Annotated in this window: 61 protein-coding genes and 1 riboswitch (2 of these 62 cut by a window edge); of the genes, 19 read left to right on the forward strand and 42 right to left on the reverse strand. The window is 43.9% G+C overall.

Annotated features, from left to right (window positions below; translation table 11 throughout):
* The 14 genes from ABFV83_RS06825 to ABFV83_RS06890 form a co-directional block, all read left to right on the forward strand.
* Positions 1–152, forward strand: the 3' end of a protein-coding gene (locus ABFV83_RS06825; protein ID WP_349948158.1) for a glycerol-3-phosphate responsive antiterminator. 418 nt of this gene lie to the left of the window's left edge; the window shows 152 of its 570 coding nt (coding positions 419–570); the start codon falls outside the window, past its left edge; it ends in the stop codon at positions 150–152.
* 94 nt (positions 153–246) lie between these two features.
* Positions 247–1743: a glycerol kinase GlpK gene (gene glpK / locus ABFV83_RS06830; RefSeq protein ID WP_349948159.1), complete on the forward strand. Its 1497-nt coding sequence runs from the start codon at positions 247–249 to the stop codon at positions 1741–1743.
* Positions 1744–1799: 56 nt separating this feature from the next.
* Positions 1800–2513 carry an MIP/aquaporin family protein gene (locus ABFV83_RS06835; protein ID WP_349948160.1) on the forward strand — a complete coding sequence of 238 codons (714 nt, stop codon included), beginning with the start codon at positions 1800–1802 and terminating at the stop codon, positions 2511–2513.
* Positions 2514–2705: 192 nt separating this feature from the next.
* Positions 2706–2900 carry a hypothetical protein gene (locus tag ABFV83_RS06840; protein WP_054737716.1) on the forward strand — a complete coding sequence of 65 codons (195 nt, stop codon included), beginning with the start codon at positions 2706–2708 and terminating at the stop codon, positions 2898–2900.
* A gap of 87 nt (positions 2901–2987) precedes the next feature.
* Positions 2988–3974: a dihydroxyacetone kinase subunit DhaK gene (gene dhaK, locus ABFV83_RS06845; protein ID WP_349948161.1), complete on the forward strand. Its 987-nt coding sequence runs from the start codon at positions 2988–2990 to the stop codon at positions 3972–3974.
* 23 nt (positions 3975–3997) lie between these two features.
* On the forward strand, positions 3998–4615 hold the full coding sequence (gene dhaL, locus ABFV83_RS06850; RefSeq protein WP_349948162.1) for a dihydroxyacetone kinase subunit DhaL: 618 nt from the start codon (positions 3998–4000) through the stop codon (positions 4613–4615).
* A 14-nt stretch (positions 4616–4629) separates the two neighbouring features.
* Positions 4630–5010, forward strand: coding sequence for a dihydroxyacetone kinase phosphoryl donor subunit DhaM (gene dhaM / locus ABFV83_RS06855; protein WP_349948163.1), 381 nt, complete (start codon positions 4630–4632; stop codon positions 5008–5010).
* 249 nt (positions 5011–5259) lie between these two features.
* A riboswitch (purine riboswitch) is annotated at positions 5260–5357 on the forward strand.
* A gap of 492 nt (positions 5358–5849) precedes the next feature.
* Entirely contained in the window at positions 5850–7580 is a 1731-nt protein-coding gene (ade, locus tag ABFV83_RS06860) for an adenine deaminase (RefSeq protein WP_349948164.1), read from the forward strand.
* Between the two features lie 422 nt (positions 7581–8002).
* Positions 8003–8611: a YHYH domain-containing protein gene (locus ABFV83_RS06865; RefSeq protein ID WP_349948165.1), complete on the forward strand. Its 609-nt coding sequence runs from the start codon at positions 8003–8005 to the stop codon at positions 8609–8611.
* 9 nt (positions 8612–8620) lie between these two features.
* Positions 8621–8881 carry a hypothetical protein gene (locus ABFV83_RS06870; RefSeq protein ID WP_349948166.1) on the forward strand — a complete coding sequence of 87 codons (261 nt, stop codon included), beginning with the start codon at positions 8621–8623 and terminating at the stop codon, positions 8879–8881.
* Between the two features lie 186 nt (positions 8882–9067).
* Complete coding sequence (locus ABFV83_RS06875) at positions 9068–9385, forward strand: metalloregulator ArsR/SmtB family transcription factor (protein ID WP_349948167.1); 318 nt, start codon at positions 9068–9070, stop codon at positions 9383–9385.
* A 138-nt stretch (positions 9386–9523) separates the two neighbouring features.
* Positions 9524–10006 carry an arsenite efflux transporter metallochaperone ArsD gene (gene arsD, locus ABFV83_RS06880; RefSeq protein ID WP_349948168.1) on the forward strand — a complete coding sequence of 161 codons (483 nt, stop codon included), beginning with the start codon at positions 9524–9526 and terminating at the stop codon, positions 10004–10006.
* Between the two features lies 1 nt (position 10007).
* Positions 10008–11744: an arsenical pump-driving ATPase gene (arsA, locus tag ABFV83_RS06885; RefSeq protein ID WP_349948169.1), complete on the forward strand. Its 1737-nt coding sequence runs from the start codon at positions 10008–10010 to the stop codon at positions 11742–11744.
* Positions 11745–12539: 795 nt separating this feature from the next.
* Positions 12540–13598 carry a tyrosine-type recombinase/integrase gene (locus ABFV83_RS06890; protein WP_349948170.1) on the forward strand — a complete coding sequence of 353 codons (1059 nt, stop codon included), beginning with the start codon at positions 12540–12542 and terminating at the stop codon, positions 13596–13598.
* Positions 13599–13959: 361 nt separating this feature from the next.
* Here the strand turns inward: ABFV83_RS06890 and ABFV83_RS06895 are convergent, their stop codons facing one another.
* From ABFV83_RS06895 to ABFV83_RS06905, 3 genes are all read right to left on the reverse strand, one after another.
* Positions 13960–14556, reverse strand: coding sequence for a 50S ribosomal protein L25 (locus tag ABFV83_RS06895; protein ID WP_349948171.1), 597 nt, complete (start codon positions 14554–14556; stop codon positions 13960–13962).
* Between the two features lie 831 nt (positions 14557–15387).
* Positions 15388–17337, reverse strand: a complete 1950-nt coding sequence (locus ABFV83_RS06900; protein WP_349948172.1) for a translation factor GTPase family protein — start codon at positions 17335–17337, stop codon at positions 15388–15390.
* Between the two features lie 139 nt (positions 17338–17476).
* A complete protein-coding gene (locus tag ABFV83_RS06905; protein WP_349948173.1) occupies positions 17477–17791 on the reverse strand; it encodes a LysM peptidoglycan-binding domain-containing protein in 315 nt (104 codons plus the stop codon).
* Between the two features lie 186 nt (positions 17792–17977).
* Here ABFV83_RS06905 and lexA point away from each other — a divergent pair, with 186 nt between their 5' ends.
* The gene (gene lexA, locus ABFV83_RS06910; RefSeq protein WP_349948174.1) at positions 17978–18598 is read left to right on the forward strand and encodes a transcriptional repressor LexA; all 621 of its coding nucleotides are present in this window, start codon (positions 17978–17980) and stop codon (positions 18596–18598) included.
* A gap of 228 nt (positions 18599–18826) precedes the next feature.
* On the opposite strand, the gene rsfS is transcribed toward lexA, so the two are convergent.
* The 8 genes from rsfS to rplU all read right to left on the reverse strand — a co-directional run bounded on the left by rsfS (position 18827) and on the right by rplU (position 23159).
* Positions 18827–19189 carry a ribosome silencing factor gene (gene rsfS, locus ABFV83_RS06915; protein WP_349948175.1) on the reverse strand — a complete coding sequence of 121 codons (363 nt, stop codon included), beginning with the start codon at positions 19187–19189 and terminating at the stop codon, positions 18827–18829.
* Positions 19186–19782 carry a bis(5'-nucleosyl)-tetraphosphatase (symmetrical) YqeK gene (yqeK, locus tag ABFV83_RS06920; protein WP_349948176.1) on the reverse strand — a complete coding sequence of 199 codons (597 nt, stop codon included), beginning with the start codon at positions 19780–19782 and terminating at the stop codon, positions 19186–19188. The genes rsfS and yqeK overlap by 4 nt, the downstream gene beginning before the upstream one ends.
* Positions 19779–20396 carry a nicotinate-nucleotide adenylyltransferase gene (gene nadD, locus ABFV83_RS06925; RefSeq protein WP_349948177.1) on the reverse strand — a complete coding sequence of 206 codons (618 nt, stop codon included), beginning with the start codon at positions 20394–20396 and terminating at the stop codon, positions 19779–19781. The genes yqeK and nadD overlap by 4 nt, the downstream gene beginning before the upstream one ends.
* 35 nt (positions 20397–20431) lie before the next feature.
* Entirely contained in the window at positions 20432–20728 is a 297-nt protein-coding gene (yhbY, locus tag ABFV83_RS06930) for a ribosome assembly RNA-binding protein YhbY (protein ID WP_349948178.1), read from the reverse strand.
* A gap of 13 nt (positions 20729–20741) precedes the next feature.
* Positions 20742–22025: a GTPase ObgE gene (obgE, locus tag ABFV83_RS06935; protein ID WP_349948179.1), complete on the reverse strand. Its 1284-nt coding sequence runs from the start codon at positions 22023–22025 to the stop codon at positions 20742–20744.
* 190 nt (positions 22026–22215) lie between these two features.
* Positions 22216–22506, reverse strand: coding sequence for a 50S ribosomal protein L27 (gene rpmA, locus ABFV83_RS06940; RefSeq protein WP_013272669.1), 291 nt, complete (start codon positions 22504–22506; stop codon positions 22216–22218).
* A 3-nt stretch (positions 22507–22509) separates the two neighbouring features.
* A complete protein-coding gene (locus ABFV83_RS06945) occupies positions 22510–22848 on the reverse strand; it encodes a ribosomal-processing cysteine protease Prp (protein ID WP_349948180.1) in 339 nt (112 codons plus the stop codon).
* A gap of 2 nt (positions 22849–22850) precedes the next feature.
* Complete coding sequence (rplU, locus tag ABFV83_RS06950; protein WP_025233053.1) at positions 22851–23159, reverse strand: 50S ribosomal protein L21; 309 nt, start codon at positions 23157–23159, stop codon at positions 22851–22853.
* Between the two features lie 381 nt (positions 23160–23540).
* Between rplU and ABFV83_RS06955 the strand changes: the two genes are divergently transcribed.
* Complete coding sequence (locus ABFV83_RS06955; protein WP_349948181.1) at positions 23541–23720, forward strand: hypothetical protein; 180 nt, start codon at positions 23541–23543, stop codon at positions 23718–23720.
* Positions 23721–23786: 66 nt separating this feature from the next.
* Here the strand turns inward: ABFV83_RS06955 and ABFV83_RS06960 are convergent, their stop codons facing one another.
* From ABFV83_RS06960 to ABFV83_RS06985, 6 genes are all read right to left on the reverse strand, one after another.
* Positions 23787–25229: a TrkH family potassium uptake protein gene (locus ABFV83_RS06960; protein ID WP_349948182.1), complete on the reverse strand. Its 1443-nt coding sequence runs from the start codon at positions 25227–25229 to the stop codon at positions 23787–23789.
* Between the two features lie 17 nt (positions 25230–25246).
* Positions 25247–26602: a Trk system potassium transporter TrkA gene (gene trkA, locus ABFV83_RS06965; RefSeq protein ID WP_349948183.1), complete on the reverse strand. Its 1356-nt coding sequence runs from the start codon at positions 26600–26602 to the stop codon at positions 25247–25249.
* On the reverse strand, positions 26599–27801 hold the full coding sequence (locus ABFV83_RS06970; protein ID WP_349948184.1) for a ribonuclease E/G: 1203 nt from the start codon (positions 27799–27801) through the stop codon (positions 26599–26601). Before ABFV83_RS06970 ends, trkA begins: the two co-directional genes overlap by 4 nt.
* The gene (locus ABFV83_RS06975; protein ID WP_349948185.1) at positions 27794–28504 is read right to left on the reverse strand and encodes a TIGR03936 family radical SAM-associated protein; all 711 of its coding nucleotides are present in this window, start codon (positions 28502–28504) and stop codon (positions 27794–27796) included. The genes ABFV83_RS06970 and ABFV83_RS06975 overlap by 8 nt, the downstream gene beginning before the upstream one ends.
* On the reverse strand, positions 28494–30353 hold the full coding sequence (locus tag ABFV83_RS06980) for a TIGR03960 family B12-binding radical SAM protein (RefSeq protein ID WP_349948186.1): 1860 nt from the start codon (positions 30351–30353) through the stop codon (positions 28494–28496). The genes ABFV83_RS06975 and ABFV83_RS06980 overlap by 11 nt, the downstream gene beginning before the upstream one ends.
* A 306-nt stretch (positions 30354–30659) precedes the next feature.
* Entirely contained in the window at positions 30660–31361 is a 702-nt protein-coding gene (locus ABFV83_RS06985) for a YoaK family protein (RefSeq protein ID WP_349948187.1), read from the reverse strand.
* Between the two features lie 293 nt (positions 31362–31654).
* On the opposite strand from ABFV83_RS06985, the gene ABFV83_RS06990 reads away from it, so the two are divergent.
* Together ABFV83_RS06990 and ABFV83_RS06995 are read left to right on the forward strand one after the other, a co-directional pair.
* Positions 31655–31861: a helix-turn-helix domain-containing protein gene (locus tag ABFV83_RS06990; protein ID WP_054737698.1), complete on the forward strand. Its 207-nt coding sequence runs from the start codon at positions 31655–31657 to the stop codon at positions 31859–31861.
* Complete coding sequence (locus ABFV83_RS06995) at positions 31861–32325, forward strand: hypothetical protein (RefSeq protein WP_349948188.1); 465 nt, start codon at positions 31861–31863, stop codon at positions 32323–32325. The genes ABFV83_RS06990 and ABFV83_RS06995 overlap by 1 nt, the downstream gene beginning before the upstream one ends.
* A gap of 114 nt (positions 32326–32439) precedes the next feature.
* On the opposite strand, the gene pepT is transcribed toward ABFV83_RS06995, so the two are convergent.
* From pepT to ABFV83_RS07080, 17 genes are all read right to left on the reverse strand, one after another.
* Positions 32440–33669, reverse strand: coding sequence for a peptidase T (gene pepT / locus ABFV83_RS07000; protein ID WP_349948189.1), 1230 nt, complete (start codon positions 33667–33669; stop codon positions 32440–32442).
* A gap of 26 nt (positions 33670–33695) precedes the next feature.
* Positions 33696–35204: a hypothetical protein gene (locus ABFV83_RS07005; RefSeq protein ID WP_349948190.1), complete on the reverse strand. Its 1509-nt coding sequence runs from the start codon at positions 35202–35204 to the stop codon at positions 33696–33698.
* Positions 35205–35325: 121 nt separating this feature from the next.
* Positions 35326–36615 (reverse strand): bifunctional phosphoribosyl-AMP cyclohydrolase/phosphoribosyl-ATP diphosphatase HisIE, encoded by a 1290-nt coding sequence (gene hisIE, locus ABFV83_RS07010; RefSeq protein WP_349948191.1) that lies wholly within the window; start codon positions 36613–36615, stop codon positions 35326–35328.
* Positions 36615–37355 (reverse strand): 1-(5-phosphoribosyl)-5-[(5-phosphoribosylamino)methylideneamino]imidazole-4-carboxamide isomerase, encoded by a 741-nt coding sequence (hisA, locus tag ABFV83_RS07015; RefSeq protein WP_349948192.1) that lies wholly within the window; start codon positions 37353–37355, stop codon positions 36615–36617. Before hisA ends, hisIE begins: the two co-directional genes overlap by 1 nt.
* 12 nt (positions 37356–37367) lie before the next feature.
* Positions 37368–37955, reverse strand: coding sequence for an imidazoleglycerol-phosphate dehydratase HisB (gene hisB / locus ABFV83_RS07020; protein WP_349948193.1), 588 nt, complete (start codon positions 37953–37955; stop codon positions 37368–37370).
* A gap of 66 nt (positions 37956–38021) precedes the next feature.
* Positions 38022–39314: a histidinol dehydrogenase gene (gene hisD / locus ABFV83_RS07025; protein ID WP_349948194.1), complete on the reverse strand. Its 1293-nt coding sequence runs from the start codon at positions 39312–39314 to the stop codon at positions 38022–38024.
* Positions 39311–39961, reverse strand: coding sequence for an ATP phosphoribosyltransferase (gene hisG / locus ABFV83_RS07030; RefSeq protein WP_349948195.1), 651 nt, complete (start codon positions 39959–39961; stop codon positions 39311–39313). The genes hisD and hisG overlap by 4 nt, the downstream gene beginning before the upstream one ends.
* Before the next feature lie 12 nt (positions 39962–39973).
* A complete protein-coding gene (hisZ, locus tag ABFV83_RS07035; protein ID WP_349948196.1) occupies positions 39974–41236 on the reverse strand; it encodes an ATP phosphoribosyltransferase regulatory subunit in 1263 nt (420 codons plus the stop codon).
* Between the two features lie 155 nt (positions 41237–41391).
* On the reverse strand, positions 41392–41925 hold the full coding sequence (locus ABFV83_RS07040; RefSeq protein ID WP_349948197.1) for a Holliday junction resolvase RecU: 534 nt from the start codon (positions 41923–41925) through the stop codon (positions 41392–41394).
* Between the two features lie 9 nt (positions 41926–41934).
* Positions 41935–42897, reverse strand: coding sequence for an RluA family pseudouridine synthase (locus ABFV83_RS07045; protein WP_349948883.1), 963 nt, complete (start codon positions 42895–42897; stop codon positions 41935–41937).
* A 114-nt stretch (positions 42898–43011) separates the two neighbouring features.
* On the reverse strand, positions 43012–43581 hold the full coding sequence (locus ABFV83_RS07050; protein ID WP_349948198.1) for an O-linked GlcNAc transferase-like protein: 570 nt from the start codon (positions 43579–43581) through the stop codon (positions 43012–43014).
* A 48-nt stretch (positions 43582–43629) separates the two neighbouring features.
* Positions 43630–44400, reverse strand: coding sequence for an SDR family NAD(P)-dependent oxidoreductase (locus tag ABFV83_RS07055; protein WP_349948199.1), 771 nt, complete (start codon positions 44398–44400; stop codon positions 43630–43632).
* A 32-nt stretch (positions 44401–44432) separates the two neighbouring features.
* The gene (locus tag ABFV83_RS07060; protein ID WP_349948200.1) at positions 44433–46373 is read right to left on the reverse strand and encodes a YgiQ family radical SAM protein; all 1941 of its coding nucleotides are present in this window, start codon (positions 46371–46373) and stop codon (positions 44433–44435) included.
* Entirely contained in the window at positions 46370–47035 is a 666-nt protein-coding gene (locus ABFV83_RS07065) for an HAD family phosphatase (protein WP_349948201.1), read from the reverse strand. The genes ABFV83_RS07060 and ABFV83_RS07065 overlap by 4 nt, the downstream gene beginning before the upstream one ends.
* 29 nt (positions 47036–47064) lie before the next feature.
* Positions 47065–47787, reverse strand: coding sequence for a pseudouridine synthase (locus ABFV83_RS07070; protein WP_349948202.1), 723 nt, complete (start codon positions 47785–47787; stop codon positions 47065–47067).
* Positions 47787–49151 carry an RsmB/NOP family class I SAM-dependent RNA methyltransferase gene (locus tag ABFV83_RS07075; RefSeq protein WP_349948203.1) on the reverse strand — a complete coding sequence of 455 codons (1365 nt, stop codon included), beginning with the start codon at positions 49149–49151 and terminating at the stop codon, positions 47787–47789. Before ABFV83_RS07075 ends, ABFV83_RS07070 begins: the two co-directional genes overlap by 1 nt.
* A gap of 205 nt (positions 49152–49356) precedes the next feature.
* Positions 49357–50160 carry a M23 family metallopeptidase gene (locus ABFV83_RS07080; RefSeq protein WP_349948884.1) on the reverse strand — a complete coding sequence of 268 codons (804 nt, stop codon included), beginning with the start codon at positions 50158–50160 and terminating at the stop codon, positions 49357–49359.
* 57 nt (positions 50161–50217) lie between these two features.
* On the opposite strand from ABFV83_RS07080, the gene ABFV83_RS07085 reads away from it, so the two are divergent.
* Positions 50218–51144: a nucleoside recognition protein gene (locus ABFV83_RS07085; protein WP_349948204.1), complete on the forward strand. Its 927-nt coding sequence runs from the start codon at positions 50218–50220 to the stop codon at positions 51142–51144.
* On the opposite strand, the gene ABFV83_RS07090 is transcribed toward ABFV83_RS07085, so the two are convergent.
* The 8 genes from ABFV83_RS07090 to ABFV83_RS07125 all read right to left on the reverse strand — a co-directional run.
* Positions 51101–51682, reverse strand: coding sequence for a vacuolar family H+-ATPase subunit H (locus ABFV83_RS07090; protein WP_349948205.1), 582 nt, complete (start codon positions 51680–51682; stop codon positions 51101–51103). The genes ABFV83_RS07085 and ABFV83_RS07090 overlap by 44 nt on opposite strands.
* 20 nt (positions 51683–51702) lie before the next feature.
* Positions 51703–52191: a pantetheine-phosphate adenylyltransferase gene (gene coaD, locus ABFV83_RS07095; RefSeq protein ID WP_349948206.1), complete on the reverse strand. Its 489-nt coding sequence runs from the start codon at positions 52189–52191 to the stop codon at positions 51703–51705.
* Positions 52188–52769: a 16S rRNA (guanine(966)-N(2))-methyltransferase RsmD gene (rsmD, locus tag ABFV83_RS07100; protein WP_349948207.1), complete on the reverse strand. Its 582-nt coding sequence runs from the start codon at positions 52767–52769 to the stop codon at positions 52188–52190. The genes coaD and rsmD overlap by 4 nt, the downstream gene beginning before the upstream one ends.
* Before the next feature lie 200 nt (positions 52770–52969).
* Positions 52970–53173 carry a small, acid-soluble spore protein, alpha/beta type gene (locus ABFV83_RS07105; protein ID WP_054737683.1) on the reverse strand — a complete coding sequence of 68 codons (204 nt, stop codon included), beginning with the start codon at positions 53171–53173 and terminating at the stop codon, positions 52970–52972.
* 182 nt (positions 53174–53355) lie between these two features.
* Positions 53356–53979: a uridine kinase gene (udk, locus tag ABFV83_RS07110; RefSeq protein WP_054737682.1), complete on the reverse strand. Its 624-nt coding sequence runs from the start codon at positions 53977–53979 to the stop codon at positions 53356–53358.
* 98 nt (positions 53980–54077) lie between these two features.
* On the reverse strand, positions 54078–54773 hold the full coding sequence (locus tag ABFV83_RS07115) for a DUF975 family protein (protein ID WP_349948208.1): 696 nt from the start codon (positions 54771–54773) through the stop codon (positions 54078–54080).
* Between the two features lie 110 nt (positions 54774–54883).
* Entirely contained in the window at positions 54884–56935 is a 2052-nt protein-coding gene (recG, locus tag ABFV83_RS07120) for an ATP-dependent DNA helicase RecG (protein ID WP_349948209.1), read from the reverse strand.
* Between the two features lie 90 nt (positions 56936–57025).
* A protein-coding gene (locus ABFV83_RS07125) for a DAK2 domain-containing protein (protein ID WP_349948210.1) crosses the window boundary here: on the reverse strand, positions 57026–57671 show its end. The gene runs 1028 nt beyond the window's last position; the window shows 646 of its 1674 coding nt (coding positions 1029–1674); the start codon falls outside the window, past its right edge — the gene reads right to left on this strand; its stop codon occupies positions 57026–57028.

The following is a 57671-nucleotide window of genomic DNA, read 5'->3' on the forward strand; positions in this document are numbered from 1 at the left end:
TGATGCCAAAGATGATCCGGCGGGTCAGCCATCTCGTGAAGGTTCCGGTGATTGCCGGAGGGCTGATCTCGGAGAAGGAGGATGTGATGGCCGCACTGTTGGCGGGGGCCATCTCGGTATCATCCACAAACCAGGATGTGTGGAAGCTTTAACTGCAATACATGGGGTAACTATACTGTTCTTTCCGGAGAGAATAGTTGGTACAATAAAGGCAAATATTAACCAAATTGTTAAAGGAGGTCTTTTATGGCAAAGTATGTAATGGCATTGGATGCGGGGACAACAAGTAATCGCTGTATTCTCTTCAATGAAAAGGGAGAGATGTGCAGTGTTGCTCAGAAGGAATTTACACAGTACTTCCCGAAACCCGGCTGGGTTGAGCACGATGCGAATGAGATTTGGTCCACCCAGTTGGGCGTTGCGGTAGAAGCAATGTCAAAGATCGGTGCGGGGGCCGAAGATATTGCGGCAATCGGTATTACAAACCAGCGTGAAACTACGATTGTATGGGATAAGAAGACCGGTGAGCCGGTATATCACGCAATCGTATGGCAATGCCGGAGAACTTCAGAATATTGTGACTCCTTAAAAGAAAAGGGTCTGGTTGACTCATTCCGTGCCAAGACCGGTCTGGTAATCGACGCATATTTTTCCGGAACCAAGCTGAAATGGATCCTGGATGAAGTGGAAGGTGCCAGGGAGCGTGCAGAAAGAGGCGAGCTTCTGTTTGGTACCGTGGAAACCTGGCTGATCTGGAAGCTGACCAAGGGGGCCGTGCATGTCACCGATTACTCCAACGCGTCCCGGACCATGCTGTTTAATATCAATACCCTGGAATGGGACGAGGAAATTCTGGCGGAACTGAACATTCCAAAATGTATGCTTCCGGAAGCCAAACCGTCAAGCTGCGTATATGGAGAGACAGAGCCCCAATTCCTGGGCGGTGTGATTCCGATCGGCGGTGCGGCAGGAGACCAGCAGGCTGCACTATTCGGCCAGACCTGTTACAATCCGGGAGAGGCAAAGAATACATACGGAACCGGATGCTTCATGCTGATGAATACCGGAGAGAAGCCTGTCTTCTCAAAGAATGGGCTGGTTACTACCATTGCCTGGGGCTTAGATGGCAAAGTCAATTATGCTCTGGAAGGTTCCATATTCGTGGCCGGTGCGGCTATTCAGTGGCTGCGTGACGAGCTGAAAATCATTGACTCTGCACCTGATTCCGAATATATGGCAAGGAAAGTAAAAGATACCAACGGCTGTTACGTAGTACCGGCATTTACCGGTCTGGGAGCACCTCACTGGGATCAGTATGCACGGGGAACGATTGTGGGCCTGACCCGCGGTGTCAATAAATATCATATTATCCGGTCCACTCTGGATTCACTCTGCTATCAGGTCAATGATGTCCTGCAGGCGATGAAAGCGGATTCCGGGATTGCGCTAGCTGCTCTTAAAGTCGACGGCGGTGCCAGTGCCAACAACTATCTGATGCAGACTCAGGCTGATATTATCAACGCCCCGGTCCACCGTCCGCAGTGTGTGGAGACAACGGCGATGGGAGCCGCTTATCTGGCGGGTCTGGCAGTTGGCTACTGGGCCACCAAGGAAGATGTGGTCAAGAACTGGGCAATCGACAGACAGTTCCAGCCTGAAATCGGGGAAGAGCAGAGAACGAAGAGGATCCGCGGTTGGAATAAGGCAGTTAAATATGCTTATGGCTGGTCTAAGGAAGACTAAATTGACACACCGGGGATGTTTCATATGAACCCATAATAGAAAAAGGGGGTACTACAATGTTAGCTTATATTGCTGAGTTTATTGGAACTTTTTTATTGATATTGCTGGGTGATGGAGTTGTAGCCAATGTGACTTTAAACAAATCGGGTATGAAAGGGGCAGGCTCCATTCAGATTACCTTTGCCTGGGGTCTTGCTGTTATGCTTCCTGCATTTATCTTCGGAGGCGCTTCAGGAGCACACTTTAACCCGGCACTGACGATCGCGCTGGCGGTCGACGGCAGCCTCGCCTGGAACCTGGTTCCTGGTTATGTCATCGCACAGTTTGCCGGTGCATTTTTGGGCGGCTGTCTGGTTTACCTCCTGTTTAAGGATCAGTTCGACGCTACGGATTCTGCAGCCACAAAGCTGGGGGTATTCTCAACCGGACCTGCTGTTCCGAACACGGGACGCAATATTTTAAGTGAAGCGGTGGGAACGTTTGTCCTGGTATTTGCAATTAAAGGGCTTTCTCAGGCAGGTGCGGTTCCCGCTGGAGTGAGTAACCTCCTGGTCTTCGGAATCATCGTATCCATCGGTATGTCCTTAGGCGGTCTGACCGGTTATGCCATCAATCCGGCCCGTGACTTGGGTCCCCGTCTGGCCCATGCGGTTCTGCCGATCAAGGATAAGGGCGATTCCAACTGGGGTTATGCACCGGTTGTCATTATCGGTCCTATTATCGGGGCAATTGCAGCGGTGCTTCTGTATGGTGCGATTCCCTGGCAATAAGATACAATTGGCGGCAAACGGGTCCAGCACCGCAAACGGCTGTCATAGTACCCGGTGAAATGGAATAAATTAAGTTGAATGGAGAATAATTGCTATTGCAACCGAAATTTATATTGTTGTGGTTGCTGCTGGAACTGGAATTGATATTGTCGCCGCAAAAGATGCGTGAAAGCCAAGAAAGGAGGGCAATCCATGAAGAAAAAGAAACTGGATCTCACCAATATGAATGGTGTGACGGAAGACAAAGACACAACCTGCGGACTCAATGACATGAACTGTGTCGGTGAAGAAGATGTAAACACCTGCGGGCTCAATGACATGAACTGTCTGGGAGAAGAGGACGACAAAACCTGCGGACTCAATGATATGAACTGTCTGGATGAGTAAAGATGAAGATTTGTTAAATTTCAGAGACTTCTTATTATAGGAGTCTCTGAAACGTTTGTCGGAACATCATAAAAAGGGGGTTTTATAATGAAAAAATTCATCAATGATGCGGCACTGGTTGAGGAACAGATGATCCTGGGAATGGTAAAGGCATATCCTCAGTATCTGAAGAAGCTGGACTGCGGTAATGTGGTAGTGCGTGCCCATAAGAAAGAAGGCAAGGTTGCATTAATCAGCGGCGGCGGCAGCGGTCATGAACCAGCTCACGGCGGTTTTGTGGGCAAGGGTATGCTGGATGCGGCAGTTGCCGGAGCGGTCTTTACCTCGCCTACTCCTGATCAGATCTATGAAGGTATTAAGGCAATCGCTACGGATGCCGGTGTGTTAATGGTAGTCAAAAACTATACCGGCGATGTAATGAACTTCGAGATGGCTGCCGAAATGGCGGAAATGGAAGGCATTCAGGTAAAATACGTGGTGACGAACGACGATGTGGCCGTTAAGGACAGCCTGTATACGGTTGGCCGCCGGGGCGTGGCCGGCACCGTTTTTGTGCATAAAATTGCCGGTGCAATGGCTGAGCAGGGTGCTTCCCTGAATGATGTACAGGCCGTGGCACAAAAGGTAATTGACCAGGTCCGCACCATGGGTGCGGCGATTGAGCCGTGTACAGTGCCAGCAGCAGGAAAACCCGGATTTGAACTGGCGGATAATGAAATGGAAGTCGGCATCGGCATCCACGGTGAGCCAGGAACCCACCGGGAACCGCTGAAACCGGCGGATGAGATTGTGGATCTCCTTTTGACGCAAATTCTTGCCGATATTGATTACACCGGCAGTGAAGTGGCAGTTATGATCAACGGCGCCGGAGCGACACCGCTGATGGAACTGTTTATCATCAATAACCATGTCGCAGATGTCCTGAAAGAAAAGAATATTCATGTGTATAAAACCTTTGTCGGTGAATATATGACTTCTATTGAGATGCAGGGCTTTTCCATTTCGCTGCTCCGTTTGGATGATCAGTTGAAGGAGCTTTTAGACGCCCCAGCCGATACACCGGCATGGCGATAAAACACAAGGAAAGGTGATGCAGCATGGTAGACAGTAGTAAAGTAATCGAGATTATCAGAGCGATCGGGTTCAGCATGGAAGAGCACAAAGAGGAGCTGACTGAACTGGATCAGCCCATTGGCGATAGCGATCACGGCATTAATCTGGCCCGTGGCTTTGAGGCGGTTGAAAAGAAGCTTCCGGAGCTGGCAGGGAAAGACATCGGAACTATCTTAAAAACAGTCGGAATGACCCTGGTCTCCACCGTTGGCGGAGCCTCCGGTCCGCTCTACGGCTCGGCTTATATGAAGGCCGGTATGGCACTGGCAGGAAAAAACGAGATGGATCAGAAGGATTTCCTGGAGATGATGAAGGCGGCCGCCGACGCCGTGATGCAGCGAGGCAAGGCGGTTGCCGAAGAGGCAACCATGCTGGATGCAATGCTTCCGGCTCTTAAAGCCATGGAGGAAGCTGACGCTGCGGGCGCCTCGGCAAAGGACATGCTTGACGCCGGTGTGCGGGCGGCCTGGGCTGGTACGGAACATACCAAGGATTTGATCGCCACCAAAGGACGGGCCAGTTATGTGGGGGAACGCGGGCTGGGGCATCAGGATCCCGGTGCAACGTCATTTTCCTATATGCTTGAAGTGATTGCCCGGTAGAAAGGATAAGAAAAATGGTTGGGATTGTGATTGTTTCGCACAGTGAGAGTCTGGCAAAAAGTGTTGTAGAGCTTACCGCCATGATGGCACCTGATGCCAGGATCGCACCGGCCGGCGGGTTGGATGACGGCAGTTTCGGTACGAGTTTTGAGAAAATTCATGCAGCCATCCAGTCGGTGTATTCGGATGACGGAGTGCTGGTGCTGATGGATATGGGCAGTGCGGTAATGACGACCGAGATGGTGCTGGAGACGATGGACGGCATGAAAGTGGCGATGGTGGATTGCCCGCTGGTTGAGGGGGCAGTAGTAGCGACGATTGACGCGGTCGGCGGAATGGATTTTGACGGGATTCAGCGGTCACTTTCTTCTGTTGGGGCGTCAAAGAAGTTTTAGGCGGCGGGAATGTCAAACGGCCGATGGCGGAGCCTGTAAAGTATCGATTATATTCTACGCATTTATATAAAACCTTTGAAGTTATTTCGTGTTCAAAGATATTTTTGAATGCGAAATAACTTCAAAAAGGTGACAAAATAATAAATCGAGCCCCGATCACATACTTGAATATGCATAATGTACAAACATAATAAGTATATATTATATAAACTGCCTATTGATTTTACAATATCAACAATGTATGATTTTTATAACTTATGTTGAGAATTTTATATAAGCCCATAATATGGTTGGGCGTTTCTACCAATTACCGTAAATAATTGATTATAAAATTTTTGAATGTGGCATGATTACTTGAAATTTAATGTGATCCTGGTTAGTATGCCTGTTCAAATGTTTTATAATCTTTTTTTGTGCTTTTTATGGAAAGCTTTCTAGTCGGACCTTCTACTTTTATAGCCACACTATGCTTAGGGCTATTTATTGGTTTCTGGACTACGAAAGTTACAATTCCAACTTTGGAAAAATGCGGTTATAAAGTACCGGCATTTGGCAGCGAAGGGTAACTGTAATGTAAATTGTTTATGCTCGCAATAAGGGTCTGGTTTTAGAGCGGCTTGATTGAATAAATACTTTTACTCTACCTGAAGAGGAAAATACACTGATTTAGACTCTGCAGAAAAAGCATAGGATATATTGTTAAGTTAGAACGGCTTCCTATACAATCTCAGCATGGGTTAAGATTTTTATCCAAAGGCAAATCCTATGGTGATGCTTATCGTAAGTTATGTCAAATGTGTAAATGGAGAATGAGTAAAGTAACGAAAAGGGGTGCTTATATGAAAAGAAGATATCTAAATCTATTAATTGATGTTGCTGCAGGCAGAAAAAATGCCGACTTAGTCATTAAAAATTGTAAAGTGGTAAACGTCTACACGGGCGCTGTTTTAGAGAAAAACATCGCACTTTGCGGCGGTTTAATTGCTGGTATTGGCGATTATGAAGGTGAGACAGAGGTCGATGCTAACGGTTCTTATGCGATTCCGGGATTGATTGAAGGTCATATGCATATTGAATCCACCTTTTTAACTCCAGAAAACCTCGGCTGTGTGCTTGTTCCTCACGGTACAACTACTGTTATTGCCGATCCTCATGAGATTGTAAATGTTTGTGGAGTTAACGGATTTGAGTATATGATTGAAGCTGCAAAAGGTACGGATTTAGATATAAAAAATCAAATACCATCGTGTGTTCCTTGCACAGCCTTTGAGCATTCAGGCGCAATTATTGACAGTGATGTCATTGAAAAACTGACTTATCATGAAGGTGCCTTTGGCCTTGGTGAATTAATGAACTTTCCTGGTGTCATCTTCAATGATGAAGAAGTCATAAAGAAAATAGCGGTAGCTAAAAATGCAGATATAATCATTGATGGGCATGCACCAGGGCTTTCTGGTAATGAGTTAAATGCTTACGTTGCGGCAGGCATTAAGACAGATCATGAATGTTCCACTGTTGAGGAAATGATTGAAAAAATTAACTTAGGCATGTATATTCAATTAAGACAAGGTTCTGCCTGTCACAACCTGCGCCCCCTGCTAAAAGGGGTAACAGCAGCAAACAGCCGGCGTTGTCTGCTATGTTCTGATGACCGTCAACCTAAGGATATATTTGAAAAAGGTGATTTAGATGACCATTTGCGGATTTGTGTAGAAGAGGGGCTTGACCCAATAACCGCCATTCAAATGGCTACCATTAATCCTGCGGAATGTTATGGTCTTACCGACAGGGGAGCAATTGCTCCCGGCTTAAGAGGGGACATTGTTCTTATAAATAATCTGAAGGAATTTATTGTAGAAAAAGTATTTATCCAAGGAAAGCTGGTAGCAGAGAAAAATACTTATCTTGGGAAATACAAAAGTGCACCAATTGATAAGGTGGCCAGTAGTGTCCATGTAAAAGATTTGACCATGGAAAAGCTCAAATTGAACTCTAAGTCCACAAACGTTAAGATCATTGATATTGCAGAAGGCAGCATTGTAACAAAAATGGGAACTGCAGAGGTTGCACTAACTGCTGACGGCGATTTTATCTTTGATGAAAATCAAGATATTGTTAAAATTGTAATTGTAGAGCGGCATCAGATGACCGGTAATGTAGCAGTAGGTCTTCTTCGTGGATATGGAATCAAGAAAGGAGCCGTCGCTCAAACGATCGCTCATGATTCCCATAACATCGTAGCTGTAGGTGTGAATAATGATGAAATCATGGCAGCGATTCAGGAGATTATGAGAATAAATGGCGGTGCGACTGTGGTGGAAGACAGAAAAGCAATTGAAAGCATGCCTCTGCCAATTGGCGGTCTGATGTCAGATAAGGGTGGTGAATGGGTCGCTGAGAAGCTTGAGCGCATTCAGAATATGCTACATAAAGATTTTAAGGTAAATTGGGGCGTAGAACCTTTAATGACCCTTGCCTTTATGTCTCTGCCGGTTATCCCAGAGGTTAAAATTACAGATATGGGACTTTTTGATGTAACGAAGTTTGAGTTTACTTCAATAGAAGCGTAAAAAGCTAATAACTTGGGCCGGTTGATCCATAGCTGAATTTACTCAGCCGGAGAGCAGCCGGCTTCTTTTTGAGACTGTTTCAAAGAGGGCCTGTTGACAAATCAATTCATTGCTGCTGAATATTCTGAAATCAATAAAGATGTGGATTTTAGATAGCATTCTTTTAATCTATAATCGGTTTATTACTTGGAATTGCTATAAATGTAATATGAGTTTCAGGATGGTTCAGTTAGTGACAGGGAGATGGAAGAGTAGAATGTACTTAATTGTAGTGATAAGAACACCTTTATAGGAAAAACTTCTTTTAAGACATTGCAAGCTCTCCTGCAAGTTAATTGCATATATTTTACCTCTATAATTTGTAATATATGCCACCTTATGATATGATGTATTTATAAAAATAGAAACGGGGGAAGTAGTATATGAATTCAAAAGTTTTAAGTAGGAAGCTGAGAGTTTTAGCAAAAAAGGTTAAACGGATTGCTTTGTTTATTGCTGCAATTCTGATAATTGGGTCTATGGAGACAAGTTATTCTGGTTGCATTATAATTGCACAGGCGCATTCAGGGCGGACAGATTCCCAAGGCGGACATCACGATTATAAAAACAAAAGTGGTTTGGGCAGTTATCATTATCATCATGGTCAGCCAGCCCATTTACATCCAAACGGAGTGTGTCCTTATGAAAATGGTAATGGGGCATCTTCTTCTAAGCAGACCTCTAGTTCAACATCGGAAAAGAAAGAGGAGTCACCTTTAAATGTTCAGGATTATAAGCTGGTATTTGACTCAACCTTCTATTATAATAATAATTCAGATCTGCAGACTACGATAGGAAATAATGAACAGAAACTGCTAGAACATTTTGTTTTCTATGGTATGGCAGAAGGGCGTAAAGGATGCAGTGATTTTGATGTAATGATATATAAAGACAATAATATTGACTTAGCGGCAACATATGGGGATGATTTTAAAAAATATTATGAGCATTTTATGGAATGTGGACATAACGAAAATCGAATACATAATTAAGTTATAAAAATGACAAGAACTTTTGATGAAGAACATGAAAAAAAAGTGAAATACCGACTTCCGTTTAATCCCTTGCAGGACACAGAACTGTTAAAATTATTAGAAAAAGAGGATTCTGGGATTCAGTTTTCACACACACTTGAAGAGCAAATCCGCGGGCAGTTAAAGACAGGATTTATGCTGCTTGATCTTTATGAAGATACGAATGGGAAAGGCGTCCTTCATGAGTATGGTGTTCCTACCTTTTGGGCGACTTTGGCTGTTAAATAATTTAATTGAAGAGTGCAAGCCGGTTTGTCGGCAAGACAGCAGTAACGAATCACGAGCCCATTCAGAGTGAGCACTCCAGTTCCGACTTGAAGAGACCATTTTATAAAAAAAAATAAAACTATATTGACATTTCAAATCTTACAGCATACAATGATATATAGAAAATATTCTATATGAGGTTGTACTATGGAAAAAAAATATATTCAGAATGCCAAAGTCCTTAAGGCTTTGTCCGATCCAAAACGATTACGAATAGTTGATATGCTTTCTTGCGGTGAGCTGTGCGCCTGTAGTATTTTGGAGAAATTTCATATTACCCAGCCAACTCTATCCCATGATATGAAAGTGTTGATGGACGCTGGTTTAGTGAAAGCAAGGCCGGAGGGTAAATGGATTTATTACTCATTGAATGATGAACACCTAAAAGCTTTTTATCAGCAGTTAGGAGAAATATTCACTTCATCCCCCGATTGCATTTGCCATCGTAAAGGTGGTGATAAATAGATGTGTTACTGTCACCGTCGGTGTCATGTTCCTTAGGGGAAATTTGGCACCGATAAAAAAATTGTCGTTATATAGAAAAAATTCAATATGACAGGAGCATAATTATATAAAATCTGAAAAACAAACAGATATAGTTTTATGTCAAAAAAAAACAAAGGGTTGTTTGTCACATGGATTGCTAACTGGGTTATCTTCACGGGACGCGATTCTAAAATAAATTCAATGAAAGAAGGTAACAACTTTATGAAAACAATGCAAATTTTTGAACCTGCTATGTGCTGCTCGACTGGACTTTGCGGAGTAGGGGTTGACCCAGAACTGCTTCGTATCTCCACTGTACTCGATACGTTGAAAAAGCATGGCATAACTGTTGATCGTTTTAATCTCAACAGTGCACCTATGGAGTTTGTGCATAATAAGATCGTGAATGACTTCATCAACGACAAAGGGCCAGACGGCCTGCCTGTTACCTTGATGGACGGAAAAATCGTCTTAGCTGGAAAATACCCCACAAATGCGGAATTTACAGAGTGGTTGGGCCTTCCTGCCAATCTACTGAGAAAACCAGTGGAAAAAGAGCAGAGTAGCGATAGCTGTTGCTGTAAAGGGGGTTGCTGCTAAAGTGAATTTATTCGATCCTCGTACTATCAGACTTACAAAATACCTTTTCTATACTGGCAAAGGCGGCGTTGGTAAAACCAGCGTTGCCTGCGCCACTGCTGTATCCCTGGCAGACAGTGGAAAGCGGGTGCTGCTAATTAGTACCGATCCAGCCTCTAATTTGCAGGATGTCTTCTCAATGGAACTAACAAACAAGGGGACTCCGATTCCTGATGTACCTAACTTGGTTGTGGCAAATCTCGACCCAATACAAGCCGCTGCTGAATATCGGGAAAGTGTCATTGCTCCTTATCGCGGCAAACTTCCTGGCGCTGTTCTCGCTAACATGGAAGAACAGCTTTCCGGTTCCTGCACTGTCGAGATTGCAGCGTTCAATGAATTTTCTAATTTTATCACAGACGGCAAGGTACAAAAGGAATATGACCATATTATTTTTGACACCGCACCCACTGGTCACACTCTACGTATGCTACAGCTTCCGTCAGCATGGAGTGATTTTATCAGCGAGAGCACTCACGGTGCGTCCTGTCTGGGCCAGCTTTCAGGCTTGGAGAGTAAAAAAGCAATTTACAAGCAGGCTGTGGATACTCTGGTAGACGGGAATCTGACCACATTAATTCTTATGACACGCCCCGAAACATCACCGTTCAAAGAAGCAGCACGGGCTTCTGGCGGGCTTTCCTCACTAGGGGTCCGCAATCAAATGCTGGTTATCAATGGTGTACTGACTGAATATAGTGATTCGCTATCTTTGAACCTGTATGAAAAACAGCAGACAGCGCTTAGTGCTATGCCGGAAAGCTTGCAAACGCTTCCGCTCCATATGGTGCCCTTACGTGCCTATAACGTCACAGGGCTGGAAAATGTGCGTGCCTTACTGAATACTGATCATGTAACTGTACACACCGAAACGCTAAATGCCGTTCATGTTCCTACATTGAATAATGTGATCGACGAACTGGCAGCAAGCGGTAAACGCGTTATTTTCACTATGGGCAAAGGTGGCGTAGGAAAAACTACGGTTGCCGCGGCTGTGGCGTTGGGCCTTGCAAAGCGTGGAGAAAAAGTTCATCTTACAACCACCGACCCCGCCGCACATCTGAAATTTGTACTGGACGAAAACTGCGGCGTTTCTATGAGCCATATAGACGAGGCCGAAGAACTGAAAAAGTACCAGTCCGAAGTAATAGGTAAGGCTCGTGCGTCTGGTATGAGCGATGGGGATATTGCCTATGTTGAGGAAGATCTGCGTTCTCCCTGCACTCAGGAAATTGCTGTGTTTCGTGCCTTTGCAGAAATAGTTGATAAAGCCAACGATCAGGTAGTGGTGATTGATACGGCGCCTACTGGTCATACCCTTCTTTTGCTGGAATCCACTCAAAGTTACAATCATGAAATCCAGCGAACAAAAGGTGAAATCCCGGAATCCGTGCAGAAGCTTCTGCCAAGGCTGAAATCTGATGAAACCGAAGTTCTTATTGTAACTTTGCCCGAAGCAACACCTGTTTATGAGGCATTGCGTTTGGAGGACGATTTGAAGCGGGCAGGTATATCCGCTCAATGGTGGATTATTAATCAATCCTTGTACGGCACAGATACCACCAATCCCATGTTGGCAGCAAAGGCGGCAAATGAGGTTGAATGGCTTAACCGTGTTGATAAACATGCTGGTGGCAAATTTTCGTTAATTACTTGGAGTGCCGAAGAAATCAAAGGCGACCGTTTATTAACACTTTGAGAGGACAAATGATATGGTAAAAGTAGTGTTTATATGTGTTCATAATTCTTGCCTGAAATGGCTGCAGAATATTCTTTAAATAATAGAGTGAACAAAGAAATAGATTGTCCTTATTGTAATGGAAGAGAGGCTATACGTGGAAAAAATGATGCATTTTTTCCACGTATAAATGCACCTTTTATAATATAATTGGACTGGATAACGCCAATATGATATACTAAAGGAATAGTAGTATCTATTGAAAAAACGACAAAACCCCTATGATTATAGTTTTTCGGTTTTCTGAACAAAACAGTGTATTGAAAAACCGAAAAATTACCGACAAAACTTCGGAAGTCCGGGAACCCTTATAAAGACTGGGCAGGAATGGTTTTGTCGCAGATATTTGTGAAGGTATTTTCTCTAACAAAAAATTAGATAAGGAAGTATTTTTTGACAAAACAGCAGTGATTTTTTTTCAGTTATGAATATCGGGGCGTTTTTATAAATAAAGCAGTGATTTCCAACTATTCGCGAAAGCCTAGTTTAACGAATAGTTTGCGGAGGGAACAAGGAAACTGTAATTACATATTTAATATTATCGTTTAAAACAACCTTTTCTCTCTTTATGTTTTTGATATACTCCAATTCCTCACTCTTCTTTATATCAAAGTACGCAAAGCTCTTTAAGCACCTCTACCAAAGGATCGTACTATTAATCCCAAAGAAGGAAAACTAATTAATGAGGAAAATATAAATAACTTGTCTTTCAGAAAACATTTATCAATCCAATAAATAAAGAAATGAGGCCCAATTATGAGTTCTTCTCTCTCCTACCATCAGCAAAAAGATATTGAAAATGTAAAGCACCTGCGCCAATTGGTAAAAGAACTTCCCAATTTCTGCGGGGATTTCTTCAGAGGGATTGAACCCCGTACTTCTTCCCGGACCCGGATTGCGTATGCTTACGACCTAAGGGTGTTTTTTGATTTTCTAATTAAAGAAAACCCTGTTATCGGCAAACTTCACATTCAAGATATCACATTGGACCATCTGGAGGCACTTCGGGTCGTGGACATTGAAGAATATATGGAATATTTAAAATACCGTTTTAATGATAAAAATCAGGAAGTAACCAATAAAGAGCGGGGAATTATGCGAAAAATCTCCTCTCTGAAAAGCTTCTATAATTATTATTACCGGAATGAACGGCTTCAAACAAATCCCGCTTCTCTGGTGCAGCTTCCAAAGTTACATGAAAAGGATATTATCCGGTTGGATATTGATGAGGTTGCTCTCTTGCTTGATGAAGTAGAAAGCGGGGAAGCTTTAACAGAGAAGCAAAAAGCCTATCATGCGAAAACCAAAATCCGTGACCTGGCCCTATTGACTCTTATGCTGGGAACTGGAATCCGGGTATCGGAATGTGTTGGACTGGACATAGATGATATTGACTTAAAAAATGGAGGGATCCGAATCCACAGAAAGGGCGGAAAGGAAGTTACAGTGTACTTTGGTTCTGAAGTGGAGGATGCTCTTCTTGATTATCTGGAAGAACGCAGTTTAGTCATTCCCGAAGAAGGCCATGAAAAGGCTCTCTTCCTATCCCTTCAAAAGAAAAGGCTTGCAGTCCGCAGCGTCGAAAATCTGGTAAAGAAATATTCTAAACTCGTAACACCACTGAAAAAGATCACACCCCATAAACTGCGCAGCACCTATGGAACAAGCCTGTATAAGGAAACCGGGGACATCTATCTGGTTGCAGATGTTTTAGGACACTCGGATGTCAATACCACAAAAAAACACTATGCTGCTTTGGAGGATGAACGCCGGCGCAGCGCCAGAAATAAGGTGAAATTGCGTGAAAACACATAAGTAAAAAACTAAAAATGGTTGTTTTGTTCAAAAAAACCGCGCCGCTGAAAAGCGGCGTTATCATTTCATTTAAAATACTTGCTATCAGAGTATAAGCTTCCCTGACGGATTCCTTTTTGTCTTTTGGGGAACTTTGAAAGCTTTGGCGAATGGTCTGCGAGCATGTGTCTTATGTAAGAGGACATGACACATGCTCGTAAGGACCTGATATAAATATAATGGGAAGTTGCTATCTATCTTTTTAATTTTTTTGTTATAAAAAAAGAAAGCATCTAATATCTAAATTAGAGCTTTCTTTTTTCACCTTTATTATCAGACTCTTATAATATTTTCATACGAAAAGTGAATGCCGTTATTCCTCTTAGCTTTTGGCCTCTTCTTCACCTTCAACTGCTTCACGTATCTTAGAGCCAACAACTGTTATCATTTTTTGTTCCGGATCAATAGTTGAGGTAAGTCCTTCCGGAAGTTTAATATCACTAAATTGAATACTTTCACCAGCCTCCATATTAGAAACATCAATTACTATTTCATCGGGAATATTCTGAGGTAATCCCTCCAGTAAAATTGAATCTATGGTACTGTTAATCAACAATCTTTTTGACTCAAGAAGTTCTGCTCCGGTAATTTTTATAGCCACTTCTTGTTTGACTTTTTCCGAAAAAGATACCATTTGAAAATCCAAATGAGAGATTTCGTTCTTAACAGGTTCAATGTGTATTTCTTTTGCCATTACGGTATAACTCTCGCCATCAGGAACAACCAGTTTAAAAATGCCATTCCGGCCAAACTCTTTCATTGATCTTCTAAATACATCTTTCTTAACAGCTATTGAGATTGAATTAACACCTTTACCAGCTATGTTTCCCAGTAAATATCCTTCTCTTTTTAACTGATTATTGTCACCCTTTCTGGTACTTTTTCTTAACTCAACGTTCATAACTCCAGTATTTTCCATAGTTATAAGCCTCCTTGATTTATAATTATATTATGGCAATCATCTAAAATCTTATGATTCAATGATGAAAACCTGTTACCTAAATTTCAATGTGATTTAACATAACAAAATATAAATTGTCAAAACAAAATATATTTCTCAAAGAAAATGCGTTTTAAATAAGTTATCATAGAATTAAATTTGAATTTATTTCTTTAATACAAACTTATTTTATTTATTATTTAAAAAATCACACAGAGTTTCAAATAACATATAATTAATAGTATAGTATAAATCTGACAATTGTCAAGCTTTCGATTTGTATAACAGAAATTTTTCCTGATGAAAAGATTAAAAGAATATAAAGGTGCAGTTCGAGAAACTCAAGTTCTTTGCACAATATTAAAAACCATTAACTTATTCTAATGGATTTTCAATATTATCTATTATTTCTCCTCTATCACAGTGTTTTAAAAAGAAATAAAATGTTGAATCAATTATATTTATAGTACGTTAAGAGATATCATAATTAAATAATGGTGGTTGGATTTTCTTCGCTGTTTGCAACTTCGCTAAACTACTTAGCAGATACCCAATATCACTTAAAAAGCACGGAATCCCGTGCTTTTGTCAATTTATCATCATTTAATTGTTTGCCTAACACACTCTCTTTTTTTTACCCAGGTACTTTAGTTCAGCCTAGCCGAATCAATAATTCTATTATACATTACCATCCGCTTAATTAAAGTTAAAATCCCATTAATACCTATTATAAATAGGGTTTCAGACTTCAGAATCTTTATCAATAATCCTTTAACTGGAAGCTAAGATTAAAATAATAATAAATAACAATTATCTAAGAGTGTGCATATAATCTTCCGCACGATCCCAATTAACTACAAAGGAAGTGCCCTTTTGACAGAATACGGAACAGGAAGGATTATCAGTATCCTCATTTGGATTATATTGATAATGATTTAGAACCTCATCTTGATTATGACATATATCGTAATGAGAAAATACCATGGATATACTTCCCTTGCCACCGGTCATTATCATCAACTCTTCTCCGTAATTCATAAAAGACGCAACAGGGACCAGACCTCTTATTACCGTTCTCCCGCTACCGTCCGGAACCGGGGCTTCGAACCGGCCGGAATACCTTGTAATGTCGTTTAATACCCTTCCTGTTAAGGGATCCGGAATTGATATCGCAAAGCTGTAATAAGGCTCCAGAAGGAGGCTTCTGGCCTTCATAAGCCCTTGACGGATTGCCCGGTATACTGCCTCCCGGAAATCACCTCCCTCAGTATGCTTGATATGAGAAATGCCATCAACCAGAATAATCTTAACATCCGTCAGTTCAGATCCGGTTAGAACTCCTTTATGAATGGTTTCAAAAACATGAGTACGTACAAGATTCTGATAATTGATCCCAAGCCTGTCCACATGACATTGACTCTCAAATGAAATTCCCTTCCCTCTCTCACCGGGTTCTATTCTCAATGCTACTTCCGCATAATGGCGGAGCGGCTCAAAGTGTCCGTATCCTGTAACCTGTTCCGCTATTGTTTCCATATATATGATCTCAGGCTGTCCAAAGGATACCTTCACCTGAAATCTTTCTAAAATAACCTGTTCCAAAACTTCAAGCTGAATTTTCCCCATGATATTCACTTTTAACTGCCGCAAAGACTCTTCCCATACCACACTTAACGCAGGCTCTTCCTCTTCCAGAATGTAAAACATCTGCAAGATTGTCCGGTCAGGAACCTCAGGCGGGTACAGAACCCTTGCCTGAAGGGCAGGTTGAAGTGCCGGCATCACCGTATCACAGCATTCTCCAAGTCCCTGGCCTGCTTTGGCAGTCCGAAGCCCGGTAACGGCTACCACGTCTCCTGCAGAAGCCTTCTGAAGGGCTGTAAAACGTTCCCCTTGAAAAGCCCTTATCTGATGTACCTTCTCATCTGTTGATAAGGAATCCCTGACATTGAGAGAGCCGCTTAATATCTTCAAGTACGTCATTCGCTCTCCATGACCGTCATAACGGATCTTAAACACTCTCCCACTAAAAGGAGCTGAGACCGGATAGGAAGCTTCTGTAAAACAATAAAAGGAATCAAGAAACGGTTCTATTCCCTCTCCATTCAAAGCGCAGCCGCCAAAACAGGGGAATAAACGCCGGTTTTTAATCTGAGAAACCACTGCAGGCCGCAGATCTTCAAAAGTAATAGCCCCATTCAACCATTTATCAAGTAATGTTTCATCCCATTCAGATACATTCTCAATGATATCATCTGTCAGGGTGCCTTCACTTCCCTTCTTAAGGCTGATGTCTTTAAAATCCAGAATATTGGCTGAAAAACGTTCACGAACCTCAGACAAGACCCTTTCATAAGATGCCGAAATCACATCAAGTTTGTTGATAAATATGAAAACAGGAATATTATATCGCTCCAGAAGGTTCCAGATGGCCTCGGTATGACCCTGAATTCCATCCGTCCCGTTAATCATTAAGACCCCATAGTCCATTACCTCCAGGGCCCGTTCCATCTCAGCCGAAAAATCCGTATGACCGGGAGTATCAATCATGTAATAGGTATCATCATTATGAGTGAAACCGGCCATATCTGAAAATATAGTTATTCCCCTCGCCCTTTCAATATCATCATGATCCATACATGCGTTTTTAGCATCAACACGGCCCAGAGCTCTGATTACTCCTTCTCTGTATAATACCTGCTCTGAAAAAGTGGTTTTTCCGGCATCTACATGAGCCAGAATTCCGAAAGTTATCTTCATAATTATATTAAATCCTTTGACTATAAGAATAATTCTGAGTTTAAAAACATCTCTTAAGCAGACGGTGCTTCTATTATTCTAAGGTATAATTTCAATAAAATCAATGGATTTAAAAATAGCAGCTGCCTGGCTACCTCATTTACCTTACTCCTGAATCAGAATCTAATGCAAAGTACATGACAGTCAGATACTGTCCGCTGTGAATGGTATCTTCCTTTAATCCGTTTATATTCTTTAATTCTTTCACATATTGGGCAGTGGTCATACCGCTGTTTTCCAAATACGCTCCGGCAATGCTCCATAAGCTGTCCCCCTTTTGTATCTCAATGCTGGTATAATACTTCTCGGCAGCCGCCCCTTCCGTCTCTCCGGCCAGGGCATTCATTATGGAATTGCCAAAAAAATGGGAACCAAGCAAAACGACCAGTGACAGTACAATCAATTGCTTTATCATATGTATACCTCCTCTAAAACAGTCCCAATAAGAACATAAGTTCTTTTTCTGTCCACATCATACCACTACGAACATATGTTTGTCAATTGATTTTGCATTTTTTCGAACAAAGGTTTGCATTTTTTTCGAACATATGTTACTATTGTTACTATAGTCTTAATGAATAAGGATTGAGGAGGCCGTACTATGGCACAAGAGAGAATTACCCCAAAACAGCAGGAGATTTTAGAATATATAAAGGAAACGATTCTAAAGAAGGGCTATCCGCCGGCAGTCAGGGAGATCTGCGAAGCCGTCTGTTTAAAATCAACATCATCCGTCCACTCCCACCTGGAAACGCTTGAGGAAAAGGGATACATAAGAAGAGATCCTACCAAGCCCAGGACCATCGAAATCATAGACGATTGTTTCCAGCTGACACGCCGGGAGGTTGTAAATGTTCCGCTGCTTGGAACCGTAGCTGCCGGACAGCCTCTTTATGCAGAGGAAAACATTGAAAACTATTATCCCATACCCGCTGACATTCTCCCAAACGCCGAGACCTTTATGTTAAAAGTTAAGGGAAACAGCATGATCAACGCAGGCATTCTCGAGGGTGATCAGATTATTGTTGAACACTGTCCAACAGCCAATAACGGAGAAATCGTGGTGGCATTGGTTGAAGATTCTGCAACTGTAAAACGGTTTTTTAAAGAAAAAGGACATTACCGCCTGCAGCCGGAGAATGATGCCATGGACCCGATTATTGTAGACAATGTGGAAATCCTGGGTAAAGTAATCGGTTTGTTCCGTTTGGGAATTCATTAAGATTTCAGATGGGTAACATAGTTCCGGCCTGAAGTTTACATAATATAATTATGTAAACTTCAGGCCGGACAAGTCATCTATTGATTCGTTATTTTAAGATATTAAATAAGAGGATGCTGATTCTTAAAAAAGCTGATAATTTTCATACTTTTCATGCTTCTATAAAATAACAGCGAAAAAACGGCTCACAGGTTCTGTTAAGCCGTTTTACCCAATTAAATTCTCTTTTTATGATAAAGCTTCCAAATCCTCAGCTTCAATTGTCTTTCCATCTCTCCAGATTCTTTCCAGATCATAGAACAAACGATTATCACGGTCAAACACATGGATAATGATATCGCCGTAGTCCATGAGTATCCAGTTGGCAGACTGATAGCCTTCCACCTGTTTGCAGACAAATCCCTTTTTTCCAAGTTCTTCCTCTACATTGTCAACCATGGCCTGAACCTGATTTGCATTGGTACCGCTGGCAATAATAAAATAATCTGCCATTACGGATACTTTGCAGATATCAATGATTCTGATATCTTCCCCTTTCTTATCCGCTAACGCTGCATAAGCGGTTTTTACCATCTCAACTGACTGATTCATCCTTGCTCTCCCTTCTTGTTTTCGTGAACCTGCTTATAATAAGCATATGCCTGCTTTGACATGGAGTCCACAAAATTGCCTTTTCCTTCCAGATAATCCAAGGATTCCTTAAGGATCTGATAAACGCACTCATCTAAGTCTACAAAAGCCACAGACCGTACAAGAGCCAGATTCATTGCCCTGTCACGTCTGGGTTCAATATAATCCGCGGTAAAAACGATTTTCTCCAATATTGACATCTCCGGTCTTCCGGTGGTATGCCAACGGATGGCATTTATGATCTCTCCGTCGTTTATGCGGTATTTATGCTCTGCCAGCCATGCCCCATATTTTGCATGGAGCACTACCGGAGCCTTTAATTCATCGTCAGTTAATGGAAGATTCTGTTTCCTGCATTTTCTGATAATCTCATCATCTCCATAAGGCTTGGCACAATCATGAAGCAGGCCGGCCAGCTCCGCTTTATTTAAATCATATCCATAGCGCATCGCCAATGCGGTGCAGATAAATGATACGCTGACCGTATGCTCAAACCTGGAAGGAGTTAATCTTCCCTTTAAATCACTTCTTAACTCTAAGATCAGATCTTTCATGGTTCCAACTCCTGATATAAACCGTGGGCGCTGATATACTCAATGATCTCCCGCGGTACATAGTCTTCTATGGACTGGCCTCTGGCAATCATGCGGCGTAATTCCGCAGAAGAGATGTCCATTTCTCCGCAGTGAAGCGTGCGGATATCTGCGCCATATTTGGAGGCCAGATAAGCAATCTGCTTGTCCATGGAACGGTCCGCTTCCTCATATTCCCGCCGGGCGGTCAGTATGACTGCCTGAGCCAACACCTGATCCGGCTCATACCAATTCTCAATTTCATATAAAGAATCAGCTCCAATGATAAAATAAAAGGAATGCTCCGGATATTCTTCACGCAGCAATCTTAATGTCTGCGCCGTATACGTATACCCATTCCGCCTCATCTCAAAATCCGAACAGACAAGACCTTCATGATCTTTCACAGCAAGTTCCGTCATGGCAAGACGCATGGCCGGTTCTGACACATTACGGTTCTTTTTGTGAGGCGGATGTCCGGAAGGCATATACCAGACTTCTTTTAGGCCATATTCCTTATATGCCTGCCCGCCAATCATCAAGTGTCCATTGTGGATCGGATCAAAAGTGCCGCCCATAATACCAATTTTACCCATAATCTTCGACTCCCTGGCCCCATAATGAAACAGGATTATTTAGGAAGTACGATCTTCCTCTTATTCTCCTCTTTCGCCTGCTTATAAAGGACGATCTTCCTTCCAATCACCTGAACGACTTCGGAATGGGTCCTTTCTGATAATACTGCAGCAATGCTGTTTCCATCATCCAGACAATTCTTGAGCACAGTAATCTTTACTAACTCTCTGGCTTCCAGCGCCTCTGCAACCGCATTGGTGATTTCCGGTGTCAGGCTGGATTTTCCAATCTGGAAGATAGGATCTATATTCATCGCCAATCCCTTTAAATAGGATCTCTGCTTACTCGTCATATTATTCTCCTCGTTATTTGTAATAGTCAAATTCAAGACCATACATGCGGACCGTATCTCCTTCTTCAATTCCCGCCTGTTCAAGCTCATCTAAAATTCCGTTTTCTTTTAAGAATTTCTGGAAGAAGCTGAAGCCTTTTTCTGATTCCAGATTCGTGTAGCCTAACATCTTTTCAATGCGGGGGCCTTCTACCACGTAAACACCATCTTCTGTAACTTCCACCGTATAAGGAAGCAGTGCATAAGACAGAGTATTAACATCGAATTCCTTTTCAAATATGATCGGGCTTAAATTCACAGTCTGAAGCAGCTCATAGATAGCATATAACAGTTCTTTTACACCCTGACCGCTTACTGCGGATATAGGATACACCTTAACGCCCTGAGGTTCAAATTCCGCCTTAAGCCTTTCAACCGGATCATCGCCGTCATCATATATTGCATCAGTCTTATTGGCCGCAATGATCTGAGGACGTTCCATCAGCTCCGGATTATAAGCCTCCAGCTCCTTATTAATTGCATGGATATCCGCAATGGGATCTCTTCCTTCCGTAGATGCGGCATCCACTACATGAACCAGGACTCTTGTCCGTTCAATATGACGGAGAAAATCATGTCCTAATCCAACACCCTCGGAAGCGCCCTCAATAAGCCCTGGGATGTCAGCCATAACAAAGCCCTTTCCTCCATCCACATCCACAACTCCCAAATGGGGGTTTAAGGTTGTAAAATGGTAGTTGGCTATTTTAGGTCTTGCATTGCTGACTCTGGAAAGAAGTGTAGATTTTCCAACGTTTGGAAAACCAACCAGTCCTACATCCGCAATAACCTTTAATTCAAGCTGTACCCAGAGTTCCTGACAAGCCTGTCCGGGCTGGGCGTATTTGGGAGCCTGCATGGTAGGGGTTGCATAATGCATATTTCCCTGTCCGCCTTTGCCACCCTTTAAAATAACCTCCCGGCGGTTTTCACCGGACATATCTGCAATGACTTTTCCGGATTCAAAATCCTTGATTACCGTACCTTCCGGGACCTTGATCACCAGATCCCTGCCGTCCTTACCATGGCAGCGGCGTTTTCCGCCTGATTCCCCATCCTGTGCGGTATATTTGTGAATATGCCGGAAATCACTTAATGTGTTAAGGCCTTCATCAACCTCAAATATAATAGCACCGCCGCGGCCTCCGTCACCTCCGTCAGGACCGCCGCACGGAACATAAAGTTCCCTCCGGAAACTGACATGGCCATCGCCGCCTTTTCCGGATCTTATAAATATTTTTGCTCTATCGGCAAACATTCATTCACCTGTTACCTTTCTTTTCGATTAAAATTAGGGCTTAACCCTTTTCTTTAAAGGGTTAAGCCCCTTTCTTAAAGGGTTCAACCCCAAATTGAGCATGAGCAGCGAATTTTTGAATACAGGCAGCCGGGCAATTCCTGTATCTTAAAAAACGGCTCCATACGTTTAAGGTATGAAGCCGGTCCAATTATTCGTTAATTGCTTTTGGATAAACAGAAACCTGCTTTTTGTCTCTGCCTTTTCTCTCAAATCTTACAACGCCATCCACTAAAGCGAATAATGTATCATCACCGCCACGGCCTACGTTGATGCCTGGATGAATGTGAGTTCCGCGCTGTCTGTACAGAATATTGCCAGCTAATACGAACTGACCGTCAGCTCTCTTAGCGCCTAATCTCTTAGACTCGGAATCTCTACCGTTCTTGGTAGAACCAACACCCTTTTTATGAGCGAAAAATTGAAGGTTCATTCTTAACATTACTTACACCTCCTTAAATCGGATTTTAATATATGGTTCTCCATATTCTTCTTCAATATCCTGTAATCCTAATACCAAAGAATTCATGAGGAGTTGTGATTCTGAACTTATATCTGAAGTAAAACGGAATTGAAAAGCACCTGTCTTTTCCTCCTGATCCACTTCAAAGGAATCTTCTGTAAATTGTTCCACGCTGTTGGCCAGGTTAAATGTAAGCGCTGACACCGCAGCACAGACAAGTTCCTGCCCTTCCTGACGATCATCAGCTAAACCGGCATGTCCCAACATCTGAATTCCTGCATAATGCTGTTCCGAATCAACCATTACGGTTACTCTTATCATAATTAAGCATTGATCTTTTCGATCTTAACCTGAGTATAAGACTGTCTGTGACCATTTTTCTTATGGTATCCGGATTTTCTCTTATACTTGTAAACAATAACTTTCTTAGCTTTGCCTTCCTTTACAACTGTACCTGTTACGGTAGCACCTGCTACGGTTGGGCAGCCAACAGCTAATTCACCATTGTTTACAACAAGTACCTGGTCAAATGTGACAGCTTCGCCAGCGTCAACACCAAGCTTTTCCACTTTAATGATATCGCCTTCCGCTACTTTGTACTGCTTTCCACCTGTTGCAATAATCGCGTACATATGGCACCTCCTATTATCATTACTCGCCAACTATGGTGTTCCAAAAAATTTGGAAACTTTTAAACCTCATTGTGCGGCATACTGTACTAATATATCATTCCCTAACTGTTCTGTCAATATCTTTTAAATAAAAAATAATCAGCTTTCCCGCCTGCAGCCTGGCTTTTTCTTGTATTTCTTTCTGACACCTAGTATAATAGAAGCCGTAAGATAAAACAAGGGGACATGTTGTCGGCAAAAGAAACATTTGGCTTACCGTGCTGCCAGCCTTCCGGTGCCATAACTGCTATGATTCCGTGGATTATCATCATGATCATTTTTATTATAAGAACAGTTATGAACCTAAAAATTTTTCATAAGCATATGAAAGGAGATCAGACTATGAGAATCTTTTTTAACAGAGAGTGGAGTTTAGCTGAAAAACGATTATCAATCGTGTCGGCACTTCTGTTGGGCTGCGTCCTGGGCTTTTTATTCGCGCCAATAAAGAAAGGAGTTTACTGCGGCAACCATAACGGAAACACCAGTATTCCGGAAAAATGCACAAAGGAAATCCAGTAACATTTCATTTTTCTATCCACGAAACAAGGCCGCAGAGCTTCAAAAATCTGCGGCCTTTTCTATATATTAATTATTTTTCCATGTAGAAGGTGCAAAAATCAATAGCATTGGGAATACCTCCAAACGTCCCGCCAGCATGTCAAACATCATAACATATTTGGACAAAGCAGAAAAATGGGAAAAGTTCTGGAGAGGACCGGCCCCTGCCAGTCCTGGCCCGATGTTATTAAAGGTTGCTGCTACGGCGGTAAAATTGGTGGTGAAATCAAAGTTATCCAGACTGACGATCAGAACGGAAACTGTAAAAATCACGATGTAAGCACCTAAAAATGTATTGATGGACCGGAGCACATTATGTTCAACGGGCTTTCCCTCCAGCTTTATAATCTTCACGCTTCTGGGATGGAGCATGGATGCCAGTTCCTTTTTAACAGCCTTTAAAAGGATAACGACTCGTGATACCTTAAAGCCTCCGCCCGTACTTCCTGCACAAGCACCAATAAACATGAGAGCCACCAGGACCCCTTTTGAAAATTCCGGCCATAAATCAAAGTCAACGGTGGAATAACCCGTTGTGGTAATAATCGAAGCCACCTGGAATGCTGCATGATGAAAAGCAGAAAACAGGCTTCCAAAGCTGCCGCGAATATTTAATGTAATAAACAAAACAGACACTGCAATGATTCCCAGATATGCCCTGGCTTCCTCACAACGGAAGGCCTCCTTTGGATGACGGGTTAAAAGCAGGTGATATACATTAAAGTTTATACCGAATAAAATCATAAATACGGTGACAACTCCCTGCAGATAATAACTGTCATAAAAAGCCATGCTGCTGTTCTTGATGCCAAATCCGCCTGTACCGGCTGTGCCAAAGCTGATTGCCAGTGAATCAAAAAGGGACATACCTCCTATCAGAAGAAGGATGACTTGCAGCACCGTCATAAATAAATAGATCGTATAAAGGATTTTAGCGGTCGTCCGTACCTTGGGCACTAGTTTTCCTACGGAAGGGCCAGGGCTTTCCGCCTTCATAATATACATATTATAACCGCCGGCAAGAGGAAGGATGGATAAAATAAATACCAGAACCCCCATACCGCCGATCCAGTGGGTAAAGCTCCTCCATATGATCATACATTGGGAAAGAGATTCCACATCCGGCAAAACGCTGGAGCCTGTTGTGGTAAAGCCGGAAATAACCTCAAACATGGCATCTTCAAACCTGGGGATTTCCCCACTCAAGTAAAAGGGCATTGCCCCAAAAAAGCTTAATACGATCCAGCTTAGTGCAACAGTAACAAAGCCTTCTTTTGCAAAGAAAACCATGTTTTCAGGCTTTTTGCGGGTGAAAATAAACCCGATGCCTCCGCAGACCGCCATAACTGCCAGAAACCAATAACCACACGTTTCCTTATAAATCAATGCTGTGATACACGGCAGCAACATAAAAGCTGCCTCAATATTTAAAATCCAGCCCATCATATAGATGATAACTTTTTTATTCATAGCCTTTTCGCCTTTTCCTACCTTAGTATGTCCTTTAAATCATTGAGCCCGGTCACCGTGGTGACTACGATTACCCGGTCGCCTTCTTCCAGGGTATCCTTTCCACGGGGACTGATAAAACGTCCATTCCGGTTGATGAAGGCTACAAGAAGGTTATTTTTAAGCTCAAGCGTTTCAAGTGGTATCCCTACGATACTTGGTTCATTTGCCACACGGAATTCCAGGGCTTCCGCCCTGTCCGCCACGATTTTATAAAGGGTTTCTACATTACTTCCCATAGAATTCTGCATGGCGCGGACATACTGGAGAATGGTTTCAGCTGTGATGAGCTTGGGATAGATCACACTGCCTAAATTCATGGAATCAATGACATTTTCAAAAGCGATCCGGTTCACCTTAGTAATAAGCTTTGCCTTGGACTGGCTTGCTGCATAAAGTGAAAGCATGATGTTTTCTTCGTCAAAGCCCGTAAGAGAAGCAAAGGCATCGATTTGTCCGATTCCTTCCTGAAGAAGCAGCTCCTGATTGGAAGCATCTCCATGAATGACCATAGCCCTTGGCAGAAGCTCACTCAGCTCATTGCAGCGTTCCATATTCTGCTCCAGAATCTTAACGTTAATTTTTGTATTTTCCAATAATTTGGCAACGTAATATGTAATCTTTCCGCCGCCTACCAGCATTGCTGTTCGAATTGTATTATTATCAATCCCTACCTGCTTGAAGAATTCGTTGGCTTCTGCAGGGGATGCGATAAAGGAGATCTTATCTCCTGCCGTCATAACGGATTCACCGCTTGGTATGATGACTTCGCTGCCGTGCTCAATGGCACAGATCAGCACATTGCAGTGAAGCATGGTCAGGACCTCCCGCACCTTCATGTTATGAAGGATGGAGTGATCCGGCACACGGAATTTTAAGATCTCAATCCTGCCCTTGGCAAAGGTATCAATTTTGATTGCAGATGGAAAACGCAGCAGCCTGGCGATTTCCATGGCCGCAGCCATCTCCGGGTTAATGGCCATGGAAAGCCCCAGTTCCTCCCTGATATAGTTGATCTCAGAGTGATATTCCGGATTACGGATCCTGGCAATGGTATGGCAGCCTCCTGCTTTCTTTGCAATCAGGCAGCAAAGCATATTCAGCTCGTCGGAATTGGTTGTTGCAATTAAAAGATCTGTCTCCTGAATTCCTGCCTCCATCTGCACTTTATAAACCGCCCCATTTCCCACGACGCCCATGACGTCTATTCTCTCTGTAATAGAGTTAATGACATCGGCGTTTTTATCAATGAGCATAATATCGTGATGTTCGTTATTCAGCTGCTCTGCCAGGGTTGTTCCCACCTTACCACAACCCACTATAATGATCTTCATAATAAAACCTTCTCCTTCATCTGCAATGCCTGCTCATAAAGAGGCTTTCGCATTTTTTTTCTGGTCACTTCCACCAGATTTAATTTTGTCATTTCAACAACAGTCGTCTTGACCGGATCTTTGGACAAAATCCTCTCTAGACGCTCCATAAGGATTCGCCGGTCTTCTTCTGCTTCCATATCAATAAAATCAATAATAATGATACCGGATAAATTCCTGAGACGCAGCTGATGTCCGATTTCCTCGGCAGCCTCCAGGTTGACCTTTTTGATGGTTTCCCTGAGTTCTTTTTTCCCGGAATACTTTCCCGTATTTACATCAATGACTACCAGGGCTTCTGTAGGTTCGATGACCAGGTAACCTCCTGATTTCAGCCAGACCCTTTTCCCCAGGGCCTCTTCCATGGTCTTTTCTATCCGGTAAAGTTTTCTTAAGGGAAGGAGACTGTCCTCATACCATGTAAGAAGCCCTAAGTCTTCCGGCTGGAACTGGGTAAGGTATTCTTTTACAGCCTGGTAAATATCCGGTTCATCGGTAATGACTGCTTCCAGGGAAGACTTAAGGCTGTCCCTTAAGCCAGTTAAGTAGGAAGGAGCCGAGCTGTAAAGAAGACTGTAGCAGGTTCTGTGCTTTGCATTGTCCAGCATCATCTTAAAAGATTCCTTTAACTGGATCAGTTCCGATTCCAGCTCCTCTTTTGGAACCTTATAGGCATTGGTGCGGACAATTATGCCGAAGTCTTCTTCTTTCCTGGATTCCAGAAATGGCTTTATCTCCTGTTTCCATGCCTGGTCCGCAATCTTAGACGAAAAGCCAATCTGCTTCTTTCCAGAGGTCAGGACGAAATAGCGGCCGGTAAAATTTAAGTTTCCGGTGAGAACCGGAGCCTTTGTCTTCACCGCATCCCGTTCTACCTGGACGATGATTTCATCACCCTGACGCAGCTTTCCGTCATAGGGCCTCTGGTCTGCAAAATGGATACTGGCATCAGACAGGCTTAAATATCCCATCTGCCCTCCTCCCATATCTACAAAAGCAGCATTGATGTTTTTAACGATGTGATTAACTTTTCCAATATAGATGTTGCCCAGAACGGACTGGTTTTCCTGCGGCTCAATGTCCACCTGAACCGTTTCTTTTCCTGACTGAAAAAGGGTGATGACCGAGCCGTTCCATCTTGTTATGATTAACTTATTCAAGGGATTCTCCTATAAGCCCTAAAGGCACAAGTATTCTATGTTCTTCATCTCCCGTGTTGCCGTAGACCTCTTCTCTCTGGATCTGGAAGGCAAACTCCGGGCAGGTCTGTCCCAACCACTGATAATAAGCCTCCATCACCAGCTCAGGCTTTAAATTATCTGCGCTTCCGGCAGACACCTTCATAAAGATGGTCTCTCCCTGGACCGAGAGTTCATAGATAAAATCTTTTAAGTCCACTTCTCTTTCGCCTTTTTTCGTCTTTTTGATAATGAGGATATGCTCCTGCTTCACAAATTCCAAAAGGCCCTTTAAAAATGCGTCCAGATCTTTTGGCTGCTTTCCTTCCCGAAACGTCAGGGTATAGTCCGCCGCAGCAACCAGTGACATGGCGTTTTTCGCCCGTTCATTAAGCATATGGCATTCCGTGATCCGGATTCCCTCTGCCATTACTTCATTTAACTGGTCCATCATGGTTTTGCAATCTTCCATGGAATGAACTTCAATGTCCATGTATTCTCCATTGCTGGTAAGCCCTACTCCTAGAGGCGCTGCAAAAGACATGATCTGATGAGGACTGAAGCCTTCGCTGTATTTAATATCAACGCCGGCCCTTCTCATGGCCTTCTGGAAATAACGCATCACATCCAGATGTCCCACAAATTTGACCGGACCTTGCTTGGAAAACTTGATTCTAAGCTTCATAGCAGACACCTCCCTTGAAATCCATAGCCCCGCAGCCTGAACATCTTTCCCTGCAGTTGGGGGTGACTTTCTCATTGATGGCATTCTGCCATTCTCTCTTTAAAAATTCTTTTGACACACCCGGATCAATAAAGTCCCAGGGGAACACTTCTTCTAAGTCTCTTTCTCTGACCGTATAGAAATCTGCATCTAAGCCGCAGGTCTCAAATGCCTTCATCCAGATATCATTTTTAAAATGTTCTGACCAGGAATCATAAATGGCACCATTTTTATAGACTTCTTCTATCAAAGCGGAGATTTTTCTGTCCCCGCGGGCCAAAACGCCTTCCAGGACCGTCAAATCAGCTTCATGATAATTGTATTTTAAGCTCTTCTGATTCAACATCTTTTTAAATTTATCTTTAACAATATAAGCTCTCTCTAAAAATTCCTCTTTTGTGCACATCCTCGCCCACTGGAATGGAGTAAAGGGCTTTGGAACAAAGAAAGAGGAGCTTGCTACTACCTGAACCTTTCCGTTTCTCTGGTCCTTGGGAATCTCATAGTAGACCTCTGCCACCTTTTCGGACAGCTCTGCAATCCCTTCCATGTCCTCTACGGTCTCTGTGGGGAGTCCCAGCATAAAGTAAAGCTTTACCCGGTTCCAGCCGCCTTGGAAGGCTTCTCCCGCTCCTTTTAAAATGATCTCTTCCGTCAGCCCTTTGTTAATTACATCACGAAGTCTTTGGGAACCGGCCTCAGGGGCAAAGGTCAGACTGCTCTTTCTGATATCCTGGACCTTGCTCATGACATCAAGGGAAAAAGCGTCGATACGAAGGGAAGGCAGGGAAATATTGACCCCCTTGTCCTTAAATTCATCGATCAGGAAATTCACAATTCCCTCTAAATGGCTGTAATCACTGGAACTTAAAGAGCTTAGTGAGATTTCCTCATGCCCTGTGCTCTTTAACAGCTTGCAGGCATAATCCTTTAAATATTCCAGGCTGTGTTCCCTTAAAGGACGGTAAACATTGCCGGCCTGACAGAAACGGCAGCCCCTGATGCAGCCCCTCATGACTTCCAGGACCACCCTGTCCTGGGTCACCTTGATAAAAGGAACCACCGGCTTTTCAATATAATAAGCCTCATCCATGGTAACAACCATCTGCTTTGTTATTTTTTCCTTTGCATGAGGATTGTTAGGCTTCATGCTCTCTATGGTGCCGTCCTCTTTATAGGTCACATCATAAAAAGCCGGCACATAGATCCCCTCTATCTCCGAGACCATCTCCAGAAATTCCCGGCGGCTTCCTCCGTTTTTCTTATTTTCCTTATAACGGTCCATAAGCTCAAAATAAACGGTTTCTCCTTCGCCGATGTAGAACATGTCAAAAAACTCCGCCAAAGGCTCAGGATTGTATGCACATGGGCCGCCGCCTATGATAATGGGATCTTCCTCCGTCCGGTCCGCCCAGTGAAGGGGGATTTGTCCCAAATCAAGAACCTGCAGGATGTTTGTATAGCACATTTCATATTGGAGGGTAATTCCGATAAAATCAAATTTCTTAATAGGGTCCTGGGATTCCAAAGCAAAAAGAGGAATATTCTGCTCCCTCATGATCTGGTCTAAATCCGTCCAGGGTGAAAAGATGCGTTCACAGTAAATATCCTCTCTGCGGTTAAACATATCATATAAAATCTGCATTCCCAAATGGGACATCCCGATCTCATAAACGTCGGGGAAACACATGGCAAAGCGGATGTCCGCGGCAGACAGGTCCTTTTTAACCATATTTACCTCGCCGCCGATATAACGGGCCGGTTTTTCAATACTCAATAAAATCTCATCGCTTAATGCTAGTTTTCTCATGGTCATTCCTTTTTATTATTTGCAGTTTATGAATCTTTTTAGTAGATATCTGTTATAAAATATTATCCTTATTGGAACTCAGGTTTTAGGCTTTCCTGATGAAAGCCAGCGATTGTCCCATAGTGCAATCTCTTTATTTTTTCCAACAAATCATCACATGATGATACTTTGCATAATTATAGGATACTTTTGATGATTAATCAACTCCTAAATTACCTGGGTAAACTCGGACACAAAAAAAACCAGCGAGCACAGAAAAAGGCAGCGATCCATGGGGTCTTTTTTACGTTCCCGGGATCCCGCCGTTTACAAAAGCAGAGGCTGCCTTGCTTTTTGGAATTTCTTTTCCACGTCAACTGTTTTCCACGATACTAATAACAGCACGCAAGCCATCCAAATCGCCTTTTCTCCCAGCCAGGCAGACAACCCCGCTCCCAAAAGTGCTCCTACGAAAAAGGCTGACAGGATTCCCGTGTAATGATATGCCCTTTTCCGGCACCTTCTGTTCTTTCTGACAAAGCCTTCGTAATACATTTCCGCACAGGAACGCATATTTCCCGTACAAAAAACCGGCGCGTAGGTGGCATTCCCTCCAAAGTTTCGAAAAGTACAAAATTGAACCGCAGCGGCAAATGATACTGCTGTATTGGCAAATAAGTGGGGCAGGGTATTGGGGATAAAGCCGACCAAAAATAATACGGCAATTTCCAGAAATAAAATACCCGATATCCAATTGGTGTGTTTCTCATTATAAATTTTATAATAAAAATGTCTTGCAAGGAAAATGCCTATCCAGAATGCTCCGATAGGCACACATGCCTCACCCATTCCTTTATAATTCTTTGAGAGAAACCGGATTGCAACCAGCACAAAATTCCCGGTCTGGCCTGTGGCAAATACATTGCCTCTTTCAACATAAGAATACGCATCCATAAGTCCGCCTGTTGCTGCCAAAAGCATGTGAAATCCGATGTGGTCAGTAAACTTTATTCTTGTTTCATTTCCCATATGCTAATATCTCCTTACTGCCTGATGCCCATGGACTCCTAACATTATAGTACATTCCTGCAGCAAGTACAAGGGTAGTATGTAGGGCGTTACAATGCTGACTCCTGTATTAGAAAGGATCTGATGCACTTTTCTGTATACAATCAGCTGTTCCTCCAAGGGAGATGATTCGGCCGGTCAGGGTACATAAGAAATCAAATAGATACAAAAAGTACCTCTTTTTTATTTTTTTTCATATGTATAGTTGACTTTACATGTAAAATCAACTATACTATAGCTGAAAGGAGGAGACTATGGAAACATTATCTAATACCGTAAAAGATCTACGAACACAAAAGGATATATCACAGGGAAAACTGGCTGAACTGGTTGGCGTCACCAGACAAACCATCATTTCTTTGGAAAAAGGCAGTTATGTACCCTCTCTGCTTTTGGCTATGCGGATATCTGAGGTGCTGGAAGCACCGATTGAACAAATATTTAAGAAGGAGAATATCTAATGAAAAAAACTATATTTATAAGTGTTGGTAACATAATATTATTTCTACTGTTTGGCCTGACTTTTTTGTTTCCTTTTTCAGAAATTTACCAAATTGAAACAATGGGATTTCGGGGAACTTTTACAGTCTATCCCATACTACTGGTTATTTACCTGATTATATATCCAGTTGTTTATCATATTACTGGAAAAAAACTCAAATGGAACAAAAAAGATAATTCCGAACTGTCATATTCAGACGAACGAGAAAAAGTAATCGTATCCGAAGCAGCGAAAACATCATATAAAATATTGATTGGCGGTTTGATTGTCATTATAGCGATAATTGGGGGAGTTAGATTTTTCTCACTATTTACCCATGAATATATCAGTATATATTTTGTCAGCGTACTGCTGCTAACAATATTGCTTGTTGTATCCACAGCTTTTTATTGTATTAAATGGTGTTTGGAATACCGCAGATAGCATTACGCTGAAATTTATTGCTGCAATGCAGACAAAAAGCCGATAACCTGTTGAGAATCTCCTGGTTATCGGCTTGAATAATAGACCAGCATACTTAATATGCCATTTGGCTCTTTATTCCTTTTCCGCAAATTTCTCTACAATCTTAAGAAGAAGCTCCACTACCTTTTCCATGGACTGAACAGGGATGAACTCAAACTTACCGTGGAAGTTATAGCCGCCTGTGCACAGGTTTGGACAGGGAAGGCCCTCATAAGACAAGCGGGCTCCATCCGTGCCTCCGCGGATAGGCGTTACCATAGGTTCTATTCCTATATCCTCCATAGAAGCCTTTGCTATGTCGATCAGGTACATGTGAGGCTGGATTTTTTCCTTCATGTTATAGTAACTGTCTTTAAGAGTAAGGTCTATAGTTCCAGGCAGATAGCGGCTGTTGAGATATTCCGCTACTCTCTCCATAAATGCCTTTTTCTCTTCAAATCTCTCTTTGCTGTGATCCCGGATAATATAATCCATGCGGGCTTCCTCTACCGTTCCGCACATGGAATCCAAATGATAAAATCCCTCATATCCTTCTGTATACATGGGATTTTCAGCGGAAGGAAGCATGTTGTGAAACTCCATGGCCATCAGCAGAGCATTTCTCATCCTTCCTTTGGAAGATCCCGGATGTATGCTGGAGCCATGGACAATGACCCTTGCAGAAGCCGCATTAAAATTCTCATATTCTAATTCTCCTAATCCGCCGCCATCTACGGTATAGGCCACATCTGCACCAAAGCCCTTAACATCAAAGAAATCAGCACCTCTTCCAACCTCTTCATCCGGTGTAAAGCCAATTCGGATTATTCCATGAGGTATCTCCGGATGGGATAAGAGATGCTCTGCCATAGCCATGATCTCAGCAACTCCGGCCTTGTCATCCGCCCCCAGCAGGGTGGTGCCGTCTGTTGTAATAATATCCTGTCCCTTATACTTTAAAAGATCCGGAAAATCACTGGTTTTCATAATCAGACCGGTCTCCTTATTCATCAGAATATCGCCGCCGTCATAGTTTTTAACGATCTGCGGCTTTACACCTTCCCCGGAATATGCAGGAGCCGTATCCATGTGGGCAATAAAACCAAGTACCGGGACAGCCTTATCTGTGGTAGCAGGTATGGTGGCATAAACATAGCTGTGCTCATCCACCGTGACATTTTCTGCCTTCATGGCCTTAAGCTGGGAAACCAGTTCCATGGCTAATACCCGCTGCTTTTCCGTACTTGGAACTGCCTCCATATCCTCTTTAGACTGGGTGTCAAAGGATATATACTTTAAAAAATTATCTAACACTTGTGACATAATAAAACCGCCTCTTTTTCTATATTTTATTTTTCCATACTTAAAATGGCTTTTATAGCACCTGCCATGGACCATATGGACAAGCCATAACCAACGGCAAGATCAATGAAAAATCCTCTCCACATATCCATATCAGACATCAGTTTTCCAAAATTTGAAAAGACATAGGCCAGAGTTTCAAAACTGGCTTCATATTGGAAGTATGCCCTTGTCATGGATACTGCATAATCCAATAGATTTGCCCCAGTGATCATACCGGCTGTTATGATCAGACACATAACGGCCCCTTTTTTGTCCAGTGAACCTCCAAGCTTCTGGTAACCGCCTAAAGCAAGCTTTAACATAACAAATCCGGCTATTCCGGCAACAAATCCCACCTGACCGATGAGTACCCACAGTCCTACTCCCAAAAGAGATGCAAACAGCGCGCCGATCGCGCCCAAAAGCAGATTAGACGGCTTCTCCTCCAGAGCAGCGGATACCTGAAGGACTGCTTCAGGATCCATATTTTCAGAGCCCATATGATATTCTCCAGTCAAAAAATGATCTGGAAATTCTTCTTTTTTAACCGCAGCCTTCCTTTTCACCTGACTGATGAGTTCCTGGAACGCTTCCTTATTCTTTTGTCCCTTTCCTTTTTCCAGAGCAAGGGTATGGTATCTTTGATCCTTTGTTTCAACCATAAGCTTTTTTCCTATTGTAGAGGAAGTATCGTAAATCCGCTCAATGGCCTCGTATGGAATGATATCAAATCCCTCTGCATTGGCAATGATATATTCATTTGTCAGATAAAGCTGTTCCTTTTCATAAGAAGTGGTAAGAGCCTCTTGAAGCTGTCTGTCTAATGCAAGCAGTTTTTCTGCCGGCCATGCCTTTAATGTGGCCCGGCTTCTCTTAAATCTCTGGCTGTTAAGACTTCCTGCCAGAATCAGGGTTCCTGCCAGGGCAGCCATAAATCCATAGAAAAAAAACCGTGAAATTGTTCCTGAAGCATTGGAGGCCGGTTTTTGGGTGGTATCCAAATAGTATTCTCCAAAATAATCCGAAAAATTATCCTCCGTTACAAGTTCCTCTCCCCACATGCCATTATAGCTTTCCATGGCATATTCCCGGATATCATCCTCAATGGGCGACGACATGCCGTAAAATGTCACCGGCACCGGCGCCGGCGCCTCCTCGAATTCATCGTACAAGTAGGATTGGATCTTTAAATATTCCTCAGACAAATCTCCATGGACCTGTACAATATAGGGAAGAAGGTTTTCATCATAAGCAAAGTAATAGTGATTTGTTTCCTTAAAATCCGACGCAAATTCCCGGGTCATCATCTGGGCATTTAACCTGCTGTAAATATCTGCTCCGTCATATACATGAAACTCTGTCGGTTCCACATCAGGTTTTGCATTGCCCATAAGTTTCATTCCCATTCCAGCCCCAAAAAAGGAAACGGCAGTGATATACAGGAATATGACCGGCATCACCCAGCGGTAAATCCCTGTCATCCTTTTCATCCTGCCGGACATCTGTTCTTTCATTCCCATATCCTCCCATATTTTCAATTATTTTATTATACCATGGAACAATAAGGCTGTCCATGACACTATGTACACAAAAAACGCTGAAAAGGAGCACAGCCTTCCCAGCGTTTTTATCAGATTAACGGTTGGACAATTCCCTGGTAATATCTTCCCAGGATAAGCCTTTATAAACCATCAGCACCATCATATGATAAAGAAAATCTGAAATTTCGTATTTTACTTCCTCTGGATTTTGGTTTTTGGCTGCTATGACAATTTCCGTTGACTCTTCCCCCAGCTTTTTTAATATCTTGTCAAGACCTTTGTCAAACAGGTAATTGGTATAGGAACCTTCCTTTGGATTCGCCTTTCTGTCAAGAATTACTTTAAACACCTCTTCAAATACCTTTAAGGGATTGCTCTCCTGATACTCCTTTTTAACCAGATTCTGATAAAAACAGCTTCTCGCCCCTGTATGGCAGGCAGCTCCGATCTGGTTTACTTTCGCTAACAGCGTATCATTGTCACAATCCAGGGCCAGAGATTTCACGTATTGGTAGTGGCCCGAGGTTTCTCCCTTCCGCCAAAGGCTTTTGCGGCTTCTGCTGTAATAGGTCATGCAGCCGGTCTTAAGGGTCTCATGAAATGCCTCTTCGTTCATGTAAGCCAGCATAAGCACTTCTCCGGTCCTGTAATCCTGGGTGATCACAGGAATCAGTCCATCATCATTCAGCTTAAACTGGTCAAAGCTTACCGGGCTTTCAAAGGTATCAACGCCCACTCCCAGGGCTTTTAGATCCTGCTTTAAATCCATGCAGCTCACTTCTCCGTCAAAGTTTCCCACCAGACCATTTACATTATCCATTCCAAGGACACAGGCAAAAAGCTCCGCATCCTCACCGCATCCGGTGATCAAAAAGGCTTCTTCACAGGCAGAAACAGCCTGAAGTTTTTCTTCGGTGATTCCCGTATCACCAAGGATCATGACGGAAGCTCCCAGCTGGGCATATTCCTTGGTCCGCTCCAAATACGAACAGTCCGGAAGATAAGCATAAATCTTATCATCTCCGAACCGGTCCGACGCCTCCTTCATCAAGTCCACATTTTCATCAAGGCTTACGTCAAGAAACGCTGCCTTTGCACCTGCATAAAGGTATTTCTTTACATCCTCAAGCCGCCTGACTCTTCCCCCTAAAATCAAAGGAATATCAGACAGCCTTGCAATCTCCTTCATAAGGCCGATTGTCCGTTCATGATCTTCTTCTGACTCAGACAGATCATGAAGAAACAGCTCATCAGCTCCGCTGTCTCCGTAAAAACAGGCCAGATTCAAAAGATTTTCCCCATAACATATCTTCTGGTCATCAAGCCTGACTGCCTTCCCTTCCCGGATTCCAAAACCTGCAATTAGTTTTTTATACTCCATCATCATATCCTCCCCTGATGATCCTGCTTTTCAAAGGCTTCAATGGCCTCCTTTAAATCGATCCGTTTTTCATACAACGCCTTCCCAATGATCGCACCGCAGACACCAGCATGGTAAAGCTGTCTTAAATCTTCCATGGAAGACATTCCGCCGGATGCAATGATATTCATTCCGGTTTCTTCTGTCAGCTTTTTCGTATACTCCACATTGGGACCCGTCATCATCCCATCCCTGGATATGTCGGTGTAAACGATATGGCGGACGCCGTATTCCTTCATCCGGCTGCAAAGCTCTGATGCAGAAATTCCGCTGATCTTTTCCCAGCCTTCCACTGCCACCATTCCATCCTTTGCGTCAACACCTGCCACGATCCGATCCTGCCCGAACTTTTTCACCATGTCCCGGATAAATTCCGGATGTTCGGCGGCCTTTGTCCCGATGATCACCCTGGCAACTCCCAGGGAAAGCATGGATTCAATCGCCTCTTCGCTTCGGATGCCGCCGCCTATTTCGATTGGTATGGAAACGGTATCCGTTATTTTTTTGATCACCTTATCATTTACTGAACGGCCGGCCAAAGCCCCGTCTAAGTCCACAAGATGAAGAAACGTGGCTCCCTGGGACTGCCAGAGGGCAGCTACCTCCTCCGGCTTTTGGGAATAAACGGTGATTTCCTTAAATTCTCCCTGTTTCAAACGGACGCACTGCCCGTCTTTTAAATCAATTGCTGGATAAAGCTGCATATGGATTCTCCTTTATAATGTTCCCTTTGTGGACAATACACCTGAGATTCTCTGGTCAGGGGACGTTGCTTCATCAAGAGCCTTTGCAAAAGCCTTGAAAGTCCCCTCGATCACATGGTGGTTATTCTCTCCTGCCAGTTTCCTGATATGCAGGTTCATTTCGGAAGCATAAGAAACAGCATAGAAAAATTCCTTTAACATTTCTGTTTCAAAATCCCCCACCCGTTCTCCCGTAAGCAAAACGTCGTAGCCTAAATATGGTCTGCCGGACAGGTCAACGGCACAGAGGACCAGAGTTTCATCCATGGGAAGGATCATACTGCCGTAACGTTTTATGGATTTTTTATCACCAAGGGCCTGTTTGATGGCAGTTCCCAGGACAATGCCTGTATCTTCAACGGTATGGTGGGTATCTACCTCAAGATCCCCTTTTACCGACAGGGTTAAATCAAAAAAGCCATGACGGGCAAAGCTGTTTAACATGTGATCAAAAAATCCAATCCCCGTATGGATCTCAGCCTTTCCGCTGCCGTCTAAGTCAAGGCTCAGCCGGATATCTGTCTCACGGGTTACCCGGGAAATATCTGCACTTCGTCCCATCGTTCAACCTTCTTTCATCACTTTATTGTTGGATAAGTCCGCAGTGGCGCTCCCACTGCTCATTGCTTACGTGGAGAAACGTACTTTCACAGAATTGGCGTGGGCGGTCAAATGCTCTGACTCGGCAAAAGCTTCAATGTCCTTGTGGATCTCTTCCAAAGCTTCCTTTGAGTAATAAATAATGCTTGATTTCTTTATAAAATCATCTACACTGAGGGCTGAGAAAAATTTAGCTGTGCCATTGGTAGGCAGCACATGGTTTGGTCCGGCAAAATAATCTCCCAAAGGCTCTGAGCTGTATTCCCCAATAAAGATTGCGCCTGCATTCTGAACCCTGGTCATATCCTCAAACGGATTCCTGGTAATAATCTCCAGATGCTCCGGAGCGATCTCATTAACTGTCTCAATGGCTTCCTTCATGGTATCTGCCACAAGAATATAGCCGTAATTATCCAGGGACTTTTCAATGATCTCCCTGCGTGGCAGTTCTCTGGTAAAGACTTCTATTTCCTCTGATACCCGCTCAGCAAACTCCATGCTGGTGGTTACTAAAATAGCGGAAGCCAGTTCATCATGCTCTGCCTGGGACAGCAAATCCGCAGCCACAAAACGGGGATTGGCGCTCTCATCTGCAAGCACCAGGATCTCACTTGGTCCTGCTATGCTGTCAATGCTCACATGCCCGTAAACCGCTTTTTTCGCCAAAGCCACAAAAATATTCCCAGGCCCTACAATCTTGTTGACCTTAGGGATGGATTCCGTTCCAAAGGCAAGAGCCGCCACAGCCTGTGCTCCGCCCACCTTATAAACCTCCGTAACTCCCGCCAGATGAGCAGCCGTTAATGTAACAGGATTGATTTTTCCATCCTTTCCCGGCGGAGTCACCATGGCAATGCGTTTCACTCCTGCCACTTCTGCCGGAATGATATTCATCAGAACCGAAGACGGATAAGCAGCCTTTCCGCCCGGAACATAAACGCCCACGCTTTCTAAGGGAGTGATCTTCTGGCCCAGGATGGTGCCATCCGGTTTACTGTCAAACCAACTGTACTGTCTCTGTTTTTCGTGAAACTGCCGGATATTTTTCATGGATTTTTGAAGGATCTCCATAAGCCCGGGATCCACTTCCTTCATGGCTTCCTCAATTTCCTGCTCTGTCACCTTAAGGTTTTCTTTGTTTATTTCCGCCTTATCAAATTCTCCTGTATAGGCAAATACCGCCTTATCTCCATCCCTTTTTACCGTTTCCACGATTTCCTGAACCGTATCGGCATATGCGCCGTAATTATTAGGATCTCTTTTTAATAAATCAGCAAGAATATTTTGTCTGGAAGTTTCGTTAAGCTTTACAATTCTCATCGGTTTTCCTCCTGCAGCAGGGTACGCAGATCATGGATCAGCTTTGTGATCCTGTCGTTTTCCCGTTTCATACTTACCTGGTTGACAACCATGCGGGCGGACAATGGACAGATTTCCTCCAATACCGTAAGCCCGTTTTCCTTAAGGGTGGTTCCCGTTTCCACGATGTCCACAATGACCTCGGAAAGCCCTACAATAGGCGCCAGTTCAATGGAGCCGTTAAGCTTTATGATCTCAACTGTCTGATGCTTTTTATTGTAAAAATAGTCCTTGGCAATAGCCGGATATTTGGTGGCAACACGAATCCTTTCATGATGCTTTAAAAGTTCCCCTGCCGATGGAGGGCCGCAGACACACATTCTGCAATTTCCCATCCCCAGGTTCATGACCTCATAAAGCTTTCTTCCTTCTTCCAGGATGGTATCCTTTCCTACCACACCAAGATCAGCCGCCCCATATTCTACATAAGTAGGCACATCACTGGCCTTTGCAAGAAAGAACCGTACGCCCAGCTCCTCGTTGGTGAAGATCAGCTTCCGGGAGTCCTTGTCCTTCATCTCTTCGCAGGTGATCCCGATTTTTTCGAACATTTCAAGTGACTGTTTTGCAAGCCGCCCCTTTGCCAGGGCAAAAGTCAGATATCTCATACGCTCCCCCATTTATCTTAAATATTCCGACAGCGGTATCTCATCGGTCCGGTCCAGAATAAGGTTCATGACCTTTACGGAAAACCCGCTGTGATCCAGATACAGCAGATTATTTAAATCTCTGCGCCGTGCGTATGCCTGATAGTCTTCAATGGAACGGCCCGGATCTTTCAGCTGGAGCTGAACTGCCATGCCGGAACCTCTGAAATGGCCGGAAAGGCGGATAGCATTTTCCCTGGCTTCCTTCTCATAAAGGATCATGGTATTCACCAGATCAACCTTCATCTCGATCTTCTGCCTGGAAAGAGCCAGCAAAAGCTCATCCACCGATATTCCGAATCCCACGGCAGGAGCATCCTTTCCAAACTGTTCCAGGAGCTTATCATATCTGCCGCCATTGACTACGTAATCTCCGGTTCCATAAGTATAAGCCTTAAAAATAATTCCGGTATAATACTGGTACTGGCTCAGCATGCCAAGATCATAGGAAACGTAATCAGAAAGCCCGTAATATTCAAGAATCCGGTGTACCTCCTCCAAACGTTCAATCGCCTTCAGCGCCCTTTTATTGGAAGTCAGTTCCCGGGCCGCCTGGATCTGATCCAGGGAACCGAACAGCTCCGGAAGCTTTAAAAATACCTGCTTTAACTCCTCTGAAATGGGCTGGGCCATCACCAGTTCTTCTACACCAAAATAATTTTTATTTTCAATAAGCTCCCTTAGGGCCTCTTCCATTTCCTCGTCCATGCCGGCCTCTTCTATGAGCCCTTTGAAAAAATCCACTTCGCCTAATTCCACCTGGAATTCCGTAAGGCCTGCTGCCTTCAAGGCCTTAATCACCATGGAAAGGATCTCTGCATCTGCATCCGCAGAATCATCACCAATAAATTCCACTCCGGTCTGGCTGGCTTCCTTTAGCCTTCCCTGATAGCTGGAGTTATTGATAAAGGTTCTCTCCATATAGCAAAGACGGATGGGCATATCCTCGTCCAGAAAATATTTTGCCGCACATCTGGCTATGGCAGGCGTCTCATCCGGACGCAGCACTAAGGTATGGTTATCCCTGTCAAAAAACTTAAACATCTCCTTTGCCTTGACACTTCCCCGGGATTCGTTGAAAATATCAAAAAATTCAAAGGTTGGAGTTTCAATGTCCTGATATCCGCACAGATGAAAAACCTTTAACATCTTTTCCTGCACAGCCGCCTTTCTTGTACACTCTACTCCATAAATATCCCGGACTCCATCCGGCGTATGTAACAGTTTATTTGCCATAATAACCTCCGTCTTCTGCTTCGCTTTTCCATAATAAGCCGCCTAAATGCAATGAAGAAAATTATTTTCACGGTTTATCATTTCATATCGCTTTCTTATAGTAAAGTGATAATTCGATAACGTGTAGTCAATTATAGGGGAAAAAGTAGTTCTTGTCAATCTCTTCTATCCAAATCTTTCTGGATCAGTTCCAAATAGTGAACGAAAATATCCCGGTACCTCTGGATCTGCCAGGTTTTATCCACTTCATCGTAGGTAAAGCTTTTCCGCCCCCCATCCTCCATCCGCTTCCAGAACCGTTTCAGCTGGTCAAATGGAAGATAATAAATCTCATCCTTCTGAGTATAGGATAAAATGATGAAAGCAATACCTCCCTGGCTTTCAAACTCTTCCATAAAAGCGACCTGGTGAGGATGAATGTTCTGAAGGGGAAACGTAGAGGCCGAGCATTCCTTTGCATCAAAGCATATCGGAATCCCCTGTACGGCCCCAATATAATCCACCGTGCTTTTCTGGTCAAAATAAGCCAGAGTGATGTGGCGGCTTTCCTTATCAATGGAAATAGGAGTGATCGGTGTGGGTATCTTCTGAATCAAGGCCAATCCTTTTTCCCGGTAGCTTTCATTGCTGCGGTTAATCAGGTCTTCAAGGGCAGAGCCTCTTAACCCTCTGGTATTCCAGGTTCCCATCTCTGCCTCCTATCTCCAGTCCCTGCATATTTTTGAAAAGGTCTTTGGCAGAGGCGCATAATAGGTGCGGCCGGATAAATAGGCAAGAGGCTCCGGAAACTCAGGGAATGTTACCTGATAAGAATGGAGAAGCTGGGAATTGATATGGTAAAGTCTTTTTGCTTCCTCATTGACCCTGGTGTCCCCATATTTATAATCTCCTACGATCGGATGCCCGATGGAAGATAAATGGGCACGGATCTGATGGGTGCGTCCTGTGATCAGAGTTACCTTAAGGAGGGTATAACCTTCATACCACCTAACAGGCTCATATTCTGTCACAATAGGAGCGCTTCCCGGGACCTCCTGCTTATGGACCGTTACCTGATTGGATGCTTCCGACTTTGTCAAATAGCCTGTGATCACCTGTCTGTCTGTAATCTTACCCTTTACCACACACTGGTAATACTTATGAATGCTCCTGTCCTTAAAAGAGGCAGACATAAGCTGAAGACCTGCCAGGGACTTACCTCCTACCACCAAACCGCTGGTATTCCGGTCCAGACGGTTGCACACGGAAGGACGGAAGCTCCTTAACTGATTTGTTGATAACTGTCCGCTTGATACCAGATAATCGATCATGTATTCCACCAGGGATTCATCCGATTCCCTGGCTTTCTGGGAAAGCATGCCGGCCGGTTTGTTTACCAAAAGGATGTGCTCATCCTCATATATAATGCTCAAAGAGACTTTCTTTACCTCCTGAAGCTTAACCTGGGAAAATTTTCCAATGGTTTCATCAGAAAGAAAAAGCCTGACTTCGTCTCCTTCTACAAGCTTTTCCGAACCTTCGCACTTTTTTCCGTTTAAAGTGATGTTTTTCTTTCTCATCATCTTATAAAGAAAGCTTTTTTCTGCCAGATTCAAATATTTGGAAAGCAGTTTATCCAAACGCTGCCCTGCTTCATTTTTCGATACAATCAAAGACTGCATGTTCTGTCCTTTCAATATTATTGCCGCATATTTTCGCATAGAGGGATACCCTGGGGGTATCCCTCTATGACTATTGCCATGAGCTTTGGCATAAAGGTATTTCTGTCCTGCCGATTACATGGACAGGCTTTTTAGCAGCGTGATCCCACGCTCCACGCTGTCGTCATCCGTGTACTCTGCTTCCGGTCTCAAGCCGGAAAGGCTGTTTAAAAATTCCTCCTCATCCAGCATGAGCCTTACATCCATCTTTAGCTGATGGCTGAGGAACATATCCTTTAAAAAACATTCTGCCTTTCCGGTATCCAGCCTTTTGGCAGTACAGTAAGCGTAGACGCCGGTGGGATGAACCACAGCTGCATCCACCGGTATGATGGCTTCCCTTGAGGTAATAATCAGATCGTAAAGCATTCTGCATTTTCCTTCATGGAGATAAACTTTTTTATAAAGTTCGTCCGGCAGCGTTTTGTACTTCCAGGAGGCCAGAAGGGGCGAAGCCCAATTGGCCACCGGAAGTACGGAAAGAATGGCTGTGACTGTCAGGATGTTTTTCCAGGATGAGCTGTCTGCCATAGCCCGGGCCAATAGCTGTATGAGTATCAGGGCCGCCCCGAAAAGGACCTTCCTAAGTTCTGTTCTTCTGTGATAATTACGGTAACCGTACTGTCCCTTCCTGTATCGTTTCACTTTTGTATTCCTCTTCCTTTGCCTGCTGTTGTCAAGCGGATATTCGCATTAAATAACCTTCATTAACCCCTTCATAAGACGAAAGATTGCGGTGTGAGGCACTGTTTTGCATAAAAACCGGAAGGCCTTCATGGTGGTTCCATATACGGAAACCGGACGCCCCATCATGCTGTCCCGCAAAGCCAGACGCACCACCTTTTTAGGACTCGCCATCACCACCCGCTTATAAAGAGGAATCTCTCCTGTCGTTTCCGCAATATCGAAAAATTCAGTTCTAACAGGTCCCGGGCATACTGCCGTCACATAGATTCCCTTTCCCTTCAGTTCTTCATTCAGCGCCCTGCTATAGCTTAACACAAAGGATTTTGTAGCCGCATAAATGGCAAAACCAGGCTGGGGCAAAAAGGAGGCTGCAGAGGAAAACTGTATGATGCGGCTGTTTAATGACATATAGGGAAGAACCATATGGGTCACAGCGCAGAGGGCTTTGCAGTTTAACTCCACCATGCCCATTTCATCCCCTATGTTTATGGTCCCTACATCGCCGATTTTCCCATAGCCTGCCGCATTGATCAGCCACTTTACATCCGGCTTTTCTTTTGCCAGGATATCCTGTAAGCTCATCAGCCTGCTGTCATCCGTTAAGTCAATGGCAAAAGACCGGACCTTAACCGGGACAAGCGGGGACAACTCCTCCAGCCGTTCCTCTCTCCTGGCAATAGCCCATATTTCTCCAATTCCATTAAAACGGTCAGCAATCTGCATGATAAATTCTCTTCCCATGCCGGAAGACGCGCCTGTTACAATGGCAATCTTCATAATTGATTCCTTCTTTTCTTTTATTTTTGGATTTATTTTTTTCCTGCTTTTTTATGGACGTTCCTTATGGTCTTTTTCTTGTGTTCCCGGCGGTCTTTTGTCTCTGGAGCCAGCCTTCTATTCCCGCTGCCAGGATTCTTCCCTGTTCTATTGTCTGAGAAACCTCCCGGGGCACCTGCTCTTGGACGGATCAGGCATTTTTTGTCATACCCGATCAAATCGGTGCGGCCTGCCAGCCTTAATGCCTCAGAAACCAATTCATAGTTTTTCGGATTCCGGTACTGGATCAATGCCCTTTGCATGGCCTTTTCATGGGGATTGACCGGCACATACACCTTTTCCATGGTACGTGGATCATATCCCGTGTAATACATGCAGGTGGATATGGTGGAAGGCGTTGGATAAAAGTCCTGGACCTGCTCCGGCATGTATCCTAAATCCCGTAAATATTCCGCAAGTTCTATGGCTTCCGAAAGCCCTGAGCCTGGATGAGAGGACATTAAATAAGGCACCAGATACTGTTTCACTCCAAGCCGCCCATTCATTTCGTTATATTCCTTCACAAACTGGCGGTATACCTGATTCCGGGGTTTCCCCATTTTTGAAAGCACCTTATCTGAAACATGCTCCGGGGCTACTTTTAACTGTCCGCTGACATGGTACTGGCAAAGCTCCTTTATAAACTTTTTGCCGGGGTCCGCCAGCACATAGTCGAACCGGATTCCGGAACGGATGAATACTTTTTTCACCTTTGGCAGGCTTCTTAACTTTCTCAGTAATTCAATATAGTCCGTATGGTCCGCTTTTAAATTCCTGCAAGGCTCCGGGAACAGGCACTGCCGGTTGGAGCAGGCTCCCTTTGTCATCTGTTTTTCACAGGCCGGTGACCTGAAATCCGCCGTAGGCCCGCCTACGTCATGGATATATCCCTTAAAGTCCGGCTCTTCTGTCAAAAGCTTTGCCTCCTCCAAAAGGGAACTATGGCTTCTGGCCTGTATGATCCTGCCCTGATGGAACGTAAGGGCACAGAAGCTGCAGGCACCAAAACAGCCCCGGTTGCTGATCAGGCTGAATTTAATTTCACGAATGGCCGGAACTCCCCAAAGCTCCTCATAGGAAGGATGGTAATTCCTCAAATAAGGTAGGGCATACACCTCATCCATCTCCTCCATGGAAAGAGGCTTGGCCGGAGGATTCTGAACCACAAACAGATTGTCCTTATATGGCTCCACCAGACGTTTTCCGGTAAATGGGTCCGTATTATTATACTGAATATAATAGCTTTTTGCATATTCTTCTTTTTCGGCCTTCATTTTATCAAAAGAAGGAAGGATCTGGGCATCATATACGGATTCCAGGCTGTCTGTCTTATAGACAGTCCCATCGATAAAGGTAATATCCTTGATGTCGATTCCGCTGTTTAATGCGTCCGCAATTTCTACAATGGATTTTTCCCCCATCCCATAAGAGATTAAATCCGCCTGGGAATCGATCAGGATGGAATGCTTTAACCGGTCCGACCAGTAATCGTAATGGGCAAGGCGCCTTAAGCTTGCTTCAATGCCGCCGATGATGACAGGAGCTTTCTTATATGCAGACCGGATCAGGTTGCAGTAGACCGTAACCGCATAGTCCGGACGCTTTCCCATGATCCCTCCCGGTGTATAGGCGTCCTGCTGCCTGCGTTTTTTTGAAACAGAGTAATGATTTACCATGGAATCCATGTTGCCGCCTGAAACCAGGAAACCAAGGCGGGGCTCCCCTAAAACCTGGATGCTTGCCCGATCCTTCCAGTCCGGCTGGGATATGATTCCCACCTTATATCCATGGGCCTCTAACAGGCGGCTGATGATGGCATGGCCAAAGGATGGATGATCTACATAGGCATCTCCGGTGACATAGATAAAGTCACATTGTTTCCAACCTCTGATATTCATATCAGACCGGCTCATGGGAAGATAATCGTGCATCATGATTTTTCGACCTTTCTTTTCAGTATCTGGTGATAATCGTATATAAAGTAGTCAGCCAGCTCCCGTTTTTCTTCTTCCATCTCTTTGGAAAATTCATCGTCAATGGCGCAGACCGTCATTCCTGCCCGCTTTCCTGCCAGAATCCCGGCAGGGACATCCTCAAAGACCAGGCAATTAGCCGGAGATACGGAAAGATCTCCGGCAACCTTTAAATAAATATCCGGTGCAGGCTTTCCATAAGTCACCTCACAGGAAGTAGCCACTACCTGAAAATATTGCCCGATATTTAAGGAATCAATCACCGCATCCACCATCTGTCTTCCATTGCTGGTTGCGATTCCGGTCTTTAATCCCATTTGGGTGATGTATTTAAGAAACTCGCCGGCTCCCGGTTTTAACCAAACCTCATTCCTGTATTTTTCAATGGACATTTCCGTCCACACATTTTTAATCTCCTCAAGGGATTCCTTCAGTTTAAAACGCTCTTTAAAATAAAAAGCCGTTTCCGAAAAGCTCATCCCTTCAATCTCCTTTTGCAGATCTTCCGGACATGCAAGCCCTCTGCTGCCAAGAAATTCTATATCAATGGATTTCCACATCCACATGGAATCGACCAGTGTTCCATCCAGATCAAAAATCACTGCTTTCTTTTGCTCTAACATTCTCTGCTTTTGTCTTCCTTTCCTTTTCCTTAACCTTTTAATCCCCGGATCTCTTCCTCTGAAAGCGGGCGGTATTCCCCTGGCATTAACGCCTCATCTAAGATCAGGCTTCCCATAGACATCCTCTTTAAGTATATCACACGGCACCCAAGAGTTTCAAACATCCGCTTTACCTGATGAAATTTTCCTTCCCGGATGGTCAGGTGAATTTCAGAAGGCGCTTCTCCCTTTCCCTGCTTTAGCACTTCTAAATACGCCGGCAGCGTAGGAGTACCATCGGAAAGCACAAGTCCTTCCTCCATGCGTTCCTTTGCATCAGGCGGAATTTCCCCCTCTATCCTGGCGAAATAAACCTTATCCACATGCTTTTTGGGAGACAGAAGCTGATGAGCCAGGTCTCCGTCATTGGTAATGAGAAGAAGCCCCTCCGTATCAATATCCAGCCGTCCCACCGGAAAAAGATCATCCCTTTTCCGTGACTTAATAAGGCTTACCACTGTTCCATACCGGGAATCTTCAGTAGCAGATACCACGCCCTGAGGCTTGTTTAACATATAGTATTCAAACCGGACATAGGAAACCGGACGCCCATCAACGGATACCTGATGCTGTTCCGGATCAATTTTACGCTCCGCTCTTTTCTCCGGTATGCCGTCTACCAGAATTCTGCCTTTTCTGGCCATCTCCTTGATCTGGCTTCGCGTTCCTTCTCCCATCTCCGTTAAATATTTATCAAGTCTTAGTTCCTTCATTATTGCCACCGCCATCCCGGATAGTATTTGTTTTTCAATGTCCCTCCGCCTCCTTTGGCAAAGCCCAGCGGAAAGCCTTCCACACAGACCAGGCACCAGCCTTTTATGGGTTCCTCCCCATCTTTTAAGGAAATGGTTTCCCCTTTTAAATAGCGGATCACCCTCTCATCCTGCTTTTCCCAGGAAATAGCCTGTTTGAACTCTTCCGGCTTTAAGGCCATGGCAAACGCCTGTCCCGGCTCAAAACGGCCCTTCTTCATCTCTCCCAGGAAAAGTCCGGTCCTTAAGTAGCGCAGTCCATTATTATTGTCTGGGAAATGTTCCGGCAAATAGTAAACCATGTCATTCTTGATCCGGATACGGGAACGCTCCAGGGGCTTTGATACCATGGAAAGGAAATCAGAAAGTCCATCAGGCAGAGGAAGCTGTTTGCTGCCAGCCTTCCCGAAAGTTTCATATCTTTCCGGGCGGTCTTTCTTTTGCAGCATTGCCATAAAATGCCCTTCCCCCCTGATCTTATGGGGAAAAAGGCGGAGGCAGCCGGTAAGACCGATCCCACCCTTAGCCCCTTCAAAAAGAGGAAGCTTAATCAACTCCATTTCCTCATGGCAATCCAGGGTCTTGCTGATGATATCTTCATTTTCACAGACGGAAAACGTACAGGTGGAGTATAAAAGAAGCCCGCCGGGAGCAAGCATGTCTACTGCCTGATCCATAATTTCCCTTTGGATTGCAGCATAATACTCCGGTCCGTGTTCCTCATAGCTTTTTACCATATCTGCATCCTTACGGAACATCCCTTCTCCCGAGCAGGGAGCGTCTACCAGTACTTTATCAAAAAATCCGCCGAAGGTTTCCTTTAATTTCTTTGGTTCCTCGCTGGTGACACAAATATTTTCAATTCCCCACAATTCCAGATTTTTAAGCAAGGCCTTTGCCCTGGAATTGCTGATGTCATTGGACACCAAAAGACCTTTGCCTTTCAGCTTTGCCCCCAGCTCCGTACTCTTCCCTCCAGGCGCTGCGCACAGATCAAGGACCTTGTCTCCCGGCACCACCGGAAGCAGGCTTGCCGGTGTCATGGCACTGGGTTCCTGGAGATAGTAAAGCCCGGCGTAATAATAAGGATCTTTGGCCGGACGTTCATCTCCCTCATAGTAAAAACCGTTATGGATCCAGGGAACGGGTTCAAGCTTAAGGGTTGTCATTTTAGTAAATTCTTCCGGGGTTATTTTAAGAGTATTGACTCGCAGCCCATAGAGCCGTTCTTCATCAAAGCTTCTTAAATATGCTTCATACTCCTCTTCCCCTAATAAATTTTTCATTCTGTTTAAAAATTCTTCCGAAATCTTTCGTTCTTTCACGTTGTCGCTCCTATATGTTAAGGAAGTTCCTTTTACTTTCAGCTCATCAAACAGCTAATTTACTGAATTCAGGCAGTACAGCCTTTCCTTCATTAAGTAAATTATGCCTATGTAAGCATCTTAATATAGCTTATGGAAATTTGCAAGGCAAGATTTTAGCCCATCCATCCGATTATCGGAAGCGCCTTTTGCTTCCGATAATGTACTAATACGAATATTTCAACCGGTATTTCTCCAGATATTTTAAGACCCAGTATGGATTGACGCTCATCTCCTCATTATGGTCGGTCCGCAAATAAATTCCCAAATGCAAATGGACCGGGAAATTGCCGGTAGTCCCCTCTACCTGGCTGTAGCCGGTGTCACCCATAAACCCCAAAAGCTCTCCTGCCCTTACTTCGTCCCCTTCCTTCCACTGCCTGCTGTAACCGTAAAGATGGGCATAATAAAGATAGGCTCCCTTTGGAGTCCGAATCCCGATCCGCCAGCCTCCCTTTTCTAACCACCCCACTTTTTCCACCACTCCATCACTTATGCTGACCACCGGATAATGCCCTCTGGGCTGCTCCGTTCCCATGATGTCGCAGCCTTCATGTCCACGTTCTCCCCCATAAGTCCTTGTATCCATCCAGCCGTTTTGATAGCTTATATCCGGGGAACCGGATTGGACGGTTTTGGGGATCGGAAAATACTTTAAATCAGTTAAAATGGTCTCATAGGCCTGGCGAAGCTTTCTATACTCCGCCGGCTTTACCTTTAAGAGTCTGTCCGTATGGGTAGCAGGGTCAGTGACCCCTGTCAGATCATATTGATGCTCCACCATTAAGGAAGCCAAAGTATCGTAATCAAGAGAATCCCATTCTGCCACCATTTTTCCAAGCTTTAAGTTTCTGAAATCATCGCTTTCCCAGGTATAAGCGTCAAGCTGGTAAAAGGTAGGATTATTATACAGGTAATCGATCATGGTTACCTGGAAAACGGAAAGGATCAGGATGAAAAGAAGAATCACCATCATATCAGTCATGCCATTTCATATAATTATATAAAACAATCTATTCAGGTGTACATGAAAAAATCCTTTTTCCGTCTTCTTTCCGTTGCCGCCTTGGTTCTGCTGCTTTTATTTCCGGCCATTGCCTTTGAAGGGGCAAGAAACGGACTTGTTTTATGGGGCTCTGTGGTCGTGCCCACTCTTTTGCCCTTTATGATATGCTCGAATGTCATTGTGGCCTTAAATGCAATCCACATCCTTATTTTTCCTGTCAGAAGGATCCTTCACCGGTTCTTCTGTCTTTCGGATGCCGGAAGCTATACACTTATCTCCGGTCTCCTCTGCGGTTATCCCATGGGAGCAAGGACCTGCAGTGATTTTATGGATCATAAACGCATCTCGGAAAAAGAAGGAAAATATCTTTTAGCCATATGCAATCATCCCAGCCCCATGTTTTTATTAGGTTATGCCGCCGGGGGACTTCCCCCGTCAGTACCGGCCTGGCTCCTTCTTGCCTGTGTCTACCTGCCCATATTTCCTGTTTCCATAGCCGCCCGGAGCTGTTATGGCATAAACGGGCCTGCCCAGTCCCTTCCTATAACCAGAGAATCCCCCAAATCTTTTGATGACAGCCTGATAGATTCCTGCGAAGTCATGGTAAAAATCGGGGGATATATCATGCTTTTTTCCATCCTGGCCCTTTACATAACTACGATTCCCATAGACCTTCCCCAATATAAGGCTCTTATCCTGGGATTTGTTGAGATCACCACAGGGATCAAGGCCGTTTCCCAAGCCTTTTCAGGGATGTCCGGCGGCTTATGGATCGGGGCTGTAACCGCATTCGGAGGATTATCCGGTATCTTCCAGACAAAGAGTGTTATAAAAAATGCCGGATTATCCATCCGGCACTATGTAGCTTGGAAAGTACTTCACAGCTTCCTTACCATCATATTTTTTATTCTGTTGTCCCGTCTTCTTCTGCTCCTGCCATGGGCGTGACTGCTCCTGTCAGCTCCTGGCGGTTAGAGGAAACAATATCATAGCTTGACTGCATGGAAGTCATAAAGGCATCAAAACGGCCTTGTGCCCCTTCCATGGAATGACTGATTATTGTCTGAAGACTCTTTAACATATCATCCGTATACTGAACAGAGCTTTGTCTGATGCCATTGGCGTCAGATACTGCCTGTTCCACGATCTGCTGGGCCTGGCCGTTTGCCTGTTCAATGATATCATTGGCCTGGGTGTATGCTTTCTGCATGATCTCATGCTCATTGACCAGCTCATTTGTCTGAGCATTGGCCTGGGCCAAAATAGAATCCGCCTGCTGGCGGGCTTCATTCATAATGGCATCCCGGTTACTGATGATCTTCTGGTACTGCTTGATCTCATCCGGAATGCGCAGACGAAGTTCTACCAGAAGCTCTTCAAGTTCATCCCTGTTGACCACGATCTTGCTGTTTGAGAGCGGCTGGTACTTGCAGCTGTCAATATATTCTTCAATTTCACCGATTAACTGTTCAATTCTGCTCATCATAATACGAACACTCCTTACTCTTATTTCATTCTATCTTCCATCTTCTTCTTTACACGCTCCGCAACCCATGCAGGTACAAACGTGTTTATCTCCCCGCCATAGGCGGCAATCTCCTTCACAATGCTGGAACTCAAGTAAGAATATTTTAAATTCGTCGTCAAAAACACAGTATCAATCTCCGGAGCTATAACCCGGTTTGTCTGTGCGATCTGCAATTCATATTCAAAATCCGTTACAGCCCGAAGCCCGCGAATGACTGCATCCGCCTGATTAGCTCGTACAAAATCAACTAATAGCCCTCCAAAGGACTTCACCTCTACATTGGGAATATCTTTGGTAAGGCTCTTTAACATATTAACACGTTCTTCTACAGAAAACAACGGCGTTTTTGAATTATTATTTAAAACTCCAATGATCAGATGATCCGACATTCTGGCGGAACGTTCAATAATATCCAAATGGCCAAAAGTCACCGGATCAAAGCTTCCCGGATACACTGCTTTTCTCATACGATTTCTTCCTTTTCCTTTAGCTCTTTCTTTGCAGCAAACAAATGCTTATTCGTCTTATAATCCTTTTCCCTTATAATCCGGTATCCCAGATTCTCCAGATAATCAAAGGAGGTTTCCAAAGAGGCTTCCACGATAATGGTCGTATCCTCATCAATCAGGCTGGAACCGGCCAGATACTCCAGGACCTTTTTTTCCCAATCATTATTATAGGGAGGGTCCATAAATACAAAATCAAACACATACCCTTTCCCTTCCAGTCTTCTAAGTCCTGTCATGATGTCGCAGTTCATCACAACAGCCCCGTCTTCCAGTCTTGTGGTCTTTAAATTCTCACGGATGCATTCTGCTGCTTTCTGGCTCTGTTCCACCATAACCGCCAGCCTGGCTCCCCGGCTAAGTGCCTCTATTCCAATGGCCCCGCTTCCGGAGAATAAATCCAGAAAACAGCAGTCAGGCATGTCCCCATGAATCATATTAAAAAGTGTTTCTTTAATTCTATCTGTGGTAGGCCGTGTATCCTGCCCCTCTATGGTCTTTAAAACAAGCCTTCTGGCTTTCCCCGCAATTACTCTCATAACAATTCCTCACTTTATTTTTCCAAACCATTATAGTATGAATCCGAAAGATATACAACTGATTCCTCAAAAAAAATAGGAGCCGCAGCTCCTATAACTGATTATCAGTTACGAAACTGCAGCTCCCGGTTTCCCTTCCATTATCCTTTTTTACCTGGCATAATGTTTATACAAAGGGTGTTTCTTTGTTTTTTTACAGATTATTTACCTGCCATCTGTCTTTCCTGGGCTTCGATCATCTTCTTAACCATATAGCCGCCTACGGAACCATTCTGAGCGGAAGTTAAGTTTCCGTTATAACCGTTGGTTAACGGAACACCAATCTCATTGGCAACTTCCATTTTAAAACGATTCATTGCTTCCTTTGCTTCTGGTACATTTGTAGTATTAGAGCTACCTGACATAATGATATGCCTCCTTTTCATCTATTCACCATGTTTTGCTTTTTTAATAATTCATGGTGTGTTTTGTGCTACACTCCTATTATGGCTGGAATAGAATGAAATACACTAGAAGGTTTTTCGTAAAATGTTAATTTTTAGGGAAAAAATCGAGGCTTCATAAACATTCTCATGCAGATCCGTTTTTAGTCCTCCTGACCAGTCTCCAATATCTTTTCAATATTCGTTTTCACCAACTGGAAGGCAACCTCATTCATGCCGCTGTTTATGATAACATCCGCCATGGGCTTCGTAGGTTCTACATACAAATAATGCATCGGCTTAACCGTGGTTAAGTACTGTTCCACAACGCCTTCGATATCCCGGCCTCTTTCCTTAACATCCCGGATCACACGGCGAAGAATCCGTTCATCGGCATCAGCTTCCACAAAGATTTTTATATCAAACATGCTCCTTAAGCGCTCATCTGCAAAAACCAGGATCCCCTCGACTAGAATAACCTTTTTAGGCTCTACCTTCACCACATTTTGTGAACGGTTGTGCATGGAATAATCATAAACAGGGCAATCAACAGCTTCTCCTGCCCGCAGCTTACGAAGCTGCTCCAGCAAAAGCTCTGTTTCAAAAGCTTCGGGATGGTCATAATTCATCTTCTTTCTCTCTTCAAAAGAAATTCCATCCTGCTTTTTATAATAATTATCATGATAAATAACCGCAATATCGTCACAAAATGCAGCCTTTAACCGGTTGGTAAAGGTCGACTTCCCTGAACCGGTTCCTCCGGCAATTCCAATTAATACACACTTCATCTTCCGTGCTCCTCCACTTATTTGCCATATAAGCCGCATATCTTCATAAATAATCCAAGGGTCCAACCTCTTAAAAAAGAATTGAACCCTTTGATCGTTTACTCAAATACAGCCTCTTCCTCATATACAACAGTTTTTGGCTTTACTTCATTATAATAATTAGCAAAAGTAACCTTCATATAGGGATAAACATAAATATAAGCCAGGCCACAGGTAACAAGGCCCAAAAGCTGCCATAAAATAAAGGACAGCTCCAGAACAAAGTATTCCCACTTATTCCCTGCCATCATTTCCTTACTTTCACGGATACACTGCATGATACCTTTACTGGGATCCTCAACCATAATAAAAATGGCCTGTGAATAGCGGTAAGCAGCTATGATTCCCGGAATGATAAGAAGTAATGCCCATAAGAAAGTAAGCAGGGACACCATAAGAAGCAATCCCAGTGCTTTAAAAAAATACCTTACGGTGCTGAATAAATCTCCATATGACATAGTATTATCCCTGTTAGCAACCTTTAAACAGTAAGACTGATATCCGAACTGGATAATCGTGCTGATAAGAATATTAATAATAAAAAAAACAATGCTGCTGGCAGCAAACGTACCTACCTGGCCTGCATCCCCATAAGCGCCGGCGTTATCTATCATTTCCTGCCATATATTCAGAAATCCCTGCACAACAGATAATACAACCATAATGACACCTAAAATTATCGTGACCATATAAGGGCTTACAAGGGCCTCCCTCATAGCATCTTTTGCATCCATTTTTAAAGCTTTTCTACTCATTACATTCCTCCTGCTTCCATATTCTGATAATTTTACGTAAATAAGTTTATCATTTGCCGTCGATTATTGCAAATATTTTCTGCAAAAAACATAAGATCAGATGATTTTAACTACAAATTAAGCTTATCATAGCTTTTCTCAAGATACTCTTTTAACTTGCCCCTAAGCTCCTGGTGTTCCTCTTTTTCCAGCTCCGGGTCCTCTTCAAAAAGCCGTTTCACTTCATCTGATACGATCTTTAACAGATTGGCATCCGTAAAAATATCACCAAGCTTAAATTCCAGGTCCCCGCTCTGCCTGATACCGAAAATATCACCGGGCCCCCGAAGCTTTAAATCCTCTGAGGCAATAAAAAAGCCGTCATTGGACTGATTTAAAATATCCAGACGCTCTTTTGTCCCCTCCTGGTCCGAGGCTCCTACCATAATACAGTATGACTGGTATTTTCCACGCCCTACACGCCCTCTCAGCTGGTGAAGCTGAGCCAGGCCAAAGCGCTCTGCATTTTCGATCATCATGACTGTTGCATTGGGAACGTTTACTCCTACCTCGATTACAGTTGTGGATACCAGAACCTTGATTTCCCCACAGGCAAATTTCTCCATGATCCCGTTTTTTTCTTTTGGCTTCATTTTCCCGTGAAGGTATTCCACAGAAATTCCCGGAAGCGCCTCCCTTAAGGTCTTGGTATAATCCACTACATTTTCCGCATCAATCATCTCGCTGGCTTCCACCATAGGGCAGATCACATAGGCCTGGCGTCCGCTTGCTGTCTCTTTCCGGATAAACTCATAGGCTTTCCCCCGGTAGCCGGTATCCACAACACAGTTTTTAATTGGCAAACGGTTTGCAGGAAGCTCATCAATAACAGAAATGTCCAGATCCCCATAAATGATAATAGCCAGGGTCCGCGGGATGGGCGTGGCGCTCATTACCAGAACATGAGGCTCCTCACCCTTTTTCCCCAGCATTTCCCGTTGGCTGACTCCGAACCGGTGCTGTTCATCGGTAATTACCAGCGCCAGATTGTCGTATACTACCTTCTCCTGAATAAGGGCATGGGTTCCGATAATAACATCCGCCTCATGGGAAGCAATCTTTTCGTAGGCAATCCTTTTTTCCTTTGCCGTCATGGAGCCTGTAACGAGTATGGGTTTTTTGCCGATCTGATGCATGGCAAACAGCTCTGTCATGGATTCAAAATGCTGCTTTGCCAGTACCTCCGTAGGCGCCATTAATGCTCCCTGATATCCGTTATACGCCGCCTGAAGAAGGGCGAGTATGGCGATGATCGTCTTGCCGGAGCCTACGTCCCCCTGAATAAGCCGGTTCATAACACGTCCTCCTGAAAGATCGCCGTATACCTCATTTAAAACCTTTTCCTGGGCACCAGTCAGGGAATAGGGAAGGCTTTTCTTTAAAGACTCCACCTGGGGAGAGAGATTTAAAATATAAGCACTTTTTTTATCTTCTCTTTTGTCTCTTAAACGCCGGACCGCCATGAGAAAAAGAAAAAACTCATCAAACACCAGCCTTTTTCTGGCAAATAGCAGTTCGTTCCGGTCCGTCGGAAAATGAATATGTTCAATGGCAAAATTATATTCCGCCAATTCGTGTTTTTTGCGCAAATCATAAGGCATATAATCCCGCACCATGCCCCGAAGGCTTAAGGCCTGCCTTTGGGCTCTGACAATAGTTTTATTGCTCAGTCCCTTGGTCTGGCCGTAAACAGGCTGCATGGAATGAATCACCTGCTCATAGGCCTCTGCCGTAAATACCTCAGGCTGTTCCATGATCAGACGTCCCTTTTTCTTTACCACCCTGCCACGGAAAACAGCCCTCATTCCCGCTTTTAAAGTGGAGTGAAGGTAGGGCATGTTATACCAGGTAAGCAAAAGGGTTCCCGTCACATCTTTTAAAGTCGTTGTGATGACCTGGATGTGGCTGTACCGCTTTACATCCGGAGTCTTATAAAGCATTCCGGCTACGCTCATCACCTGATCCGGCTTAAGATCCCCAATGGGACAAGGCTCTTCATAGGTGTCATAAGCTCTCGGATAATATTCCAGAAGATCCCCAACGGTTATGACTCCCACCTTTTGAAACAATTTTCCTGTTTTTTCTCCGATTCCCTTTAAGGAATCAATTGGCTCCCGGTTCAAAGACAGGTTCCCTCCTCTCTTTTTTCCTGCACAGCAAAACCGGGCAGACAGGCCTCGTCTGCCCGGTATAAAAAATGCCGCTGGCTCTTTTTATTCTACAGATATAAGATAATAATAAATCGGCTGTCCGCCTGCATGAAGCTCTACCTCGCAGTGGGAAAACAGCTCTTCCGCTTTTTCCTTGAGCTCTTTTGCATCCGCTTCACTGACATCCTTACCATAATAAACGGTCACTAATTCAGACTCTTCTTCTACCATGGATTTAAGGGCTTCCAGCACCGTGGATTCAACTTCTTTTCCAACCGCCAGAATTCCATTATCCCCCAATGCCATGATATCTCCTTCCCGGATCTCAATGTCATCGATCATTGTATTCCGGACCGCATAGGTAACTTGCCCGGTTTTTACGCGGGACATCTCTTCTGTCATGATCTTTTCATTATCCTCCGGTGATAAATCCGGAGCAAAATTGATGATGGCAGTGATTCCCTGAGGTATGGTCTTTGAAGGAATCACAATGACCTTCTTATCCTCTACCAGGCTTTTTGCCTGCTCGGCCGCCAATATGATGTTTTTATTGTTCGGGAGGATGTAAATGGTGTCGGCATTTACCCGTTCAATGGCATTCAGCATATCCTCTGTGCTGGGATTCATGGTCTGTCCGCCCTGGATCAGATAGTCTGCACCGATCCCCCGGAATATTTCATCAAGACCTTCTCCGGCAGAAACGGAAATA

Source organism: Lacrimispora sp. BS-2, assembly GCF_040207125.1.
Lineage (GTDB): Bacteria > Bacillota > Clostridia > Lachnospirales > Lachnospiraceae > Lacrimispora.

Excerpts from the sequence above, each read along its gene's own strand:
- glpK (WP_349948159.1), top strand. The coding sequence starts at position 247 with ATGGCAAAGTATGTAATGGCATTGGATGCGGGGACAACAAGTAATCGC.
- ABFV83_RS06835 (WP_349948160.1), top strand. The coding sequence starts at position 1,800 with ATGTTAGCTTATATTGCTGAGTTTATTGGAACTTTTTTATTGATATTG.
- ABFV83_RS06840 (WP_054737716.1), top strand. The coding sequence starts at position 2,706 with ATGAAGAAAAAGAAACTGGATCTCACCAATATGAATGGTGTGACGGAA.
- dhaK (WP_349948161.1), top strand. The coding sequence starts at position 2,988 with ATGAAAAAATTCATCAATGATGCGGCACTGGTTGAGGAACAGATGATC.
- dhaL (WP_349948162.1), top strand. The coding sequence starts at position 3,998 with ATGGTAGACAGTAGTAAAGTAATCGAGATTATCAGAGCGATCGGGTTC.
- dhaM (WP_349948163.1), top strand. The coding sequence starts at position 4,630 with ATGGTTGGGATTGTGATTGTTTCGCACAGTGAGAGTCTGGCAAAAAGT.
- ade (WP_349948164.1), top strand. The coding sequence starts at position 5,850 with ATGAAAAGAAGATATCTAAATCTATTAATTGATGTTGCTGCAGGCAGA.
- ABFV83_RS06865 (WP_349948165.1), top strand. The coding sequence starts at position 8,003 with ATGAATTCAAAAGTTTTAAGTAGGAAGCTGAGAGTTTTAGCAAAAAAG.
- ABFV83_RS06870 (WP_349948166.1), top strand. The coding sequence starts at position 8,621 with ATGACAAGAACTTTTGATGAAGAACATGAAAAAAAAGTGAAATACCGA.
- ABFV83_RS06875 (WP_349948167.1), top strand. The coding sequence starts at position 9,068 with ATGGAAAAAAAATATATTCAGAATGCCAAAGTCCTTAAGGCTTTGTCC.
- arsD (WP_349948168.1), top strand. The coding sequence starts at position 9,524 with ATGTCAAAAAAAAACAAAGGGTTGTTTGTCACATGGATTGCTAACTGG.
- ABFV83_RS06890 (WP_349948170.1), top strand. The coding sequence starts at position 12,540 with ATGAGTTCTTCTCTCTCCTACCATCAGCAAAAAGATATTGAAAATGTA.
- ABFV83_RS06895 (WP_349948171.1), bottom strand. The coding sequence starts at position 14,556 with ATGGAAAATACTGGAGTTATGAACGTTGAGTTAAGAAAAAGTACCAGA.
- ABFV83_RS06900 (WP_349948172.1), bottom strand. The coding sequence starts at position 17,337 with ATGAAGATAACTTTCGGAATTCTGGCTCATGTAGATGCCGGAAAAACC.
- ABFV83_RS06905 (WP_349948173.1), bottom strand. The coding sequence starts at position 17,791 with ATGATAAAGCAATTGATTGTACTGTCACTGGTCGTTTTGCTTGGTTCC.
- lexA (WP_349948174.1), top strand. The coding sequence starts at position 17,978 with ATGGCACAAGAGAGAATTACCCCAAAACAGCAGGAGATTTTAGAATAT.
- rsfS (WP_349948175.1), bottom strand. The coding sequence starts at position 19,189 with ATGAATCAGTCAGTTGAGATGGTAAAAACCGCTTATGCAGCGTTAGCG.
- yqeK (WP_349948176.1), bottom strand. The coding sequence starts at position 19,782 with ATGAAAGATCTGATCTTAGAGTTAAGAAGTGATTTAAAGGGAAGATTA.
- nadD (WP_349948177.1), bottom strand. The coding sequence starts at position 20,396 with ATGGGTAAAATTGGTATTATGGGCGGCACTTTTGATCCGATCCACAAT.
- yhbY (WP_349948178.1), bottom strand. The coding sequence starts at position 20,728 with ATGACGAGTAAGCAGAGATCCTATTTAAAGGGATTGGCGATGAATATA.
- obgE (WP_349948179.1), bottom strand. The coding sequence starts at position 22,025 with ATGTTTGCCGATAGAGCAAAAATATTTATAAGATCCGGAAAAGGCGGC.
- rpmA (WP_013272669.1), bottom strand. The coding sequence starts at position 22,506 with ATGTTAAGAATGAACCTTCAATTTTTCGCTCATAAAAAGGGTGTTGGT.
- ABFV83_RS06945 (WP_349948180.1), bottom strand. The coding sequence starts at position 22,848 with ATGATAAGAGTAACCGTAATGGTTGATTCGGAACAGCATTATGCAGGA.
- rplU (WP_025233053.1), bottom strand. The coding sequence starts at position 23,159 with ATGTACGCGATTATTGCAACAGGTGGAAAGCAGTACAAAGTAGCGGAA.
- ABFV83_RS06955 (WP_349948181.1), top strand. The coding sequence starts at position 23,541 with ATGAGAATCTTTTTTAACAGAGAGTGGAGTTTAGCTGAAAAACGATTA.
- ABFV83_RS06960 (WP_349948182.1), bottom strand. The coding sequence starts at position 25,229 with ATGAATAAAAAAGTTATCATCTATATGATGGGCTGGATTTTAAATATT.
- trkA (WP_349948183.1), bottom strand. The coding sequence starts at position 26,602 with ATGAAGATCATTATAGTGGGTTGTGGTAAGGTGGGAACAACCCTGGCA.
- ABFV83_RS06975 (WP_349948185.1), bottom strand. The coding sequence starts at position 28,504 with ATGAAGCTTAGAATCAAGTTTTCCAAGCAAGGTCCGGTCAAATTTGTG.
- ABFV83_RS06980 (WP_349948186.1), bottom strand. The coding sequence starts at position 30,353 with ATGAGAAAACTAGCATTAAGCGATGAGATTTTATTGAGTATTGAAAAA.
- ABFV83_RS06985 (WP_349948187.1), bottom strand. The coding sequence starts at position 31,361 with ATGGGAAATGAAACAAGAATAAAGTTTACTGACCACATCGGATTTCAC.
- ABFV83_RS06990 (WP_054737698.1), top strand. The coding sequence starts at position 31,655 with ATGGAAACATTATCTAATACCGTAAAAGATCTACGAACACAAAAGGAT.
- ABFV83_RS06995 (WP_349948188.1), top strand. The coding sequence starts at position 31,861 with ATGAAAAAAACTATATTTATAAGTGTTGGTAACATAATATTATTTCTA.
- pepT (WP_349948189.1), bottom strand. The coding sequence starts at position 33,669 with ATGTCACAAGTGTTAGATAATTTTTTAAAGTATATATCCTTTGACACC.
- ABFV83_RS07005 (WP_349948190.1), bottom strand. The coding sequence starts at position 35,204 with ATGAAAGAACAGATGTCCGGCAGGATGAAAAGGATGACAGGGATTTAC.
- hisIE (WP_349948191.1), bottom strand. The coding sequence starts at position 36,615 with ATGATGGAGTATAAAAAACTAATTGCAGGTTTTGGAATCCGGGAAGGG.
- hisA (WP_349948192.1), bottom strand. The coding sequence starts at position 37,355 with ATGCAGCTTTATCCAGCAATTGATTTAAAAGACGGGCAGTGCGTCCGT.
- hisB (WP_349948193.1), bottom strand. The coding sequence starts at position 37,955 with ATGGGACGAAGTGCAGATATTTCCCGGGTAACCCGTGAGACAGATATC.
- hisD (WP_349948194.1), bottom strand. The coding sequence starts at position 39,314 with ATGAGAATTGTAAAGCTTAACGAAACTTCCAGACAAAATATTCTTGCT.
- hisG (WP_349948195.1), bottom strand. The coding sequence starts at position 39,961 with ATGAGATATCTGACTTTTGCCCTGGCAAAGGGGCGGCTTGCAAAACAG.
- hisZ (WP_349948196.1), bottom strand. The coding sequence starts at position 41,236 with ATGGCAAATAAACTGTTACATACGCCGGATGGAGTCCGGGATATTTAT.
- ABFV83_RS07040 (WP_349948197.1), bottom strand. The coding sequence starts at position 41,925 with ATGGGAACCTGGAATACCAGAGGGTTAAGAGGCTCTGCCCTTGAAGAC.
- ABFV83_RS07045 (WP_349948883.1), bottom strand. The coding sequence starts at position 42,897 with ATGCAGTCTTTGATTGTATCGAAAAATGAAGCAGGGCAGCGTTTGGAT.
- ABFV83_RS07055 (WP_349948199.1), bottom strand. The coding sequence starts at position 44,400 with ATGAAGATTGCCATTGTAACAGGCGCGTCTTCCGGCATGGGAAGAGAA.
- ABFV83_RS07060 (WP_349948200.1), bottom strand. The coding sequence starts at position 46,373 with ATGATGCACGATTATCTTCCCATGAGCCGGTCTGATATGAATATCAGA.
- ABFV83_RS07065 (WP_349948201.1), bottom strand. The coding sequence starts at position 47,035 with ATGTTAGAGCAAAAGAAAGCAGTGATTTTTGATCTGGATGGAACACTG.
- ABFV83_RS07070 (WP_349948202.1), bottom strand. The coding sequence starts at position 47,787 with ATGAAGGAACTAAGACTTGATAAATATTTAACGGAGATGGGAGAAGGA.
- ABFV83_RS07085 (WP_349948204.1), top strand. The coding sequence starts at position 50,218 with ATGAAAAAATCCTTTTTCCGTCTTCTTTCCGTTGCCGCCTTGGTTCTG.
- ABFV83_RS07090 (WP_349948205.1), bottom strand. The coding sequence starts at position 51,682 with ATGATGAGCAGAATTGAACAGTTAATCGGTGAAATTGAAGAATATATT.
- coaD (WP_349948206.1), bottom strand. The coding sequence starts at position 52,191 with ATGAGAAAAGCAGTGTATCCGGGAAGCTTTGATCCGGTGACTTTTGGC.
- rsmD (WP_349948207.1), bottom strand. The coding sequence starts at position 52,769 with ATGAGAGTAATTGCGGGGAAAGCCAGAAGGCTTGTTTTAAAGACCATA.
- ABFV83_RS07105 (WP_054737683.1), bottom strand. The coding sequence starts at position 53,173 with ATGTCAGGTAGCTCTAATACTACAAATGTACCAGAAGCAAAGGAAGCA.
- udk (WP_054737682.1), bottom strand. The coding sequence starts at position 53,979 with ATGAAGTGTGTATTAATTGGAATTGCCGGAGGAACCGGTTCAGGGAAG.
- ABFV83_RS07115 (WP_349948208.1), bottom strand. The coding sequence starts at position 54,773 with ATGAGTAGAAAAGCTTTAAAAATGGATGCAAAAGATGCTATGAGGGAG.